Annotated in this window: 55 protein-coding genes (2 of these 55 cut by a window edge); 33 read left to right on the top strand and 22 right to left on the bottom strand. The window is 38.7% G+C overall.

All coding sequences use genetic code 11. From position 1 onward, the window contains the following. The 11 genes from ACFE6N_RS18055 to ACFE6N_RS18005 form a co-directional block, all read right to left on the bottom strand. Nucleotides 1-339 carry the beginning of an MFS transporter gene (locus ACFE6N_RS18055; RefSeq protein ID WP_378938707.1) on the bottom strand. 867 nt of this gene lie to the left of the window's left edge, so the window shows 339 of its 1,206 coding nt (coding positions 1-339); its start codon is at nt 337-339; the stop codon falls past the left edge of the window. Between the two features lie 109 nt (nt 340-448). Continuing rightward, nucleotides 449-1,102, bottom strand: coding sequence for a TenA family protein (locus ACFE6N_RS18050; RefSeq protein ID WP_378938705.1), 654 nt, complete (start codon nt 1,100-1,102; stop codon nt 449-451). Further along, entirely contained in the window at nt 1,099-1,917 is an 819-nt protein-coding gene (gene thiD / locus ACFE6N_RS18045) for a bifunctional hydroxymethylpyrimidine kinase/phosphomethylpyrimidine kinase (RefSeq protein ID WP_378938703.1), read from the bottom strand. The genes ACFE6N_RS18050 and thiD overlap by 4 nt, the downstream gene beginning before the upstream one ends. A 408-nt stretch (nt 1,918-2,325) precedes the next feature. Then, a complete protein-coding gene (locus ACFE6N_RS18040; RefSeq protein WP_378938701.1) occupies nt 2,326-3,873 on the bottom strand; it encodes a choice-of-anchor I family protein in 1,548 nt (515 codons plus the stop codon). A gap of 474 nt (nt 3,874-4,347) precedes the next feature. Then, complete coding sequence (lpdA, locus tag ACFE6N_RS18035; RefSeq protein ID WP_378938699.1) at nt 4,348-5,754, bottom strand: dihydrolipoyl dehydrogenase; 1,407 nt, start codon at nt 5,752-5,754, stop codon at nt 4,348-4,350. Nucleotides 5,755-6,152: 398 nt separating this feature from the next. Then, nucleotides 6,153-6,509 (bottom strand): bleomycin resistance protein, encoded by a 357-nt coding sequence (locus ACFE6N_RS18030; protein ID WP_378938697.1) that lies wholly within the window; start codon nt 6,507-6,509, stop codon nt 6,153-6,155. Nucleotides 6,510-6,572: 63 nt separating this feature from the next. After that, the gene (locus ACFE6N_RS18025; protein WP_378938695.1) at nt 6,573-7,124 is read right to left on the bottom strand and encodes a Crp/Fnr family transcriptional regulator; all 552 of its coding nucleotides are present in this window, start codon (nt 7,122-7,124) and stop codon (nt 6,573-6,575) included. 41 nt (nt 7,125-7,165) lie between these two features. Continuing rightward, nucleotides 7,166-7,774 carry a DUF2306 domain-containing protein gene (locus ACFE6N_RS18020; protein WP_378938693.1) on the bottom strand — a complete coding sequence of 203 codons (609 nt, stop codon included), beginning with the start codon at nt 7,772-7,774 and terminating at the stop codon, nt 7,166-7,168. 44 nt (nt 7,775-7,818) lie between these two features. Continuing rightward, nucleotides 7,819-8,484, bottom strand: coding sequence for an HAD family hydrolase (locus ACFE6N_RS18015; protein ID WP_378938691.1), 666 nt, complete (start codon nt 8,482-8,484; stop codon nt 7,819-7,821). Nucleotides 8,485-8,507: 23 nt separating this feature from the next. Beyond that, a complete protein-coding gene (locus ACFE6N_RS18010) occupies nt 8,508-9,668 on the bottom strand; it encodes an esterase-like activity of phytase family protein (protein ID WP_378938689.1) in 1,161 nt (386 codons plus the stop codon). 276 nt (nt 9,669-9,944) lie between these two features. Then, complete coding sequence (locus tag ACFE6N_RS18005) at nt 9,945-10,772, bottom strand: DUF6515 family protein (protein ID WP_378938687.1); 828 nt, start codon at nt 10,770-10,772, stop codon at nt 9,945-9,947. Nucleotides 10,773-11,122: 350 nt separating this feature from the next. On the opposite strand from ACFE6N_RS18005, the gene ACFE6N_RS18000 reads away from it, so the two are divergent. From ACFE6N_RS18000 to ACFE6N_RS17975, 6 genes are all read left to right on the top strand, one after another. Further along, nucleotides 11,123-12,994, top strand: coding sequence for a CocE/NonD family hydrolase (locus tag ACFE6N_RS18000; RefSeq protein WP_378938685.1), 1,872 nt, complete (start codon nt 11,123-11,125; stop codon nt 12,992-12,994). Between the two features lie 76 nt (nt 12,995-13,070). Then, entirely contained in the window at nt 13,071-14,936 is a 1,866-nt protein-coding gene (locus tag ACFE6N_RS17995) for a CocE/NonD family hydrolase (RefSeq protein WP_378938683.1), read from the top strand. A 126-nt stretch (nt 14,937-15,062) separates the two neighbouring features. Beyond that, nucleotides 15,063-16,718 carry a M1 family metallopeptidase gene (locus ACFE6N_RS17990; RefSeq protein ID WP_378938681.1) on the top strand — a complete coding sequence of 552 codons (1,656 nt, stop codon included), beginning with the start codon at nt 15,063-15,065 and terminating at the stop codon, nt 16,716-16,718. A gap of 160 nt (nt 16,719-16,878) precedes the next feature. Further along, complete coding sequence (locus ACFE6N_RS17985; RefSeq protein ID WP_378938679.1) at nt 16,879-17,610, top strand: head GIN domain-containing protein; 732 nt, start codon at nt 16,879-16,881, stop codon at nt 17,608-17,610. A gap of 446 nt (nt 17,611-18,056) precedes the next feature. After that, complete coding sequence (locus ACFE6N_RS17980) at nt 18,057-18,830, top strand: hypothetical protein (RefSeq protein WP_378938677.1); 774 nt, start codon at nt 18,057-18,059, stop codon at nt 18,828-18,830. Further along, the gene (locus ACFE6N_RS17975) at nt 18,831-19,277 is read left to right on the top strand and encodes a DinB family protein (RefSeq protein WP_378938675.1); all 447 of its coding nucleotides are present in this window, start codon (nt 18,831-18,833) and stop codon (nt 19,275-19,277) included. Nucleotides 19,278-19,489: 212 nt separating this feature from the next. Here the strand turns inward: ACFE6N_RS17975 and ACFE6N_RS17970 are convergent, their stop codons facing one another. Both ACFE6N_RS17970 and ACFE6N_RS17965 read right to left on the bottom strand, forming a co-directional pair. Further along, entirely contained in the window at nt 19,490-20,380 is an 891-nt protein-coding gene (locus ACFE6N_RS17970; RefSeq protein WP_378938673.1) for a hypothetical protein, read from the bottom strand. 86 nt (nt 20,381-20,466) lie between these two features. Next, nucleotides 20,467-21,174, bottom strand: a complete 708-nt coding sequence (locus ACFE6N_RS17965) for a DUF2490 domain-containing protein (RefSeq protein ID WP_378938670.1) — start codon at nt 21,172-21,174, stop codon at nt 20,467-20,469. Nucleotides 21,175-22,093: 919 nt separating this feature from the next. On the opposite strand from ACFE6N_RS17965, the gene fabV reads away from it, so the two are divergent. The 5 genes from fabV to ACFE6N_RS17940 all read left to right on the top strand — a co-directional run bounded on the left by fabV (nt 22,094) and on the right by ACFE6N_RS17940 (nt 26,257). Continuing rightward, nucleotides 22,094-23,287, top strand: coding sequence for an enoyl-ACP reductase FabV (gene fabV, locus ACFE6N_RS17960; RefSeq protein WP_378938668.1), 1,194 nt, complete (start codon nt 22,094-22,096; stop codon nt 23,285-23,287). A 152-nt stretch (nt 23,288-23,439) separates the two neighbouring features. Next, nucleotides 23,440-23,976: a GNAT family N-acetyltransferase gene (locus ACFE6N_RS17955; protein WP_378938666.1), complete on the top strand. Its 537-nt coding sequence runs from the start codon at nt 23,440-23,442 to the stop codon at nt 23,974-23,976. A gap of 212 nt (nt 23,977-24,188) precedes the next feature. Beyond that, the gene (locus tag ACFE6N_RS17950; RefSeq protein ID WP_090983040.1) at nt 24,189-24,641 is read left to right on the top strand and encodes a cold-shock protein; all 453 of its coding nucleotides are present in this window, start codon (nt 24,189-24,191) and stop codon (nt 24,639-24,641) included. Between the two features lie 519 nt (nt 24,642-25,160). Continuing rightward, complete coding sequence (locus tag ACFE6N_RS17945) at nt 25,161-25,847, top strand: SIMPL domain-containing protein (protein WP_378938663.1); 687 nt, start codon at nt 25,161-25,163, stop codon at nt 25,845-25,847. Nucleotides 25,848-25,942: 95 nt separating this feature from the next. Next, nucleotides 25,943-26,257 carry a hypothetical protein gene (locus ACFE6N_RS17940; RefSeq protein WP_090983032.1) on the top strand — a complete coding sequence of 105 codons (315 nt, stop codon included), beginning with the start codon at nt 25,943-25,945 and terminating at the stop codon, nt 26,255-26,257. Between the two features lie 100 nt (nt 26,258-26,357). Here ACFE6N_RS17940 and serS read toward each other — a convergent pair whose 3' ends face one another. After that, nucleotides 26,358-27,629 carry a serine--tRNA ligase gene (gene serS, locus ACFE6N_RS17935; RefSeq protein ID WP_378938661.1) on the bottom strand — a complete coding sequence of 424 codons (1,272 nt, stop codon included), beginning with the start codon at nt 27,627-27,629 and terminating at the stop codon, nt 26,358-26,360. Nucleotides 27,630-27,746: 117 nt separating this feature from the next. Here serS and rsmI point away from each other — a divergent pair, with 117 nt between their 5' ends. From rsmI to ACFE6N_RS17905, 6 genes are all read left to right on the top strand, one after another. Then, nucleotides 27,747-28,460 (top strand): 16S rRNA (cytidine(1402)-2'-O)-methyltransferase, encoded by a 714-nt coding sequence (gene rsmI / locus ACFE6N_RS17930; protein ID WP_378938659.1) that lies wholly within the window; start codon nt 27,747-27,749, stop codon nt 28,458-28,460. Nucleotides 28,461-28,499: 39 nt separating this feature from the next. Beyond that, nucleotides 28,500-29,153 carry a PH domain-containing protein gene (locus ACFE6N_RS17925; RefSeq protein ID WP_090983025.1) on the top strand — a complete coding sequence of 218 codons (654 nt, stop codon included), beginning with the start codon at nt 28,500-28,502 and terminating at the stop codon, nt 29,151-29,153. A gap of 131 nt (nt 29,154-29,284) precedes the next feature. Beyond that, nucleotides 29,285-30,913: an apolipoprotein N-acyltransferase gene (gene lnt, locus ACFE6N_RS17920; RefSeq protein ID WP_378938657.1), complete on the top strand. Its 1,629-nt coding sequence runs from the start codon at nt 29,285-29,287 to the stop codon at nt 30,911-30,913. After that, nucleotides 30,906-31,367 carry a DinB family protein gene (locus ACFE6N_RS17915; protein ID WP_378938655.1) on the top strand — a complete coding sequence of 154 codons (462 nt, stop codon included), beginning with the start codon at nt 30,906-30,908 and terminating at the stop codon, nt 31,365-31,367. Before lnt ends, ACFE6N_RS17915 begins: the two co-directional genes overlap by 8 nt. A 4-nt stretch (nt 31,368-31,371) precedes the next feature. Then, nucleotides 31,372-31,890, top strand: a complete 519-nt coding sequence (gene lspA / locus ACFE6N_RS17910) for a signal peptidase II (RefSeq protein ID WP_378938653.1) — start codon at nt 31,372-31,374, stop codon at nt 31,888-31,890. An 89-nt stretch (nt 31,891-31,979) separates the two neighbouring features. Then, complete coding sequence (locus tag ACFE6N_RS17905) at nt 31,980-32,396, top strand: OsmC family protein (RefSeq protein ID WP_090983017.1); 417 nt, start codon at nt 31,980-31,982, stop codon at nt 32,394-32,396. A 201-nt stretch (nt 32,397-32,597) separates the two neighbouring features. On the opposite strand, the gene ACFE6N_RS17900 is transcribed toward ACFE6N_RS17905, so the two are convergent. Both ACFE6N_RS17900 and ACFE6N_RS17895 read right to left on the bottom strand, forming a co-directional pair. Then, complete coding sequence (locus tag ACFE6N_RS17900; protein WP_378938650.1) at nt 32,598-34,238, bottom strand: NAD+ synthase; 1,641 nt, start codon at nt 34,236-34,238, stop codon at nt 32,598-32,600. 105 nt (nt 34,239-34,343) lie between these two features. Then, nucleotides 34,344-35,018 (bottom strand): porin family protein, encoded by a 675-nt coding sequence (locus ACFE6N_RS17895; RefSeq protein WP_378938648.1) that lies wholly within the window; start codon nt 35,016-35,018, stop codon nt 34,344-34,346. Nucleotides 35,019-35,046: 28 nt separating this feature from the next. On the opposite strand from ACFE6N_RS17895, the gene gldB reads away from it, so the two are divergent. Then, nucleotides 35,047-36,081, top strand: a complete 1,035-nt coding sequence (gene gldB, locus ACFE6N_RS17890) for a gliding motility lipoprotein GldB (protein ID WP_378938645.1) — start codon at nt 35,047-35,049, stop codon at nt 36,079-36,081. Between the two features lie 60 nt (nt 36,082-36,141). Further along, nucleotides 36,142-36,912: a patatin-like phospholipase family protein gene (locus ACFE6N_RS17885; RefSeq protein WP_090983009.1), complete on the top strand. Its 771-nt coding sequence runs from the start codon at nt 36,142-36,144 to the stop codon at nt 36,910-36,912. A gap of 354 nt (nt 36,913-37,266) precedes the next feature. On the opposite strand, the gene ACFE6N_RS17880 is transcribed toward ACFE6N_RS17885, so the two are convergent. The 5 genes from ACFE6N_RS17880 to ACFE6N_RS17860 form a co-directional block, all read right to left on the bottom strand. Further along, nucleotides 37,267-37,986 (bottom strand): 2-phosphosulfolactate phosphatase, encoded by a 720-nt coding sequence (locus ACFE6N_RS17880; protein ID WP_378938643.1) that lies wholly within the window; start codon nt 37,984-37,986, stop codon nt 37,267-37,269. 30 nt (nt 37,987-38,016) lie between these two features. Further along, nucleotides 38,017-39,060, bottom strand: coding sequence for a YhcG family protein (locus ACFE6N_RS17875; RefSeq protein WP_378938641.1), 1,044 nt, complete (start codon nt 39,058-39,060; stop codon nt 38,017-38,019). A 34-nt stretch (nt 39,061-39,094) separates the two neighbouring features. After that, entirely contained in the window at nt 39,095-40,174 is a 1,080-nt protein-coding gene (gene gcvT / locus ACFE6N_RS17870) for a glycine cleavage system aminomethyltransferase GcvT (RefSeq protein WP_090983005.1), read from the bottom strand. A 523-nt stretch (nt 40,175-40,697) separates the two neighbouring features. After that, nucleotides 40,698-41,900, bottom strand: coding sequence for a glycosyltransferase family 4 protein (locus ACFE6N_RS17865; protein WP_378938639.1), 1,203 nt, complete (start codon nt 41,898-41,900; stop codon nt 40,698-40,700). A gap of 22 nt (nt 41,901-41,922) precedes the next feature. Next, the gene (locus ACFE6N_RS17860; RefSeq protein WP_090983001.1) at nt 41,923-42,531 is read right to left on the bottom strand and encodes a ribonuclease HII; all 609 of its coding nucleotides are present in this window, start codon (nt 42,529-42,531) and stop codon (nt 41,923-41,925) included. A 303-nt stretch (nt 42,532-42,834) separates the two neighbouring features. Between ACFE6N_RS17860 and ACFE6N_RS17855 the strand changes: the two genes are divergently transcribed. The 5 genes from ACFE6N_RS17855 (at nt 42,835) to ACFE6N_RS17835 (ending at nt 45,534) form a co-directional block, all read left to right on the top strand. Further along, nucleotides 42,835-43,308, top strand: coding sequence for a hypothetical protein (locus tag ACFE6N_RS17855; protein WP_378938637.1), 474 nt, complete (start codon nt 42,835-42,837; stop codon nt 43,306-43,308). 8 nt (nt 43,309-43,316) lie between these two features. Next, nucleotides 43,317-43,655 (top strand): TfoX/Sxy family protein, encoded by a 339-nt coding sequence (locus tag ACFE6N_RS17850; RefSeq protein ID WP_378938634.1) that lies wholly within the window; start codon nt 43,317-43,319, stop codon nt 43,653-43,655. 87 nt (nt 43,656-43,742) lie between these two features. Continuing rightward, the gene (locus ACFE6N_RS17845; RefSeq protein WP_378938632.1) at nt 43,743-44,363 is read left to right on the top strand and encodes a prealbumin-like fold domain-containing protein; all 621 of its coding nucleotides are present in this window, start codon (nt 43,743-43,745) and stop codon (nt 44,361-44,363) included. A 107-nt stretch (nt 44,364-44,470) separates the two neighbouring features. Further along, nucleotides 44,471-45,001 carry a DUF4251 domain-containing protein gene (locus ACFE6N_RS17840; protein ID WP_378938630.1) on the top strand — a complete coding sequence of 177 codons (531 nt, stop codon included), beginning with the start codon at nt 44,471-44,473 and terminating at the stop codon, nt 44,999-45,001. A 323-nt stretch (nt 45,002-45,324) separates the two neighbouring features. Then, nucleotides 45,325-45,534, top strand: coding sequence for a hypothetical protein (locus ACFE6N_RS17835; RefSeq protein WP_293743252.1), 210 nt, complete (start codon nt 45,325-45,327; stop codon nt 45,532-45,534). 84 nt (nt 45,535-45,618) lie between these two features. Here ACFE6N_RS17835 and ACFE6N_RS17830 read toward each other — a convergent pair whose 3' ends face one another. Beyond that, nucleotides 45,619-46,146, bottom strand: coding sequence for a thioredoxin family protein (locus ACFE6N_RS17830; RefSeq protein ID WP_378938628.1), 528 nt, complete (start codon nt 46,144-46,146; stop codon nt 45,619-45,621). Between the two features lie 268 nt (nt 46,147-46,414). Here ACFE6N_RS17830 and ACFE6N_RS17825 point away from each other — a divergent pair, with 268 nt between their 5' ends. The 9 genes from ACFE6N_RS17825 to ACFE6N_RS17785 all read left to right on the top strand — a co-directional run. Next, nucleotides 46,415-47,071 (top strand): TatD family hydrolase, encoded by a 657-nt coding sequence (locus tag ACFE6N_RS17825; protein ID WP_378938626.1) that lies wholly within the window; start codon nt 46,415-46,417, stop codon nt 47,069-47,071. 46 nt (nt 47,072-47,117) lie between these two features. Further along, nucleotides 47,118-47,909 carry a ThiF family adenylyltransferase gene (locus ACFE6N_RS17820; protein WP_090982986.1) on the top strand — a complete coding sequence of 264 codons (792 nt, stop codon included), beginning with the start codon at nt 47,118-47,120 and terminating at the stop codon, nt 47,907-47,909. 83 nt (nt 47,910-47,992) lie between these two features. After that, nucleotides 47,993-48,508: an endonuclease domain-containing protein gene (locus tag ACFE6N_RS17815; RefSeq protein WP_378938623.1), complete on the top strand. Its 516-nt coding sequence runs from the start codon at nt 47,993-47,995 to the stop codon at nt 48,506-48,508. A gap of 85 nt (nt 48,509-48,593) precedes the next feature. Continuing rightward, nucleotides 48,594-51,812: a UvrD-helicase domain-containing protein gene (locus tag ACFE6N_RS17810; protein ID WP_378938621.1), complete on the top strand. Its 3,219-nt coding sequence runs from the start codon at nt 48,594-48,596 to the stop codon at nt 51,810-51,812. A gap of 1 nt (nt 51,813) precedes the next feature. Then, nucleotides 51,814-52,344 carry a DUF1016 N-terminal domain-containing protein gene (locus ACFE6N_RS17805; protein WP_378938618.1) on the top strand — a complete coding sequence of 177 codons (531 nt, stop codon included), beginning with the start codon at nt 51,814-51,816 and terminating at the stop codon, nt 52,342-52,344. A 9-nt stretch (nt 52,345-52,353) separates the two neighbouring features. Beyond that, complete coding sequence (locus ACFE6N_RS17800; protein ID WP_378938615.1) at nt 52,354-55,209, top strand: PD-(D/E)XK nuclease family protein; 2,856 nt, start codon at nt 52,354-52,356, stop codon at nt 55,207-55,209. A 209-nt stretch (nt 55,210-55,418) separates the two neighbouring features. Next, nucleotides 55,419-55,976, top strand: a complete 558-nt coding sequence (locus ACFE6N_RS17795) for a GNAT family N-acetyltransferase (RefSeq protein WP_378938613.1) — start codon at nt 55,419-55,421, stop codon at nt 55,974-55,976. A gap of 343 nt (nt 55,977-56,319) precedes the next feature. Next, nucleotides 56,320-57,306, top strand: coding sequence for a pyruvate dehydrogenase complex E1 component subunit beta (locus ACFE6N_RS17790; RefSeq protein WP_090982977.1), 987 nt, complete (start codon nt 56,320-56,322; stop codon nt 57,304-57,306). A gap of 194 nt (nt 57,307-57,500) precedes the next feature. Beyond that, a protein-coding gene (locus tag ACFE6N_RS17785; protein ID WP_378938610.1) for an alpha-N-acetylglucosaminidase crosses the window boundary here: on the top strand, nt 57,501-57,671 show its 5' end (the start). 2,064 nt of this gene lie beyond the right edge of the window; 171 of the gene's 2,235 nt are visible here — the first part of the coding sequence; its start codon is at nt 57,501-57,503; its stop codon lies off the right edge, out of view.

Below are 57,671 nucleotides of genomic sequence, written 5' to 3'. Positions count from 1 at the left end.
AGTGGCCAAGGCTAAAAAAGTTAAGGCAATGGCATAAAGCGGTGCTGTTGCCCTTAACATTTTCTTACTGCCAAAATGCGTGGTCAGTTTTGCAGAAAAAAACATGGTGATAATCTGTCCGGCAGGTAATGCAAAAAGTATAGAGCCCAATTCTGCATCGTTTAAACCCATGGAGGATTTAAAAGTTGGAATTCTGCTGGCCCAACTGGCAAAACAAACCCCTTGCATAAAGTAAAAGGCAGATATGGCTAAACGTACTTGCTTTGGAGAGCTTTGCTTTAATGCAGGTTTATCATTTTGTTTAATTAAAATTTCCTGTTCTTGCGTGCGCTCTTCCAATGTAATGTCCTAAAAATTATAAAACAACAAAGTTCTTTAAATCTATTGGAAATAACGACATGTTTTTAACATTTTATCAAAAAATTTTGCTGTTTATCAGGTTAGAATATTAAATTTTCCATTTTTCCGTTTCATAAGCGCTGTCCCAGAACATCCATTCTAAACGGGTTGCCATTTCAAAAGCATCCAGCATGTTCTGCCGAGTTGCAGCATTCGCTTGTACGGCCAGTTCATCTGTAATATCAATTGCCTTTTCTACTGCAGCAGCAAATTCTACGCCCGCATACATATCGATCCACCTTTTGTAAGGATTTTCTTCTCCTTTTTGTTGGGCGAAAATGTGATCTCCTACTGCCTTATAAATCCAAAAACATGGCAAAACAGCTGCTACGGCTATTTCTACATTGGCATAGGCCGCCTGGCTAAGGATATAACTGGTATATAAAAGCGTAGATGGCGTGGGCTTAACTTCGCTGGGTAAACCAAATTCTACAAAATAACTTTCATGCAAACTGCGCTCGGCAAATATAGCGCCTGTAGAAAAACCGGCAAAAGCCATCACTAAATCTGCATTTTGCATTCGTCCGCTAATCGCGCTTAACGTCCGCCCGAATGCTAAAAGGTAATAGGCATCCTGTGCTAAATAGAAAATAAATTTTTCTTTTGGTAAGGTGCCATTGCTTAGCTCTGTATTAAAGGGCATCGCTAAAATTTTGTTATAGATGGGTTCAACCTTTTCCCATGCCTGTTCGCTCCACTTCATTGGATAATCAATTTTAAAGGTTCAAAAAAGTGGTTTAAAGGTCCGTTACCTTCTCCTGTTTTTACTTCACTACCAGCTTGTAAAGCATGCCTGATGTAAGTTTTTGCAGTTTTAATGGCATCAAGCATCATTCTGCCTTTAGCCATTTCGGCGGCTATAGCTGATGAAAGTGTACAACCGGTTCCATGCAGATTTTTAGAGGCAATAAAAGCACTTTTGAGTATAACGGGTGCATTGCTTGCACTAATAAAAACATCGTAAATTACCGGGCCTATTAAATGCCCGCCTTTAATTAAAACGGCTTTTGCACCTTTTTCGATAATTTTCCTGCCCGCGGCAACCATATCATCAAGATCATGAATGGCCTGATCGGCGAGAATAACGGCTTCATCAATATTGGGGGTAACCAGGCTTACCAATGGGAACAATTTGCCTATCAGCTGCTCAACAGTATCAGGTGCGATCAATTTATGGCCACTGGTAGCTACCATTACCGGATCTAAAATAACAGGTACATCCGCAGCGTAATTTTTAAGCTCTGTTTCAATTACATCAACTACTTCTGCCCGGTTGATCATGCCAATTTTAATAGCCACGGGTTTGATATCATCCAGTACTGCCTGTAACTGATCTTTAATTATCGTGGCGGGAATACCGTGAACGGAACGCACTCCTAATGTATTCTGCGCGGTGACGGCAGTAATTACAGAAGTGGCAAAACAACCCAGGGCCGAAAAGGTCTTCAAATCTGCCTGAATGCCTGCACCACCGCCGCTATCTGAGCCAGCTATTGTTAACACCTGAATATAGTTCATTGCTTAAGACTTCATTTTGTTGTACAACTTCAGGAGTCTTCAAATGCCGAAGGCATTTTTATGCAAATATTGCAGACAAACTAATTTCCTACGCCAGCATGATCCGGATCAGGTCCATTTATAAGGCGTAGGGTTTGAGGTGTAGGGCATGGGGTCTTAACCTTCCGCCTTTTACCTTCTACCTTCAACCTATAAAAAGGGTATATTCTCAGCCAACTTATTTGAAGGCACCCCTAAAGTTTTTTTGTGATGCAATATAGGCTTTAAATTTTTATTTCACGATTCTGAATAAAGAGTTGTCAACTTTAATACTATACTTGCTATTAAAATTGACAACGCTGAAATCAACAAAAAAATCCCGATATCAATACCGGGATTAAAATCATCACTAATAAATGGATTAAGCGACTATATCTTATCGGGTTGATAGAACCGAACGGTGCCATCACCCTCATTTGAAACGATTAATAAACTTCTGCCATTGGGGCTATCTTTTGGTTTAACAAACATCAAACCTTCGGGCGCATCGCCGGTAGAGAATAACTGAACAAATTTTGGCGCTGCCGGATTGGTCACATCATAAATAGCAATTGCATCTGCACGTTCCATACCGATAAATGCCAGGATTTGTCCGTTTACTTGTGCAACCGTTACACTTTCTACTTCTACGCCTTTATTATCTGAACGATCGTCGTCGTATTTTCCGGCATCAATTACATGCTGCTCAAGATCTTTACCAATGTTGGCAACCAAAGCTCCCGTATTTGCATTCAGGATACTCACACTTCTGCCCCCGGTTGAAAACAATTCCTGGTATACCTTATTTGTACCAACCATGGTAAAACCAGCGGTATTGGTTACGGTAAGCCGTCCGAGATTTGCATCTAACTGCAAGGTTGCAGCATTAGGAAATTTAACCAGATCTAAAATAAGATCTTTTACACGCACCTCTTCTTTTGATTCTTTTGGACTATAATCCTGACGGGTATCACCTTCATTGGCCAAGGCTAAATAAGGCGCACCGTTAGATGTAAAATAAGATATGGCATCTGGCAGGTAATAAGCTTTTATTGGCCATGTACCCAATACTTTTTTACCATCTTTATCACTAACATCAAAAGCATTTTCGGTTAGGCTGATATCTCTTGTACCCAACGGAATAATCTTCGTAATGGTTCCGGCTAAAATATCTACTTCGGCAACACCGTTATTTTCCTGAAGTGTAACATAGGCCTTTTTGGAATCGCTGCTTACTGCAATGTATTCCGGCTCAATATCCTGGGTAAAACTGGCATTGTATCCGTAAATCCTGAAACCACCTGCCAATAATGTAGCTTTTTGCGATTCAAAAGCTGAAAAATCTATTGTTTTTACAGAATAATTATCTTTGATATTGATGATTGAAATGGTTCCTTTAGGATCTACCGTGTAGGCTAGATTGGGTTCGCCTTCATTGGCAGATAAAATGTAGTTGCCATCAGGGCTAAAAGTTACCATATCTGGCATAGCACCTACCGTAATTTTTTTAACTTCTGAAAGATCTGAGGTTTTTAGCACCACAACATCGCCATTTCCCTGCTTATCGGCGCCATCTAGAGCAATTGCCAATAAACCGTTATTTACGGCAACGCTATTAATCCCGGCGTTAGCTGCATAAGTTAAGGTTTGTAATTTTGTAACTGTTGGATATTTGCTCATGTCTACCACATCAACTTTGGCACCTCCATCATTACTGGCGACAAACAGCTTTTTGGTTAAAGGATCATAGGCAGAAATTTCTGAAGCGAATTCACCGCCTAAATCAATAGCTGCAGTTTCTTTAAAGCTGTCTATTTTTTCTGGAACAACAGCTTCTACCGGAGGATCTACAATCGGATCATCTTTTGAATCTTTTTTACAGGCAGCAAATGCCAGCGAAGCAATAAAAATTGCACCAAATAGTTTTTTACAGTTCATGGTTTGTTTAATATCTGAACCGCAAAAATAGAGGTGCAAAACGTTATTTTTTAAGCTGCAAACATTATCATTTGGTTAAGGAATTGTGAAGAAAAACTAGAGCGGAAGACTAAAGACCAAAGTTGAAAGACTAAAGTAGAAACCACCTTCATCTCGATTCGATAGCTATCAGTCCGATATGAAGAGAGTGGCTAAAACAAAAAAATCCCGATATAAATACCGGAATTAATGATGTGTGCAATTTACCAACAAGATACTCCAACAAGTTACCAATTGACAGACTCCAAAAAAAGCTCGTCATCTCGACCGAAGCAGCGCGAAGTGGAGAGATCTATCGAAACAGATTTCTCGACTGCGTTGCACTCCGCTCGAAAAGACGGTAACTCTCGGGAATTTTTACGCGTAGATTAATTGCTGTCAATCACATTGATTTCTATACAATAAATTATCCCCAGTATGAAGTTTAGATAATAATTAAATATGTATCGCTCTGTTCTCAGTTGCAGCAAGTGCCGCCTCTTTTAACGCCTCTGTATAAGTTGGGTGCGCATGGCAGGTACGTGCAATATCCTCAGCAGATGCGCGGAATTCCATCGCGATAACCGCTTCAGCAATCATATCTGCAGCACGTGGGCCAATCATGTGTACGCCTAAAACCTCATCAGTTGCCGCATCGGCTAAAACTTTGATGAAACCGTCGGTATCCATGCTGGCTTTTGCGCGTCCGCTGGCTTTGAAAGGAAACGAACCTGCTTTATATTTTATACCTTTTTCCTTTAACTGCTCTTCGGTTAAACCTACAGAAGCCACTTCTGGCCAGGTATAAACTACTCCAGGAATTAAGTTGTAATTAATATGTGGTTTCTGACCGGAAATGGTTTCGGCCACATAAATCCCTTCATCCTCCGCTTTGTGTGCCAACATTGCGCCTGTAATTACATCTCCAATGGCATAAACACCAGCAACCGAAGTTTCTAAATGCTCATTAACCGGAATTTTTTTACCTCTTTCTTCAACGGTAATCCCTATTTTATCTAAACCTAAACCTTCGCTGTAAGCAGTACGGCCAACAGCCACGATGCAATAATCAGCGTCAAAATTTACGCCTTCACCTTTGGCATTTTCTGCAGTAACCGTTACTGTTTTACCATTATTTGTAGCACCGGTAACTTTATGATTCATAAAGAATTCCATGCCCAGATTTTTCTTTAATACGCGTTGAAGTTCTTTACCTAAACTTGCATCCATTGTTGCAATGATAGATGGCAAAAACTCAATTACTGAAACTTTTGTACCTAAACGGGCGTAAACAGAACCTAACTCCAAACCGATCACTCCGCCACCAATTACAACCATAGACTTTGGAACTTCTTTAATATTTAAAGCCTCTGTTGAAGTGATGATCCGTTTTTTATCGATCGGTAAAAATGGTAGAGCTGTAGGTTTAGAACCCGTAGCAATGATTACATTTTTAGCAGATAGCGTTTCCGTAGTACCATCAGCTTTTGTTACCAGGATGGTATTTTTATCTACAAAAGAGCCTACACCTTCGAAAGAATCGATTTTGTTTTTTTTGAACAGATACGTGATACCGGCCGTATTCTGCGCAACAACATCGTCTTTACGTGCGATCATTTGCGGCATATTTACTTTTAGGCTTTTCAAATCGATACCGTGAGTAGTAAATGTATGAGCAGCATTGTGATAATGCTCCGATGAGTCTAACAAAGCCTTAGATGGAATACAACCAACGTTTAAGCAAGTTCCTCCAAAAGTTTTATATTTTTCTACTACTGCAGTTTTTAAACCTAACTGAGCACAACGGATTGCGCCTACATAACCGCCCGGCCCTGAACCGATAACAACGACATCGTATTGCATAATTTCTTGAGTATTTTAATTAGCCAAATGTATGGAAAAAAGGCGGAAAGCTAAAAGTAGAATAGGGCAATTGTCTGCCAGTTACAATACTCAAAGTATAGATTAAGCAACCCATAATCATAAATCCAGGTTCATTGCTGAGACCATTAGACGATAATCCTAAAAAGTTCAAATATCCACAAGTGATAAGCATAAAAATATTTTACTTTAAGACTATAAAATATTTGATTGGCTCAGTTATGAACCAGAGATATTATACACAAATTCAAAAATCAGGAGATCAATACTAAATTATGACCTAATAACCAACGAACTATTGATGAACAAACAAATGAACCGTTCACTAGTAAACCATTTACTAATAAACTATTGACTAATAAGCCATTGACCAATAAACCTTAAGCCCCTTGTCCGAAAGTAAGCAGATTGTTATCCGGATCAAGCATAGAAAATTCCTTTTGCCCCCAAGGTTTTGTTTGCAAATGGCCATTAGGATGAATGCTTTGGTTAGTATCAAGCATCCATTTGTACAAAGCTTCGATATCATCTGTGCGCATATAAACCTGACCATAGTTTTCTTTGGGATCAAGTGCTTCAAATAAAAAAAAGTGAATCTGAACATGATCTTTTTGCACCATAAGGTAATCCTTAAAATTGTCGGCCCCAATATCTTCAAAGCCTAATTTATTCACATAAAAATCTCTGGTGATTTCTTTATCACGCATTGGAAGTTTCGGATTGATTGCTGTCAGCATATTTTTTTTATTTCAAAAATGAGGAATTTTCTGAAAAGCAGCACTTGATCGAAATCAGGAAATTCAACAGTTAGCCCTAACCCTGCTTAAGGTTTCGGGCGTTATTTTAAGATATGAGGCGATGAGTTTAACCGGAAAAACCTGTACAATAAGTGGCTTTGACTTTTTAATGTATTGGTACTTTTCTGCTGGACTTAACGCATTATCGAATAGATAAGTCCTGTGGTTAGCCTGGTCAAAAATCCGACCGAAGCTTAAAAAGGATTGTGATCTTGCAATCAGTTCATGCAGGTGGTATAAACTCAATTCAATCACTTCAGCATCCTCAAATGCTTTAATTGTTGTATCTGATGGCTTCTGACCTATTAAACTTGAGTGATTGTACATCCATTCTTTGGGTAGATGAAGATCAATGATTGTTTCGGTTTCATGATCAGATTGAAACTGAACAAAAGATCCGGACAGGATGAAATAAACAGATTGGCAAATCTCACCCTGGCGCAAGACCATATCGTTTTTCCTGAATATCTTTCGCGTGGCTTTTTCTTCAAAAAGAAGCAGATCAGCGGATGAAAATAAGCCGACACCAGATAAAATTTCCTGAACTGATATCATATAAAATTCAATTATTTGAACGGATGGAGCAACCAAACAATTTATGGATTAGTGGCTTTACTGGTGATTAGATAAGCAACGATCAAATTCGGAATCCAGCATAACCACGCAACAACCAGATAGGCTTTAAAAAAATCGCCGTACATTATGGTCAAAATTGGCAACCAGATCCTTAAGGTTACCGCTGCAAAACACGCCGCATAACTGTAAACCATCATTTTTTGATGTTTCAAGATTTCGCCGTTTTTAATATGTAAATAAGCCTTTAACGTAGTATAAAACCAAACGACGCCTAAACAGATAAATCCTGCGGAAGAAACCCACCCGCCTGTTGCAAAAAAGCCGATATAAATACCTGCCAAGGCGCTAAGCAGCACCGAAACCACGTAAGCTTTACCCAATTTCCGGTGCAAGGCTATTCGGCTGTTTCTCATTTTCGGACTAAATTGTGTCCAGCCGATCAATAAAGCTACTCCTCCTAAAATAATATGCGTATAAAAACCAATGTTCCAGAAAGTATTACTTAATAACTCGGCAGACTTTGAATTCAAAAGGCCAAACTTCCTATCAATCAAGAAGTAAATCGTTGGATAGAATCCTATCAGTAATGCGAAAGTCGCAAATAAAATCCATAACCCTTTTTTAACCATATTAAATCCCGTTGCTTATTACTAAGCTAGTTAATTTTGGAGAACTAGATTAGTTCCTTATGTAACATAAATGCTTTGGCATTCGCAAAACTGAGAAAAAGCTCATCGGCTATTTTTAGTTTTTGATGTGCACGCACATTATTTTGTATAGCATAACAGGTAATACCGGCAGCCATGGCCGATTTAACCCCATTTAAAGTATCTTCAAAAACGATGCATTCTTCTTTAGCTAAGCCCAGGCGTTCCACACAAAGGTTATAACTTTCGGGATCGGGTTTAGATTTGCTTACATCTGTTCGGGTGATAAACAGACTAAAATATCTGGCCAAACCATTGCGCTCGAAAACAGCTTCCACATCAATCTTCGGACTGGCCGTAACCACTGCAAGCGTAAGTCCTTTCTCGTAAGCAAATTGCACAAACTCTAAGGCATAAGGCATTAAGGCTATATCGGTTGTTCTAAAACCATCAAAGGTTATCTTTTCTCTTCTTTCAATAAAGCTGGCTAAATCTTCATCAATTTTATAGCGATCTATAATCGTTTTTGCATTTTTCGGCAGCGGAATCCCAGCATAATTACTTAGCCAATCTTTAAATTCGATATGCACATTATAGGGTTCTAAAAAGGTATTCCAGCAATCAAAATGAAACTTTTCGGAATCAATCAATGTACCATCTAAGTCGAAAAGCAGGGCTTTTATTTTACTCATTATAAATTTTTAACTGAATTGGTTTATGGGATAATTTCGAAAAGGAAAAACTGTTGCAACTGCGTTTTACTGAAATTATTATCTACACAAAATATCAAAGAACGGTGTCCGTTTGCAAGTTTCGGCCCAAAAGTTACCCCTTCAACATTATCAATGTGCATATTTAAGGTATCAAAATCGAAAAGTAGTTTTTTGCTGAGCGGCTTAGGTGGATTTTTTGCAAAAGATGAATTATCAATTTCATTTTCTGCACCATTCAGATCAACCAGGTAAAGTTTTAAAAAAGTATGATCGTCATGGCCTTTTGCCCAGGCCCTCTCCAATACCAGAAGCGTATGATGGTTAACGGCCAGTATTTCGGAAATCCCGTTCACATTCCAATCGTTATCTACAGTAGGCTTAACAGGTAAAGCGCCAAGGTTGTAGGCATATTGCACAACATTCTTTTTAGTCGCCATATCAAACTTTAAAATCCTTGTTAAAGCCTTATCATATTCAAAAGCGGCCTGAGGACCATCCTGGTAAAGTGGTTCTTCTAAACTGGCATATAAAGTTCTGTAATCATCCGCATAAGTCAGGCCTTCAAACAAAGCATTTTTCCGTGGGCCACTCTGCATTTTTGTAAAATGAAAACCTTCCGGCAACGGAAGGGTATCCAAAAATTTACCCGCTGTAGAAATAAAAGTTAAACCGGGCTGAACAATGGTCGTATCACCATTTTTAAACAATCTTTCGCCTTCACTGCTCCAGATCAGTTGTTTCGCAACCGGATTATAACGAACAGCTTCTCCATCTGGCTTCAAGCTTTTATCTGTGCCGTATTTAGGGTATTGGCTCCCATTTTCCTGTAAAAGAAAATTAACTCCCGTAATCCGGATGGTATCGATTTTATTTTCTTTGAGATCGATCTTTGCCGTGTAAATCCTCGCTGGACTAAATTGCGACGGATCATCACTGATCATGTAATATTTGTTCTGTTTTACATCATAATCAATCCCCGATAAACCACCAACAACCGTATTTTGAAAAATAGGGTTTAAGGGCATGACATATTCATCCAAAAACTTTATAGCTGAAATATTAGCCTCATCCTGTTTAATTTTAACATGCCTAGTTACCGAACAGGAAGAGAGAATAATAGCAAAAAGAGCATAGATGATGAAGTATGGCTGTATGAATTTCAAATCGAAATGTTTAGGTTGCAAAAATATGTTTTTTAGATGCAACAATTTATAATTTTTGCCACGGAGGCTAAGATGGGTACGGAATAATCTATTTTGTGGTGTTAGCTGTTATCAGCTGACACACGTCAATATACTGATAGAAACTTGCAATTAAGCCATCTTTTCAAAACAAAAACAATTGGATGGTAACATCCGACTGCACATTAAATACTTGCAAAACCAAAGAGTTGTCAACTTTAATAGCTGGCCAGACGGAAAGTTGACAACTCTGAACTGCTAAAACAACTTACCGATTACGCGGTAAGTAATGTTATTTCCATCAACTACCTCTTCATAATACACATCATCAGGCGAGACAAAATATTTTTCATTTTTAATGGTCACCTCTCTGCACCCTTCAGGCAATTGGTCAATAATATCGCCAATATTATGCGTATTAGCCAGGCCATCTGCGGTATTTAAAACGCCATCTTTGCCAGCCACCACATATACGGTTTTACCTTCAGCATTTTCTTTTTGGGTGTAATAAACTCCTTTGTATTCGTAATAATCAACTCCGTTAATGGTTACCCGGTTTGCATCCGACGGTAAATTTGGAACTTCGGCACCAACTGGTGGTGTGACCACTTCGTATTGATCATTATTTTGTTGATAAAACAATCCACCGGAATAATAGAATTGGGTTGGCCCATACCAGAAAGGATAATAACCATAGGGTAATACATTAATCCTCACACCTAAAAACGGTCTGTAAAAACTGTAATAATTGTAGTATGGTCTGTAATAAGGTCTCCCGAAACCAACTCTGTAACCATAATATGGCCTTCCATATCCCATCCGATAACCCGGTCGGTAATAACTATAACTTGATCTGCCAGAACGGACACTGGTAGAAAAACCATCTCTGCCTGGTCCGCGCAAATTTGGCTGATGGGAAAATCCACCAGCTCGTGATGAGCCAACTGAGCCTGATCTGCCACCGCCGAAAGAAGCACCGCCTCCGCTCCTGCTTGGCCGCTGTGCAGAAACACTTTCGATACTCCAGGTTGTTATTATCGCTGCTGCAGCGAAAACAACCAATACTTTACTGAATAACCCATTCATTTTTTTGTGTTTAAGTCAATGAATTATATGACGGTAAAAACGCATAAAAGATTATCCTTGAACCACATTTAACTAAATTTTGATAAAGTAATGACGAATAGAAGGTTAAGCTATAAAAAATACGCAATACAAAAGACACAGTGCCTCATCCATTTTAGATTATCGACCATAAAAACGCAAAACTCCTTTGCATACCATACCTCTGACCCCGGTCTTCCGGCTTTCGGACTCTTCCATTTTCCATCATATGTCATTCCCTCTCCCATGCTAACAAACCTTTTACGCGCTATATTTTTCTTATCAATCGTTAATCACCTATATTTAAATTTTATTCCTAAAAGCCAGCTCAAATGAACCTTACCAAAGTTTTCAGCCTTTTATTTTGCCTGTTTATTTCAAGTGAATTAACGGCTCAACAAACCGATTCGGCTTACGTGAGAGAAAACTATATCAAAATAGAACGCCAGATCCCGATGCGAGATGGGGTAAAGCTATTCACCTCCATATACATACCGAAAAACCAATCCAAAAAATACCCATTTCTGATCAACCGTACACCTTATACTGTTGCCCCATATGGCGAAGATAAATATAAGCTTAGCCTGGGGAATTTCCCGGCCATGATGCGCGAAGGATTTATTTTTGTTTACCAGGATGTGCGGGGCCGATGGATGAGTGAGGGTACTTTTGCCGACATCCGTCCACAACTAACAGGTAAAAAATCTAAAACCGCAATTGATGAGAGTACGGACACTTACGATACTATAGATTGGTTGATTAAAAATGTAAAAGGAAATAATGGAAAAGCTGGCATCTACGGCATTTCGTACCCTGGCTTTTATTCTACCACCTCATTGCCAAATGCTCATCCGGCATTAAAGGCCGTTTCTCCACAAGCACCGGTTACCGATTGGTTTATGGGTGATGATTTCCACCACCGCGGCACGTTGTTTTTGATGGATGCATTCAGTTTTATGAGCAGTTTTGGTGTGCCGAGGCCTAAACCCATTACACCAGATAAAGGTCCCAAAGGTTTTCAGTTTCCCATTCAGGATAACTATCGCTTTTATTTAGAAGCCGGATCTGTCAAAAATTTAAAAGAACGTTATTTTGCAGATAGTATCAGATTCTGGAACGATTTATTTAAACACCCAAATTTAGATACCTTCTGGAAAGCACGTTTAATTACACCTCACTTAACTCAGGTTAAACCTGCAGTAATGGTAGTGGGGGGCTTTTTCGATGCCGAAGATGCTTATGGCACTTTTGACACCTACAAAGCTATTGAAAAACAAAACCCGGGAGCCAACAATATCCTTGTCGCGGGGCCTTGGTTCCATGGTGGCTGGGTACGTAGTGATGGCTCTTTTTTGGGCGATATCAACTTTGGTAAAACAACCAGTATTGATTATCAACAACAGTACGAATTACCTTTTTTTAAACATTATTTAAAAGGCGAGGGAGATTTTAATGCGGCAGAAGCCAATATTTTTATAACCGGCAGTAACGAATGGAAAAAATTCAGCACCTGGCCACCACAAGAAGTAGAAAGCAGGAATCTGTATTTACAACCTAACGGAAAGCTCAGTTTCGATAAAGTAGGCAGAACCGATAGTTGGGATGAATATGTGAGCGATCCAAATCATCCTGTTCCTTACCAGGATGGTATTCAGGCCAGACGTACCCGGGAGTACATGATAGATGATCAGCGTTTTGCAGCCCGCCGTCCAGATGTTAAAACTTACCAGACTGATGCCTTAGCAGCAGATATTACCCTAACCGGCCCCGTGCTGGCCAATCTGGTGGTTTCTACTACCGGTACCGATGCGGACTATGTTGTTAAATTGATTGATGTTTATCCTGAAGATGCACCAAACCCGGTACCGAATCCCAAAAACTTAATTATGGGCGGTTACGAAATGTTGGTGCGCGGAGAAATTATGCGCGGAAAATACCGAAACAGTTTTGAAAAACCTGAAGCATTTGTTCCCGGCCAGATTACAAAAGTAAATTATCCACTGCCAGATATCGCGCATACCTTTAAAAAAGGACATAAAATTATGATCCAGATCCAAAATTCATGGTTTCCTTTGGCCGATCGGAATCCGCAGAAATTTATGGATATTTATCAGGCCGAACCACAGGACTTTCAAAAAGCAACACATAGAATTTATCACGATGCACATAACAGTTCTTTCCTTACCGTTTCTGTATTAAAATAAAGCCGTTACGTATCACCATTGCCTTGGTCCGTGCGCCATGCAACGAAACACAAAACAACTTACTTATCCTTAAAAAATGAAATACTTAAAACTAATCCTTATCCTGCTTTTGGCATCCACAGCTTTCGCACAAAGCGATACAGGATACCCAAAAACAAACTATACCAAAAAAGAGGTGTATATCCCTATGCGCGATGGTACTAAACTTTTCACAGCCATTTATACGCCAAAAGATGCATCAAAGGATAAAAAGTATCCGATGATTATGCAGCGTACCTGCTACAGTGTTGCCCCTTATGGCGAAGATAAATTCCCGGCACGTTTAGGACCATCCGATCTGATGATGAAAGAAGGTTATATTGTAGTGATGCAGGATGTACGCGGCCGCTGGAAAAGTGAAGGCACCTGGACCAATATGACGCCGGTTATCGACAATAAAAAATCGAAGAAAGATGTGGATGAAGGTTCTGATACTTATGATACCATTGATTGGTTGGTTAAAAATGTGGCTAATAATAATGGTAAAGTGGGCCAATGGGGTATTTCTTATCCTGGCTTTTATACCGCAGCGGGGATTTTAAGTAATCACCCGGCGTTAAAGGCATCATCGCCACAGGCGCCCATTTCCGATTTCTTTTTTGATGATTTTCACCATAATGGATCATTTTTACAAAGCTACTTCTTTACTTTCCCGGTATTTGGTGTACAGAAAACGGATACAACCTCAAAACCTTGGTACAATAACCAGATGATTTTACCAAAAACCAAAGATGGCTATCAATTTGCGCTGGATCTCGGCCCATTAACTAATGCCGATAAGTATTATAAAAACAATTTCTTCTGGCAGGAAACCGTTAACCATCCAAACTATGATGAATTTTGGCAAAAACGTGGTCTCCTAAAACATTATGGCACCATTAAACCGGCGGTGATGGTAGTGGGCGGCTGGTACGATGCGGAAGATTTATCAGGGCCTCTGAACATATATAAAACCATCGAAAAGAAAAATCCAAATGCTTATAATACCATCGTGATGGGGCCATTCGGACATGGCAGATGGAGCCGCGAAACTGGCCACACCATGCATAGCAACGTATATTTTGGCGATAGCATTGCTACTTTTTACCAGAAAGAAATTGAAGCCAAATTTTTTAACCACTTCTTAAAAGGCAATGGTGATAAAAACAGCGGTTTACCAGAAGCTTATATGTTCGATACCGGTAAAAAACAATGGGAAACCTTTGATCAATGGCCAACAGAAAAAGCAAGCAAACAAAGATTATACTTAGGTGCAGATGGAAAATTAAGTATGACCGCTCCCCAATCGCCCGGCTCAGTAAATTACATCAGCGATCCTTTAAAACCAGTTCCTTACACGGAAGATTTAACCACTACACTAGGTTTTACGCCGCATAATTACATGAGTGAAGACCAGCGTTTCGCAGGCAGGAGACCGGATGTACTGGTTTATCAAACCGATATATTAGATAACGACATTACTTTGGGTGGCGAAATCATGTCGCACCTTAAAATAGCCACTACTGGTACCGATGCAGATTTTATCGTAAAACTGATCGATGTATATCCGGCCGATGAGCCGAACAATCCTTATATGCCAAATAAAAATATCACCCTGAGCAATTATTGGCAAATGGTACGTTCGGAAGTGATGCCCGCCCGTTTCCGCAACAGCTTTGAAAAACCAGAAGCCTTGGTGGCCAATCAAAAAACTGACGTAAATTTTAAATTGCAGGACGTATTACACACCTTTAAAAAGGGACATAGAATTATGGTTCAGGTGCAAAGTACCGCTTTTCCGTTATTTGCCCGTAATCCGCAAAAATTTGTAGAGAATCCTTATAAAGCTACTGAAGCAGATTATATTAAAGCCACGCAAACTGTTTTTAACGACAGTTTTATCGAAGTTGACGTCATTAAATAAGCTCACGCTCATCTCTGACGAGCGTGCAATAATTAATCGTTTCTAACGATTATAAACCAATTAAAATGTACTAAAGCCTTGGTTTTTAAACATACGGACTAGGGCTTTGGTCAACCAATAAACCAAATGAAAAAACTATTTATCTTCTTCGCAATTACTTTCAGTATACTGTCTGCACAGGCACAAATGCTGGGCAAAAATCAAGTCAATTCACGGGCCGATAGTCTGCGTGGCACACTCACTCCTTTACGTACCTGCTACGATATCAATTATTACCACCTGGACGTAAAAATCGATATCGATCAGAAATCAATTGTCGGAAGCAACGAATTTGCATTTACCGCTACACAGGATTTCACTAAACTGCAGTTTGATCTTTTTGATAACCTCAAAGTAGACAAAGTAGTGTATAAGGGTGCTGATTTACCTTTTACCCGAGAATACAATGCTGTTTTTGTAACCTTTCCTAAACCGGTAAAGAAAGGAAGCAAAGATAAATTTACCGTTTTCTATTCCGGTAATCCATTAGTTGCAAAAACGCCGCCCTGGGATGGTGGTTTTATCTTTAAAAAAGATGCTGCTGGCAATCCTTTCGTTTCTGTAGCCTGCCAGGGTTTAGGCGCAAGCGTATGGTGGCCCAATAAAGACCACCAGAGTGATGAGGTAGACAGTATGCTCATCAGCATTACTGTTCCTAAAACTTTACAGGAAATATCCAACGGAAGATTAAGAAATACGGTAAATCTACCCGATGGTTACAAACAATACAATTGGTTTGTTTCCAACCCCATCAACAACTATGATGTTACGTTTTACATTGGTAAATATGCCCACTGGCAGGATAGTTATGATGGCGAAAATGGGAAACTCAGCATTGACTATTGGGCACTACAAACAGACAGCGCCAAAGCACGCCCTCATTGGGACGCCGATGTTAAACCGATGCTTAAATGTTTCGAATATTGGTTTGGTCCCTATCCATGGTATAAAGATGGCTACAAACTGGTTCAGGCACCGCATTTAGGCATGGAACATCAAAGTGCGGTTGCTTACGGCAATCAGTTTAAACAAGGTTATTTAGGTAAAGATTTAAGCGGCACCGGACACGGCCTGAAATGGGATTTTATCACCATTCATGAGAGCGGCCACGAATGGTTTGGGAATAATATTACTGCAAAAGATATCGCCGATATGTGGATCCACGAAGGTTTTACCAATTATTCGGAAGTATTGTTTACAGAATGTACCGAAAGTAAAGCTGCTGCTGATGAATATGTAATCGGGCTACAGAAAATTATTCAGAATGATATACCTTTAATCGGTCCTTATAATGTAAACAAAGAAGGTTCAGGCGATATGTATCCGAAAGGTGCAAATCTGGTAAGTATCATCCGCCAGCTTATTAATGATGATGAAAAATTCAGACAGATTCTCCGCGGGTTGAACAAAACCTTTTATCATCAGACAGTAACTACTGCGCAGGTTGAAAATTACATTGCCAAACAGAGCGGCTTAAAATTAGATAAAATTTTCGATCAGTATCTTCGCCATACCAAGCCACCTGTTCTGGAATATAAAATCAGTAATGGTGTCCTGTCCTATCGTTGGTTAACTGATGTTAAGGGCTTTGATATGCCCGTACGTGTAACCTTAAAAGCAGGTGCGTATACTTTAATTAAACCAACCAATAATTGGCAAACCATTAAAGTAGATGCCGGCATAAATGCAGATAATTTTAAACACGATCCATTGTTTTATATCAATACAAAAAAATCGGGTTAGATCTCAAAGAAGTCAAGTTTTTGAAACTTGACTTCTTCCTTAAGGCACAATAGAAATTACTGATAGAGAGAATTAAATTTCGTGTTACGCAACTTTTTGAAAAAACCAACGTCTTATAGAAAAAGCTCATTATTTATCTAAAAAAACAAAATCTATAACCATGAAAAAAGTATTCGCCATATTATTAGCCTCTTTAACATTAAGCTTTAGCCTTAATGCCATTGCAAAAGATCAGATCAGCATCAACGCTTCCAAAAATAACAGCGACGAGAGAGTCGTGAAAAATTTTAATGGTGTTGCTGTAGCGGGCCCTATCAATGTGATTGTAACTTTCGGGAACAACGAAAGCTGCCGTTTAGAAGGTGATGCGGAAGCACTGGCCACAATTGTTACCGAAGTTAAAAGCAATATTTTAGTTATCCGTCCGCAAACCAGCATCACCAGTTGGTCTAGAAAATACGAAGGCAAAAAAATAACGGCTTATGTATCAGCAAAAGAATTAGCAAGTTTAACGGTTAGCGGTGATGGAAGTTTAGTCGTAAATGGGAAAATCAGCACAGGAAGCCTAACAACAACCGTTAGTGGTTCTGGAAATATTAAGGCAACAGCAGATGTAGATAACTATAGTGGTGTAGTCAGCGGTTCAGGATCAATCAATATTACAGGTGGTGCAGACCACTCAAAAGTAGTCATCAGCAGTTCTGGCACTTTTGCTGGTAAATCTTTTTCTACAAAAACATTAACCAGTACCATTAGCGGTTCAGGTACAGTGAACATTGCAGTTGGCGAAAGCATCAGGGCTGTCATTAGCGGGTCAGGAAGCGTTAACTATACGGGTAATCCTACTGTCGATAAAACAGTTATTGGCTCAGGTAGCGTAAGAAAAATATAAGATCAGATTCATTATAGAAGGAACGCCCCGGAGAAATCTGGGGCGTTTTTTATTCTTTACAGAAAAATATTTTTTTCTTCTGGAAAGCAAATACAGAAGCCCTTGGGTTATAGCAGTCCCGCCATTTGCTTTAGCCTTGATGCTACTTTAGTGCCGATTCATCGGTAAAGAATCAGGGGCTGCCGCTGCTGTCGGGTTTAGGATAGAAAGGTCTGCCCAAGTAACTTAAACCTAAGGGACAGAAGCGGGCACGAACGCAGAGAAGTAAAGCGGATGGCAGGACTTTCGCCACCGATGTACACAGGAACCTGCTTTCCAAAAAATTGTATTTCAACAGATTCAAATGTCGGTACGGCATACCAAAAACATTTATCACGATGCAAAAACACATGATACAAAGTGGTATTCAATTCAAAAAAATTATATTCGCTTATCACTTCCTTACTATGAAAAAAATATCATTAGCACTTTTATTTGTCAGTATAACCTACCTTGCCTATTCGCAGGAAGAAACCCTCAATAAAAAATACCGTCCCGTAGTTATTTCTTTCATCAATGCTGTTAAAAGTGGGGATGTAGAGAAAATGAGCGGCAAAATTAAGTATCCCTTAAACAGAGCTTACCCTATTCCGCCGATTAAAAACAAACAGGAATTTGTAAAACGTTACAAAGAAATATTTGATGATAATCTGGCTAAAAAGATCGTTAATAGTAAACCGGAAACCGATTGGAGTGACGTGGGTTGGCGTGGTATCATGTTGCTACGCGGCGAATTATGGCTTGATACCGATGGAAAATTAATTGCTGTTAACCATCAATCGAAGCTGGAAGCAGAAGAACAAGCCAGATTAATCAATGTAGAAAAAAACAGCGTTCATCCGTCAATTGGCAATTTTGAACAACCGGTACTTGTTTTCGAAACTGCTCAGTACCGGATCAGGATTGATGATCTGGGCAACGACAACTACCGATATGCCTCATGGCCAATAAAAAACAAAATGAGCGATAAGCCTAAATTAATTTTAACCAATGGCAAATTTAAGCCTGACGGCAGTGGCGGCAACCACAATTATCAATTTAAAAGCGGCGACTATATATACACCTGCTTTATCATTATAATGGGCGAAAAAAAAGCTCCTCCCGCACAATTAGTTATTACGAAGGCGGGAAAAGAAATATTATCTCAACCAGCAAAAAAAATCAACCCTTTATTGCAATAAATGCTTACCGAAACACTAAAAAAACTTTTTAACCGGGATCTTAGCAAGCTGAAATCTGAAATTGAAGCTTACCAAAACGAGGAAAATCTTTGGCGAACAGGCCATGGAATTGCTAATTCCGCGGGGAACCTCTGCCTCCACCTCGTGGGCAACCTGAATACTTACATCGGCGCTACTTTAGGTGGCAGCGATTATGTCAGGAACCGCGAACTGGAATTTTCCCTAAAAGATTTGCCAAAGCAGGAATTAATCAGCATGATCGAAGCAACCATCACCGTGGTGAGCAAAACTTTAGATCGGGTAAGCCAGGAGCAAATGGATAACGAGTATCCGACAAAGGTATTAGAGGAAAAAACCTCTACCGAATTTTTTCTCGTTCACCTCAGCACACATTTAACTTATCACCTGGGGCAAATTAATTACCATCGGAGGCTGTTGGATAGGTAATTGAAGCAGTTGTGAGCGATGAGCAGCCTAACCTGAATCACAGCGATCCCTAAGATTCAGGAAGAAATCTTTGGCTATGAAAAATCTTCCCTTCGCTAATGAGCCTAATGCATTAGCACGATGAAACTTCCGTGCTTTTTCTGTGTTTCCATGGTTATTATAAATCAGGTATCTTAAACAAAAAAAGAGGCCTCAACCTCTTTCAATTCGTATTAAAACTGGACCCCGAACAGCCAGATATTTTCAATGTAATTAATCTTCTGACTCGCATGGTCATATTCATCCCAACCTGTGGTGTGTACGTTCGTTAAATTAGTGGCACCAAATTTTGTGGTATTCTGCAGATAAACATTTCTCCAGATATAAAATTTAAGTCCAACTTTTGCCGAAACGCCATAACCTGAAATGCTGAAATGGTTATTTCTACCCTGGCCAAAAAGCCGCACATCTGATCGTGGCACCATTAATCCACCACCCAAACCTGTCTCCAAAGTCAAGGAAGTATTGCCTCCGGGTGCAACCCAGATATCATCATAACGCTCAATTTCAATATTGGCATAGTTAAAGCCATCAGTATGCTCATAAGTGAGCATATTCTCTTTCACGTTAATACTTTGCCCGTTATAATCGCCAGCCAAGCTTCCGGTGGGTGTGTTTGTAGGCGAAATATTGGAACCAATATGACCATCAATCGTAACGGTTTGCGGAATATCCATCACATACTTCATGTGATCCCAACCTATTGAAATGCTGTAATTATCTTTTAAAAAGTATCCAACGCGTATATCATACTGTGGCACAGTAATTAAACCCGGATTTAAATAACTCCAGCTCAATTTCGATTGTCGATCGTGTGCAACAACATCTTTTAAGGTAAAATCATAATTAGGCCCCTGAAACCTGATATCGCTCTTGCCGTACCAGGAGCTATTATAACCCCAGTTGAAAAAGAAATCGCCTTTACGCGAAAAATTTCTTCTATGTATAGGGTTAAATAAGCTTTTAGAAGTTGATATACGGTCTGTCGTAACGCTTTGAATTTCTTGTGCCTGCATCCGCTTGCCAAACAAGAATGCCAAAAAAAGAATGGTTATTTTTTTCACGTGGCAAATTGAGCAAAAAGACGAATCATTTACAATAGGTTTAACACTTCGCCGGGGCTTGTCAGGTAAAAAATGACTTTAAAACATTAAAACCTGGTGTATATGGCCAACTGAATAATGTTATTGACCGTATTGTTTGAAAGGCCATGTGTAGCCTGGTTCATATAACCAGCTTCCAGATCGAGTTGCTTCGAAAAACGATAACCTGCGGCAAGGTATAACCTGTTCTGATCAAACACACTGTTATTGATTTTGCTTTTGTTCTGAAGATTTAAAAAAACTTCGTTTTGTAAAGCCACAAAAGCCCCCTTGGTAAAAGCAGGCTGCGTTTTCTGTAAGGGCTGAATCAACCTCACAAAATAACGGAACCGCTGCGAAAATACATCCTCTCCGGTTCTGCCGATAAAACGTTGCTCAACCCTAAACCTATGACTTGCAAATACCGAACTGAGTTTATGATTGTAAATGTATTGTTCAAAAATACGGTGTTCGTGAAGTGTAAGATCGGCACTTCCCGTCATTTCTGTTGTGGTGGTCTGCCACAGATACCCTAATGCAACATTACTTTTGTTATTGATAAAATACTGCAACGCAGGCCTTACCAAAGTATTCCGCACATAGCCCCAATCATCGGCTGAACGGGCCTGAAAATCAAATTGCAATCCCCATTTATCATTAAACCTGGTGTTATTTAAAAACATAAACCAACCAGAATTTTGATGTTGGGTTTGCGCATATAGCTTTCCTGAAGCCATGATGAGTACCATCACGGCAGATAATAGCATTTTTTTCATAATAGATAAACCGGTTTTACCTGTGTGCCGCTAAATTAGTAGAAATATATGAGAGTCCGAAGTCAGGGGTCCGGGGTCAGATGTCTGAACGCCTAAATTACACCTCCAGCTTTGCGTTCTTCGCGAAGACCTCTGCTCACTTTGCGGTTAAAAAAAGTCGGGAGTCGGAGGTCCGGGGTCGGAAGTCCAATCGCCTAAATTATAACTCAAGCTTGGCGTTCTTCGCGAAGACCTCTGCTCACTTTGCGGTTAAAAAAAGTCGAAAGTCGGGGGTCAGAAGTACAATCGCCTGAATTACACCTCCAGCTCTGCGCTCTCCGTGAAACCTCTGCTCACTTTGCGGTTAAAAAAGTCGGAAGTCAAGGGTCCGGGGTCGGAAGTCCAATCGCCTAAATTATAACTCAAGCTTGGCGTTCTTCGCGAAGACCTCTGCTCACTTTGCGATTAAAAAAAGTCGAAAGTCGGGGGTCAGAAGTCCAATTGCCTGAATTATACCTCCAGCTTGGCGTTCTTTGCGAAAAACTCCGCTCACTTTGCGGTTAAAAGAGTCGGAAGTCAGGGGTCCGGGGTCAGAAGTCCAATCGCCTAAATTACATCTCCAGCTTGGCGTTCTTTGCGAAGACCTCCGCTCACTTTGCGGTTAAAAAAAGTGGGGAGTCGGAGGTCCGGGGTCAGAAGTCCAATTGCCTGAATTATACCTCCAGCTTGGCGTTCTTTGCGAAAAACTCCGCTCACTTTGCGGTTAAAAGAGTCGGGAGTCAGGGGTCCGGGGTCAGAAGTCTGATCGCCTAAATTTAAAATTCATTTAATGTTAAACAATTAAAAATATATCTTCGTTAAAGATTTGGGCATTAAGGCATTTTACATCACCTTAAAACTACGCTTATTTTAACATTACAAAACGTAAAAAAGAACAAAAATGATTATTGAACCTAGAATGAGGGGCTTTATCTGTTTAACCGCACATCCTGATGGCTGCGCGCAAAACGTAAAGAATCAAATTGAATATGTAAAATCTAAAGGCGCGATCAACGGCCCGAAAAAAGTATTGGTTATTGGCGCATCAACTGGTTTCGGTTTAGCATCGCGTATTACTGCTGCTTATGGCTCTGGCGCTTCTACCATTGGCGTATTTTTTGAAAAAGCACCTTCAGAAGGTAAAACAGCATCACCAGGCTGGTATAATACTGCAGCCTTCGAAAAAGAAGCTCATGCTGCAGGTTTGTATGCCAAAAGTATCAATGGCGATGCCTTCTCTAAAGAAATTAAAGACAAAACCATCGAGCTCATCAAAGCTGACCTTGGTCAGGTGGATCTTGTTATTTATAGCCTGGCTTCGCCTGTAAGAAAACACCCTGATACCGAAGTATTACACCGCTCTACCTTAAAACCTATCGGTGGTACCTATACCAATAAGACTGTCGATTTCCATACCGGTAAGGTGAGCGAGATATCCATTGAGCCAGCTACGGAAGAAGATATTGCCAATACCGTTGCCGTAATGGGCGGCGAGGATTGGGCCATGTGGATTGATGCCTTAAAAGCTGAAAATTTGCTTGCCGAAGGTGCAACCACCGTAGCTTATTCATATATAGGTCCTGCTTTAACTGAACCGGTATACCGCAAAGGGACAATTGGAAGAGCCAAAGATGATTTAGAAGCAACTGCATTTAAAATAGCTGATAAATTAAAAGATATTGAGGGCAAAGCCTATGTATCGGTTAATAAAGCGTTGGTAACGCAGGCAAGTTCTGCAATTCCGGTTATTCCGTTATATATTTCATTGTTGTACAAAGTGATGAAAGCAGAAGGCGTTCATGAAGGTACAATTGAGCAGATCCAACGTTTATATGCTGACCGGTTATACACAGGCAACGCCGTTCCTGTTGATGAAAAAGGAAGAATCAGAATAGACGATTGGGAAATGCGTGAGGATATTCAGTCTAAAGTGGCTAAACTTTGGGAAGAAGCTACTACTGAAACCTTGCCTGCAATAGGCGATTTACCTGGTTACAGATCTGATTTCTTAAGTTTATTTGGTTTCGAAATTGATCAGGTTGATTATCAAAAAGATGCCCAGGAAGTAGTAGAAATTGAAGGTTTGGTAAATTAAATCACTAATTCATAAGAGATGTGTCATTCCCAACTTAATTGGGAATCGTAATGCTAGGGGCTTTAAAATTTCCAGGTGCATGGAAATGACGAATTTTAAAACACAATCACAAACGGCTGGCCGAAAAGCCGGCCGTTTTCATTACAAATAAAATGATTTTCGATTTACAGCCCACGCTAGAACACGATTTAATCAAGGTAGTTCCGTTAAAAGAATCTGATTTTGAAGCGTTATTTGCTGTAGCTTCGGATCCTTTAATTTGGGAGCAGCACCCCAATAAAGACCGGTACAAAAGAGCGGTATTCGAAAATTTCTTTAAAGGGGCCATAGTATCAAAAGGTGCCTTTATCATTTACGAAAACGGAACGGATAAAATTGTGGGCAGTTCCAGGTACTACGATTTAGATGAAATTGACCATTCAGTTGCCATTGGCTACACTTTTATTGCGCGTGAGTTTTGGGGCAAGGGATATAATAAGGCTTTAAAAACGTTAATGTTCAATCATGCTTTTCAATTTATAGATAAAGTAGTATTACATATCGGTGCGACTAACTTTCGTTCGCAAAAATCAATTGAAAAATTAGGAGGTGTAAAAATCGATGAAATAGAGGTAGCCTATTATGGCGAGCCAATAAAATGGAATTACGTATACCAGATCGACAAGATATACTGGGAGACGTTGCAATAATATTTTAGCCATAGCGTTTAATATATAAAAGAAACTGCAGTTAACGATACTTAACCTCACGCCAGCTCGGCAAAACATCTTGCTCTAATCATGTGTTGTTACTCTAAATAGAGTGCAACACCGAATAAAATCGTGTTTGTACTTTAGTATTGTTATCTTTGTATAATTCTCCTTTCCACTCACCCTTCAAAAACAAAACAATTAAATAAAATATGGCTAAATCTCAGGCAACATACAGTAAAAAAGAGAACGAAAAAAAACGATTAAAAAAACAAAAAGACAAACAAGAAAAAAAAGAAGAACGTCAGGCTAATGCTAAAAAAGGCTTAACGCTTGAAGATATGATGGCGTACGTTGATGAAAACGGGAACATCTCTTCTACTCCGCCAGACCCGAAGAAAAAGAAAGTTATTAATACAGAAGATATTCAGATCGGCATTTCAAGACAAGAAGACATCGTTGATGAAAACCCGGTAAAAAAAGGAACAGTCACTTTCTTTAACGACAGCAAAGGCTACGGTTTTATTAAAAACACTGAAACACAAGACAGTATTTTCGTTCATGCAAACGGTTTAATCACCCAGATTAAAGAAGGTGATAAAGTTACGTTTGAAGTAGAAATGGGCCAAAAAGGACCAACGGCAGTTAAAGTATCAAAAGTTTAACCGCTAACACGCTATTCGCTTTGCAACTCCTAATTGCAAAAACATGATTAAAATTTTGCAGAAAACTCTGCTGCGCCAGGTTTTATAACCACTTTATAATTCCGTCTATTTAAGCATAAAACCTTGCGCATAATTTTTTTCATCAACTTATTTTCTGAAATCCTTTTTAGAAGATCATCTCGATATATTTCTATCAAACCATTTTAGCTTGTGCATTAGCCTGAATATTTAAGTGGGCAACTTGTATTATGTAATTCTATTTTTATCCGGGCTATTAATACTTAATTTATCTTACTGTATGTAAACTACATAGGGTTATTATTTAGCGAATTGTAGCTTTTATAAAGCGACTATCGTTTATAAAAATAAAAAAAACATAATCTCGGTGTGGAATTTGCATATCATTTACATCATTACAGTACACACAAAGAAAAATAGATATGAAACCTGCATAAGCAGAAAAGCTAAATATAAAAAAGCTTATGCAAGCTTCATAACAGTTAAAAAACACTACAAATTATGAAAAAGTTAATAGCACTAGCCCTGGTTGCATTTTTAGGTTTATCCTCAGCAATGGCCCAACAAGTAGATTTACGTAGAAAAATAAGCGTAAGCGGTACCTCAGAAACAGAAGTTACCCCCGATATCATCTACATCGGTATTTCACTTAAAGAATATTTAAACGGAAAGAAAAAAGTTGATATTACAGAGTTGGAAAAACAATTGTATGCCGCAGTACAAAAAGCAGGTATTGCAAAAGAAAATCTAACCATTAGCAACTTAAGCAGCTGGAATTATGCTACGGAAAAGAAAAAAAATCCTGATTTCCTGGCCAGTAAACAGTACCGTTTAAAAGTCAGCGATCTAAACAAATTCAACCTTATATTAGAATCTTTAGATGCTAAAGGAATTGCCAATACGAATATTGAAAGTTACGATTATTCTAAAATCGAAACCTTAAAAAAAGAGCTTAAAGTTAAGGCCTTATTGGCCGCAAAAGAGAAAGCAACATATATGGTAGAGGCACTAGGCGATAAATTAGGTAGTGTGATCGAGATACAAGATGGCGGGGACAATGTAATGCAACCTGTTTACAGAAATTATGCAATGAAAGCTGAAATGGCCGACGCTTCCAGTGCACCTGAAATTGATTTCAAGAAAATTAAACTGAATTTTACAGTAAATGCGGTTTTCGAGATCAAATAAGAATTTCAATAATAAATTAATGCTTTTAAAACCTACCAGAACATTTTGGTAGGTTTTTTGTTACCTAGAGATTGAACACTAAAAAATTAGATATTATGAAAAAATTCATCTACACACTTGCGCTGGTATTTGCTTTAGGCATTAGCTTTAATTCAGCTCAGGCAGCTGACAAACCTGCGAAAAACCCAACAGAATTATCTGCAGAACAAGCAGTGAAACTGGAAAAAATTAAAACCCGTGTTGAAGAAATCAGAGACATGGACAAATCGAACTTAACCAGAGCAGAGCGTAAGGCTTTACGTAGCGAGTTAAAAGAATTAAAAGGTCAGGCCCGGGCCATTTCTGGTGGTGTTTACCTTTCAGTTGGCGCAATCATCATCATTATTTTGTTATTGATCCTGATTTTATAATCGCAAGAAACACATCTATCTATAAAAACAAAAAGCTTTGCAACGCTGCAAAGCTTTTTTTATTAGAAATATCGTCATTGCTGTGACGATTCATCGAAAACTAATCAATCCTATCAAAGCCGGTATACTTCACTAAAGCTTCCGGAATTTTAATTCCATTTTCAGTTTGATAATTTTCTAAAATAGACGCCACGATGCGGGGCAAGGCCAGTGCGCTTCCGTTTAATGAGTGTGCCAACTGCGCTTTTCCCTCTTTGCCTTTAAAACGTAGTTTCAAACGGTTGCTCTGGTAGGTTTCAAAGTTTGATACAGAAGAAACTTCCAGCCAGCGTTCCTGGGCAGCACTCCATACCTCCATATCGTAGGTCATGGCGGAAGTAAAGCCCATATCACCACCACATAAACGCAAAACGCGGTAGTGTAATCCCAGTTCTTTCAATAAAGATTGCACATATTGGCTCATCTCCTCTAAAGTTTCATAAGATTTATCCGGATGGGTAACCTGAACCACCTCAACCTTATCAAACTGGTGTAAACGGTTTAAACCACGTACATGAGCACCGTATGAGCCTGCTTCCCTACGGAAGCAAGGTGTATAAGCTGTATTTTTTATCGGTAAATCTTCTTCTTTAAGAATGACATCACGGTACAAATTGGTTACCGGAACTTCTGCTGTCGGGATTAAATATAAATCATCAACAGTTGAATGGTACATTTGCCCTTCTTTATCTGGTAACTGGCCAGTACCAAAGCCTGAAGCTGCATTAACCAAATGCGGTACCTGCATTTCTTTATAACCTGCAGCAGTTGCATGATCTAGAAAGAAATTGATCAGCGCCCGCTGTAACCTCGCTCCTTTTCCTTTATAAACAGGAAAACCAGCACCAGTGATTTTTACGCCTAATTCGAAATCGATGATATCATATTTCGCCGCAAGCTCCCAATGTGGTAACGCTTTGCTTGGTAACTGAGCAGGCTCGCCATGTGTTAAAACAACCTCGTTTTCTTCTGCAGTAGATCCCTTTTTTACCAGGTGATAGGGTAAATTAGGCAATTGAACAATCAAATTGTGCTGAGCAGTTTCCAACTCATTCAATTGATCACTCAGGTTTTTAATATTTTCCTTGTGAGAAGCCGTTTGTGCCTTAATGGCCTCCGCTTCTTCTTTTTTACCCGTACGCATTAAATCGCCAATCTGCTTGGCAGCTGCGTTAGCTTCAGCAGAAATGCTATCCAACGAAGTTTGAGTGGAACGACGTTCTTCATCAATTCTAATGATTTCGTCTACCAGTTCTGGTTGTTTAAAATTACGGATACTTAAACGTTCTAAAACTTTCTCTCTATTTTCGCGGATATAGTTAACTTGCAGCATTATTTAATTTTTTAAGCAAAGATAATAATTAAGTCGTCATTGCGAACGCAGTGCGGCAATCTCTACACAAAAAGATTGCTTCGTCGTTCCTTCTCGCAATGACGAACACAGAAAAATATGGATGGCAAACTCTTTCTCGTACCAACGCCCATAGGCAATCTGGAGGATATGACCTTTAGGGCAATCCGTATATTAAAAGAATGCGACCTGATCCTCGCTGAAGATACCCGTACCAGTGCCCCTATGCTCAAACATTTTGGGATCGACAAAAGAGTTTTCTCACACCACCAGCACAATGAACACAAGGCCACTTCAGAAATCATCAGGTTTTTAAACGAAGGTCAAAAAATTGCCCTCATCTCTGATGCCGGTACGCCCGCCATTTCAGATCCTGGTTTTTTTCTGGTACGCGAAGCCCTGAAAAATGATATCGCGGTAGAATGTTTACCAGGTGCAACAGCTTTTGTTCCTGCCCTGGTTAACTCGGGTTTACCTGCTGATGCATTTTGTTTCGAAGGTTTTTTGCCGGTTAAAAAAGGCAGGCAAACCAAATTTAAAAAATTGGCTGAAGAGGAACGTACCATTATACTTTACGAAAGTCCGCACCGTTTATTAAAAACTTTAGAGGAGTTTGCGCAGTATTTGGGTGCCGACAGGCAGGCATCCGTAAGTAGAGAGCTGACTAAGATGTTCGAAGAAACGGTTCGCGGAACCTTGCTGGAAATAAAATCACATTTTGAAAACAATACTTTAAAGGGAGAATTTGTAATTTGCATAGCGGGGAAACCCAATATTAAAAGCAAAAACAAATATGAAGATGCTGAAGATTAGCATCAAAAATCTAAACCACAATACAATTTTAAAAATATCATGATGAGTATAGATAGATTTCTGAGTGACGAACAAGACCCAAAAGCGGTTGAAAAAGTTATTGGAAAATTAAACGACCTGCTAACCACAGGCGAAGAACTTTTATATTTAGCCGTACAGAAAAAACCAGCGGTAAACTTGTTACCAGATAGCATTGCAATCTCCAATAAGCGGATTTTCTATTGCGAGCCTGGTAATTTGGGCTTAACGATGAATTTCAAAGATATTTCGTGGAAAAGCATTAAAGAAGTTTCGTTTAAAGAAGAATTTTTTGGTTCTAAATTTATATGTGTTCCGCAACATGGCGAAAATATCGTAACCGAATTTATCCCGAAAGTGCAGGCACGTAAATTACATCAGGCTGCCAATCAGCAACTAGAGGAGTATAAAGAAATGCTGCGCCAGCAAAAACTGGAAGAAAACCGTGCAACAGCCTCCCCCATTAATTTAACTGCCCAGCCTATTGCCGAAATACCTGCTTATGAACCCGCGCCAGAACCTGCACAACCTGTAATCCAAATTGCTGAGGTGGTAGAAGAGCCGGAAGACGAAACCACGTTAAAATTGCGGAAGCTAAAAACTTTATACGATAAACACCTGATTACCCAGGAAGAATATGAGGCTAAAAAAGCAAATATTTTAGATAGTTTGTAGATTAAAAACTGCTGTCATGATGAGGCACGAAGCATATTTAACATACCCCTAATGTACTACGTTAGCAAAAACAAAGTCAGTTTTCTATCGCATAGAGATTCTTCCTGCGTCAGAATGACAAGTATTTTCATATGAAATCTAAACAAACCTATCTCCTCGCTCTCTTAAGTGCATGCTTACTTTGGCTGGCCTGGCCACCAATGCCTTTTACCACACCGCTGTTATTAATTGGCCTGGTGCCTTTGTTCATTGCACTGAATGCCATTTCAAACGATTCCGGAAAGAAACAGGGTAAAAGAATTTTCCTAACGGCAGGTTTAACTTTTTTAGTCTGGAATACAGCATCAATTTATTGGGTTTATAATGCGATCAGTGCTTATAATGGACCGCTTGTAGCCCTACCGGTCTCATTAATTCCATTTGGATTAAGTGCATTGTTAATGACTTTTGCTTTTTGGTTATACTACAGGCTAGGTAAATATGTAAATAACAAGATGGCTTATCTGGGCTTGATTTCCTTTTACATCGCCTTAGAATATCTGCAGCAAACCTGGGATTTAGCTTTCCCCTGGATGACCTTGGGTAATGGCTTGGCAGGTATGCACCAATTGGCCCAATGGTATGATTATACCGGTGTTTATGGTGGTTCGCTGTGGATTTTATTGAGCAATATCCTGGCTTTTGAAGCTTACCAGAAATTCAGATCACAAACCGGCTATTTAAGGTTTAGAACAGCGGGTATCTGGGCTTTGGCAGTGATTATTCCCATCAGCATTTCGTTAACCAAATACTCTACTTCCACACAAAAAGGAACACCAAGTAATGTAGTAGTGGTTCAGCCAAATATCGATCCTTACCAAAAACTGGAAAATATACCACCAGCCGAACAAATCAATATATTGACACACTTGTCAGATTCCATCGGACAAACCAATACCGAGTATTTTATCTGGCCGGAAACGGCTATTCCAAATTACGCTGATGAAGATCGGATCAGGAGCAATAACGATTTCATCACGCTGCAAAACTTTTTATCAAAGTATAAAAACGGAACATTGATTACAGGCATAGAAAGCATTAAAATTTATCAGGATAAAAGAACAATAACCTCAAAATTTGATAACCAACGGGGTATTTATTTTGATAATTTTAACACCGCCATGCAGGTAGAGAACTCTGCCAATGTTCAGTTTTACCATAAGTCCAAACTGGTTCCCGGGGTAGAAAAAATGCCCTTCCCAAAAGTATTTTCGTTTTTAGACGGCGTTTTTGCTCAGTTGGGCGGAACTGTTGGCGGATGGGGCTGGCAAGATAAGCCGAGTGTGCTATATGCGCAAAGCGGCATTGGTGTTGCGCCTGTGGTTTGTTATGAAAGTTTGTGGGGCGATTGGATTGGTGAACAGGTTAAAGATGGTGCACAATTTATCGCGATTATCACCAATGATGGGTGGTGGGGAAATACTTCAGGGAAAGACCAGCACATGATGTATGCCAAACTCAGGGCAATTGAAACCCATCGTGATGTAGCACGCTCGGCCAATACCGGAATATCCTGCTTTATCAACCAACGCGGCGATGTAATCCAAAAGACCAAATGGTGGACCAGAACTGCATTAAAGGCCAATATCAACCTGAATGACGAGATTACCTTTTATGTAAAAAGCGGAGATATTATTGCAAAATTGCTGAGCATTACCGCCGTTCTTTTAGCTTTGATTATTCCATATAGAAAATGGATCAGGAAAACGGGCCATGCTTAAACAACAATACGATTTCGTTTTATCCTCCAGGAATACCCTTTTAACTTATGTAGGGCAAATTTCAGAACATGATTTTTTAACCAATAACAGTTCGTTCGGCAGAGGCTCCATCAGAAATTTGTTGGTTCATATTTGTCAGACCTATTGCGCATGGATTGGCGAAAGGGCCTTGGGCATTGAACAGGAGTTTTTACTTTTCGAAAGGTACCAGACTTTACACGACTGCCAAACTTATTTTGAACAGGCAGATGAATATATTGCTTTATTTACAGAAAAATTTAAAGGAAATGAGTTGCATAAAATGGAATTGGACAAAAACGGAGCGATTTTAACTGTAAATCCTTTACAGTTGTTCACCCATGTCATCACTCACGAGTTTCATCACAAGGGGCAAATCATGTCGCTAAGCAGGCATTTGGGCTATACACCGGTAGATGCCGATATTATCAGATAAAATTATGCAAAAAATAGAAAACCTCCGCTGGTCGATATTACTCTTATTATTAACCCTAAATTTTAGCTGCGACCAGTTTTCTAAAAGAATTGTTCGTAACGAGATCAGCGATTACGAAAACATCAGCATTATAAAAGACCATTTCACCTTAACCAGAGTAGAAAACACCGGGGCATTTTTGAGCCTGGGCGATAACATGCCCTACATTTTCAGGCTCATTATTTTAACAGGTTTACCCCTATTATTTTTGCTCTACGGTTTATATTTTCTATTTACCAAACGTAACTTGCCGATGACCATGCAAATTGCTTTGTGTTTTCTGATCGGCGGTGGTGTAGGCAATTTATATGATCGGATTTTGCATGGATCGGTTACCGATTTTATGCACATGGATTTTTACCTCTTCCAAACAGGTGTTTTTAATTTTGCCGATATTTCGATTATGATAGGTATAACTATATTGCTTTTTCAATCGTTAAGAGGTAAAATGGTTCAGGAAGAACCAATGGATAAGGCCGGATAATCACATGATTTCTTAACAAAGAATTGCCGGCTTTACACAAACATATTTTTATCTTTAGGTGTTAAACAATCTAAAAATAAAATCCGATTATGAAAAGAAATGCAACAGCCGTATGGCAAGGTTCTATCAAAGAAGGCAGTGGTAACATCACTACACAAAGCACTACTTTAAATAACACTCAATATTCTTTCAATACCCGTTTTGCAGATGGTGTGGGTACAAATCCAGAGGAATTGATTGCTGCTGCACATGCAGGCTGTTTTACCATGAAACTATCTGCTAACTTAACTGAAGCAGGGTTTACAGCCGATAAACTGGAAACAAAATGTGAAATCAACCTTGATCCGTCAAAAGGTGAAATTGTAGAATCGCATTTAACTTTAACAGCTTCTGTACCAGATTTAACACAGGAAAAATTCGATGAGCTGGTAGCAGATGCAGAGAAAAACTGCCCGATCTCTAAATTATTGAATACAACCATTACAGTTGATGCTACTTTAGCTTAAAACGTAACGGTAAACCCCTAATCGTCATTTCGAGCGGAGTAAAACGTAGTAGAGAAATCAATTCAAAAGATTTCTCCATTCCGCTACGCTTCAGTCGAGATGACGACCTTTCTGCAATTCACAGTTTCAACAACTACCTGTTAACAGTTTTCAGTTTGTAATCCACAGTTTAACAATCTCAGTAATTGATCAGTTAAACAACTAAACCATATATTTCCCTACAATTGGCATTCTTCTGCCCATGCCGAAGGCTTTGGGCGATACCCTTAAAATAGGTGGTGTTTGGTAACGTTTAAATTCGGCAACATTAACCATCTTTAGGATACGTAAAACCAATGCCTCATCAAATCCCTGAGCAATAATGGCTTTTGAGCCTTGTTTCCTTTCAATATGCTGGTATAATATTTTATCGAGGATTTCATATTCAGGTAAAGAATCAGAATCTTTCTGATCAGGCCTCAATTCTGCTGATGGTGGTTTAACAATGATGTTAACCGGTATAATTTCCCTTTCCTTATTGATGTACTTCGCGAGTTCAAAAACCTGCATTTTATATACATCACCAATCACACCAATTGCACCGCACATATCGCCATACAGCGTGCCATATCCTACTGCACATTCGCTTTTGTTTGAGGTATTTAATAAAATATAGCCAAATTTATTGCTCATCGCCATGTTGATAATGCCGCGGATCCGCGCCTGGATATTCTCTTCAGTAAGGTTAAAAGGCAAACCTTTAAACGCTGGCGCCAATATATTGTCAAAAGCTTCTGTAACCTCTTTAATAGGCACAATTTCGTGCATACAACCAATATTGTTCACCAAATCCAAAGCGTCCTGAACAGAATGGTCGGATGAATATTTAGAAGGCATTAAAACGGCCATTACATTCCCGGGGCCTAATGCGCGACAAGCCAGGGCACAAACCACCGCTGAATCAATTCCGCCAGACAAACCTAAAACGGCTTTACTAAATCCAGACTTCCCAAAATAATCTTTTATGCCTAAAACCAGTGCATCATGAATCTGTTCAATATCTGTTAATCTTTCCGATTGCGGATACTTATTGCGTACATTTTCAACCTCTTCAAGATCAAATACCTGAAGATCCTCTTCAAAATATTTCATCTCTGCTTTCATGGCTCCATCAGCATCAAAAACCAAAGAACCGCCATCAAAAATAATCTCCGTCTGCGCCCCAACCTGGTTTACATAGAAAACTGGCAGGCTGTACTTTTTTGCATTATCGGCCAGTACTTTAATGCGTTCATCATCATGGGTATAAGAGAAAGGTGACGCTGCGATATTAATCATTACATCTGGCTGCCCTTTAATCAACTCATCCATTGGATTTGATATATACAATGGATTATCGTTAATATTCCAAAGGTCTTCACAAATGGTCAAGGCAATTTTTTTACCTTTAAAATCGATACAGTTAAATTGTGTGGCCGGTTCAAAATAGCGATATTCATCAAACACATCATAAGTTGGCAACAATGCTTTTTTCACCACTGCCTTAACTTTTCCATCCTCAATGAAATAAGCTGCGTTATAAAGGTCTTTCCCCTGCAATAGGTCATTTTTAACAGGGAGCCCAACAATACACGCAATATCGATACAGGACTTTGCTATTTCATGGGCCGCGGTTTCACACAACCCAATAAATTCATCAAACTCCAGAAAATCTCTCGGCGGGTAACCACAAATAGCCAATTCGGCAAAAACAACCAGATCTGCCCCTTTGTCTTTTGCCAATTGAATATATTCAGTTATTTTTCTGGTGTTGGCCTCAAAGTTCCCGATGTGGTAATTAAGTTGTGCTAGTGCTATTTTCATGTTAAATGTGTCAGGTAGTGAGTATCAAGTAGTAAGTATCTGGTATCAAGTAGTGAGTATCTGGTATCAAGTAGTGCATATTGAGTATCAAGACAGCTATTCGGATTAAAAGAATACGCCGAAATTAAGTGCTAAATAGTGATTTCTAACATCTCTGGTTTTATCGGTTACGATATTAGTGAAACCGTTATTAAAAGTTAACCCGGCCACTATACTGGTATTGCCCGAAATATCAAATTCCCCACCGCCACCAATAATTAATCCGGCGCGATAAAATTTGATGTGATCAGACACATTTAAATTATCACCAACAACCATACCATCGGTAACCGCATTTTGTTTTGCACTGATGTTAATTGAATTAGACAATCCAAACTGACCATACCAGCGTTTTCCATCAGTTTTCACGGTCTTAAGCTTAACAGTTAAAGGCAGCTCTACGTATTGTAGCTTATATTTTAAATCGTAAGCTTTTGGTGCTGTACTGCCACTTGCTGCATAATAAGGTGAAACATTGGCCTCTGTGCTTTTACCATTAACAGAAGTAATAGTTAAGGCCGAAGAAAAACTATAATTTGGAGCAAAATTAAAGTCACCAATCAATCCATATGAAAAGCCCAGGGCTACTCCCTCAGTTTTTCCCTGCTCAGGTTTAATCCAGCCAAAAGTTGGACTCGCGGTTAATCCTAACCTAAAACCGTAACTGGTTAAGGGCGAATTTTGTGCCCAGACGCCGAAACTTAAAACAGATAAAATTAAAATGGTTGATATTTTTTTCATGCTATAGGTGTTTATATATTTGTGTTACATGATGTATAACGTAAAACACTGGCAAATTTATCTAATTTTTCTTTTTGCCATCATATTTATTTCCTGCAAACATAGCAACCGGCCTGATGTTAGTAATATAGAGGTAAACATCAAAATTGAAAGATTTGATCAGGAACTTTTTAATGGAAAAAATAAAAATGTACTTGAAGTAAATAACCAACTTGCTTCAAAGTACGGGATGTTTTATGACGATTTTATCCATCGGATTTTAGACAGTAAATTTTCCAACACCGAATCGTTGACTAACTTATACCATGATCAGGCCTATACGGATTTAAGCAAGGAAGTGGATAGTGTTTTTCCAGATTTAAAAGCACAGGAAGAGGGATTAAACCAGACTTTTAAATACATTAAATATTATTATCCAAAAGCGAAGATTCCCAAATTCATTTCTTTTGCCTCAGGCTTTGCTTACCAGATGCCTGTTGGAGATAATTATCTGGGCATCGGTTTAGACATGTTTCTGGGTAAAGACAGCAAATTTTACAGGGCCATTGTGCAAAGTGTACCCCTTTACCTTTCGAGGAGGTTCACGCCTGCATATATTGTGCCCCGTGTAGCCGAAACTTATGCCCATGAAGAACTTTTTGCGGAGCCTGATGATAACAGGACTTTATTATCTAAAATGATTTTTCAGGGAAAGATTTTATACTTTCTTGATCAGGTTTTACCCGAGAATGTAGGTGATTCTACCAAAATCGGATATACCCAACAGCAATTAGACTGGGTACAAAACTTTGAAGGGGACATTTGGGCATATTTTCTGGAGAATAATTATCTTTTCGAAACCGACTATCAAAAAATCCAGGTATTTTTATCAGAAGGACCTTTTACGCCAGGTTTAGGCGAAAATAGAGAATCGGCACCAAAATTGGGCGTATGGATAGGCTGGCAAATTGTGAGGAAATATATGAGTACGCATCCAGATGTTACTTTGCAACAGTTAATGGTTGATAACGATGTACAGAAAATCTTAAATCAATCGAAGTATAAACCAAAGCAACAGAGGTAGTTTACCGTTAGCAGAAACCTGTTATATCAAAATCAGTTCAAATATTAACCTAAGGAAAAAATGAAAGTCGGCATTGTATTATCGGGCGGAGGTATTAGAGGAATCGCGCATTTAGGTGTTTTGAAGGCCTTCAGTAATTTAGGGATTACCTTTAGCCACATTAGCGGAACAAGTGCAGGCGCCATAGCGGGATCTTTTTTTGCTGCCGGCATAGACCCAGAAGAAGGGTTAAATATTTTCCTTAAAACAAAGCTTTGGCGCTTTGTACGTCCGGCGGTAGGTTCGCTAGGATTGATTAATATTGAAAATACTGCTTTGATTCTGAAGGAATATTTTCCTGAAGATTCTATAGAAAAGCTAAAGATACCTTTAACCATTGCTGCCGTAAATTTTAGTGAAGGCCGGTTGGTTTACTTTACGAAAGGACCACTCATCAGGGCTGTCCATGCCTCAAGTTGTATACCCGGCATTTTTAAACCCATCATGATTGATGGCCAAATGTATGTAGATGGTGGCATTTTAAACAATTTTCCGGTTGAACCTTTAATGGATGACTGCGATTTTATTATAGGCTCATCCTGTAACCACCTTAAACCAGTCGATAAAATTACCGGTATTACCAATTTGATGGGCCGCGCAGGAATCATGTCAATCAATCATGATATGGAAAGAAAAGCTAAATTTTGCAATGTACTGATCGAACCTAAAGGTCTGGGAGCCATTAGTACATTCGACATGAAACGTGCAGAAGATATTTACTGGCTGGCGCATGAAGAGGCCTTAATTACCATTAAAAACAGTCCGACGATTTCCGAATTAATTACAAAATAAGAAACTAATCTTATAAATATTTTTAAGAAAAAATAATATAACTCATGTCTGACTATAATTTATTATTCAGGAAAATTCCTTATTATTAGCTGAAGATATTAATCTGGCAGTTTCATTATATAAACTTTCCGGTTTAAAAATTGGCTGTGGAATAAACAATATCAAGACTTACACCCGGGTAGACAAAGCCTATTTATTATAATACCCGATCAATCCCCTCATTGTCCTCGTTTGCAACGAGGATAGAAGAGAATGGCGATTGTATCGCCGGGGAGGAAACATTTCTGTGTGACTGATGCAATCACATTACCAATATGGTCTCCAACAATCCTCATTGAAAACGAGAGGATTATATTAATTAGTTTTTAAGGCTACTAAACGTTCGCCCACTAGTACCGGGATTGTTTTGCACAGATTCAACTGCAAACAAAAAACAACATCTTCTTCTATATTCAACTGGGCCAAGCGATGGCTATGTGATGATTTGTGGAGATATTTCCTTAAATCTCCTTTAGCTAAGGCATACAGATCTTCGGCTGCCACACTGGAATCATCAAAATGTTCAAAATTCTGACGCAGATTGCTTACTACAGCACCTGCAAAAAGCGTATCCTCTAAGTTGAACTGATCTTTCCAACCTGCGCAAAGCAAAAGCACATTTTTATCCTGACTTTTCAGATAATCACAAATTGAATCTAAGTTTAAGAAAGATCCTATTAAAACCTGGTAGGCTCTTTTCTGTGCCAAATGTAAAGCCTTGGTACCATTTGTAGTGGTTAGCACAACCGTTTTTCCATTCACTTTTTCTTGCGTATAAGAGAATGGCGAGTTGCCGAAATCATAACCTGCTACAACCTCTCCATTTCGTTCGGCTGCCAATAAAAATCCACTGTCACGATAATTTAAACAATCATCTACCTGAGCTACGGGAATAATTGCTTCAGCTCCGTTATCTATTCCATAGGTAATGGAAGAGGTAGCCCTCAAAATATCGATCACCACCACAATACTCTGCTCAATATCGTATAAATCGATCAAGGCTGGCGTTAAACAAACTTCTATTTTTTTCGACATTTTAAGAGATTTATTTATTAATTATTTCCTTTACCTTTTCTTCAAGAAGTTTTTGATCAGGTAGATAGAGTTGATATTTGGAGACGAATATTTTATTAGAAAGTCCCCTGTGGCATATTTAACCAAAAACTCATTTTTATCTGCAGCAATAATAATCCCAATTGGGTCATTATCTCCCTTAACATTTTCTTCTTCTTTAAAATAGTTAAGGTAAAAGTTCATTTGACCGATATCTTGGTGCTTTACCTTTTTTGTTTTCAGATCAATAAGTACGAAGCATCTTAATATTCGGTGATAAAAAACGATGTCAACAAACATATGTTCATTATCTACAGTTATTTTAAACTGCCTGGCTACAAATGAAAAGCCTTTACCAAGCTCCAATAAAAATTTCTGTAGATTATCAATAAGTTTTTTCTCGAGTCCTGATTCCTTAATTACACTTCCCATAGGGATATTTAAAAACTCAAATACATAAGGATCCCGTACCAAATCGTCAGTACTATGGAACATCTGACCTTTCTCGGCCAAAGTCAGTACACCGTTTTTATCTTTACTGAGCGCAAGCCTTTGAAATAAAGCTGAATCAATCTGCCGCTTCATCTCCCTAAAACTCCAATTTTCTTTTATGGCCTGGGTTTCATAGAAATTTCGGGCTAGGTCATCAGAAACGGTTAGAAGCTCAGCATAATGACTCCAGCTTAGTAAAACGACAGACGATGTTTGGCTATGTGGCAATTCGCCAGACACTGTCTGGCGAATTAAATTCTGATCTGTTAATGACTGAAATTTAGGATATTTAATATAGAATAAGCGCATCAGTTGCAAACTCGAACGGCTAAAGCCTTTCCCAAATTTCAACTTCAGATCTGCAGAGAGGGTCACTAACAACTCCTTCCCATAATCAGCCCTAGGCTTGCCTTGCTGTTCAAAATCAACAATATAGCGTCCAATTTTCCAATTAGCAGTAATCAATTCAGTATTAATTGCTTTTACCGCATTTTGCCTGGCCGTTTTTAAGGTAGATTCTATTTGATAAAGCAGCTCATAATATTTATTTTCTTCCGTTTTCATAAGTTCAAAAATATTACTGCTTTAACTTTAAACCTTATTTATAAAAAGGAAACTTAACTACTTTAGCTTTAATCGGTGTATTGCGGATCAAAATAAAAACTTCAGTTCCTTCTTTAGCGAAATCTTTTGCAACGTAACCCATACCGATTGCCTTTTGCAAAGAAGGTGCCTGGGTACCAGAAGTTACTTTACCAATGACATTTCCTTCAGCATCAGCAATTTGATAATCATGCCGCGGAATACCACGGTCGATCATTTCAAAACCAACTAATTTCTTTTGAACGCCAGCTTCTTTTTGCGCCAATAATGCTTCTGAATTGGTGAAAGATTTAGAAAATTTAGTAATCCAACCTAAACCGGCTTCAATTGGCGAAGTCGTATCATCAATATCATTTCCGTATAAACAAAAACCCATTTCTAAACGTAAAGTATCACGGGCACCTAAACCAATTGGCTTAATATTGTATGCCGCACCCGCTTCAAAAATGGCATCCCAGATCTGATCCGCGTATTGATTTTCGAAATAAATTTCGAAGCCACCTGCACCGGTATAACCTGTTGCAGAAATTACCACATTTTCAACTCCGGCAAAAGTGCCTTTTACGAAAGTATAATATTCCATTGATGCTAAATCAACTTCGGTTAAACTTTGTAACGCATCAGCTGCCTTTGGTCCTTGAATAGCTAACAGAGAAGTTTGATCAGAAATATTATGCATTTCTACGCCTTCTGTATTAAACTGTTGTATCCAGTTCCAATCTTTTTCAATGTTCGATGCATTTACCACCAACATATAGGTTTTATTATCTATCTTGTAAACCAAAAGGTCATCAACAATACCACCATCTTTATTGGGCAAGCAAGAGTACTGCACTTTTCCGTCATATAACTTAGCGGCATCGTTACTGGTTACTCTTTGAATAAGGTCTAATGCATTTTCACCTTTAAGAATAAACTCACCCATGTGGCTCACATCAAAAACACCTACTCCATTACGAACTGTTGCATGTTCGGCATTAATACCTTCATAAGTAACAGGCATATTATAACCTGCAAATGGAACCATTTTAGCGCCTAAAGCGATGTGTTTTTCTGTTAATGCGGTATTTTTCATCCGTAAATTTTATTTTTTATGAATAATGAAGCGATTACAATTTTAACCCCAATTATGGCGATTTTATGCTTATTCTTCGCGGGGCAAAACTACTAAGAAAAAGACAAAATTTTGAGGTAAATTTTATAGGCGTTTTTTAGACTGAAAACTGATTTGATGAGGAACTTCAGGCTTACAAAATTATATTACTTCACTGAAGAGCAATTGACAATAATAACAAAGAAAATGTAGTACAAGCAAACGAAGTGCAGCTATGCTTAAGGGCGGAGAAATACAAAATTTGATTTGGAGCGCAAAGTCCGTATAAAGCCATAAATTTCATCCCGTTTTCCGCTTTTACGCTTCGCTTCCTCGTGCCTCGTTGCTGCAGGGTAACGCTTCAACCGGGGCTGGAAACCCAATACAGCGTTTCATTTTTAAGTTTGCAGGATTTAGAAGCAGACACCACTTAATCCGATCAAAGCTATTCGATAGAATGATTTCGATTGCTCAGCCTAAACAACAACCTAAGGAATACAAATCTTTATGCACTAACCAATCCCTCATAAATCTTTAACATTTTACCGGAAATTAATTGAACGCCATGATCATTTTCAACTGTTTTCCGTGCATTCTCTCCTATTTCCACCCAGCGTTTAGGATTGATGACACATTGTAAGATGGAACGGTAAAACTCATCCGCAGAATCAGCAATCAAGATATCATGCCCGTGCCTGCAGTTAATTCCTTCAGCTGCGGTGGTTGTGGCAATGATGCATTTTTTCATTGCCATACCTTCAATAATCTTAACCCGCATGCCGGTACCAGAAATTAGTGGCACAATCATAATGGCTTTGGAGTTCATAAACTCTACGGCATCAAACACCTCTCCCTCTACAATCAGGTTCTCAGAATCGTATTCAAAAAAATGTTTCTGCATATTTTTCCCGGCGATGTAAAACCGGAGATCCTTATTCAACTTCTCAATATCTGGCCAGATATCGTCTAAAAACCACTCTAATCCTTCCTGATTGGGCCGCCAATCCATTGCCCCTAAATGAAACAGCGTAGGAAAACTGGTTTTGGTCTTGTCTACCTTATATTTTTCCAAATCGATGGCTACCGGAAAAACTGACATCGGAACTTCGCAACCAAACCTCAATATGCTTTGGCGATCGGGTTCGGAAATAGCAAAAATGTGGTGAAAGCGATTAATCTGATCAGTTTCATAAGCTTTAAGCCGTTGTGCCAAGAAAGCCAGGTATTTGCGCCGAATAAGAAACTTTTCTGAATGCGAAAGGCGTTCCCATAACGTAAACTCGATATTATGCGCCCGGTAAATCAGCTTAGCATTACTATTTGCCTTAACCACATCCAGATAGGGTACCACAAAGAGACCTTCGAACTGAATGATATCGAATGCATTTTCCCTTAAAAGATTTTCCAGCTGCAGGGCAGCATCTTCACTGTAGTACCGGGAAACATTATAAGATTCGTTAGTGAAAATATTAAAAAAAGCAGACCATACATTTACATCTGTATCTAAATCGCAGGTATGGTATTTAATCTCTTCAAAAACAGGGTCATAAATATCTTCAATATCAATACGCCCTTTTGTTGGGTTAAGGCTAAACAATGTAATATCTGCGCCAAGTTGCAGCAAACCTTTTATGGTATTGTATACCACAATCGGATAACCACTGTTTGGCGGAAAGGGAATCCGCTTAGTAATCAACAAAATTTTCACAATGTGGTGAAAATACGAAATTTCAGGCGTTTTTTGAAAACAGTTCCAACTGAGGGGCGCTCACATTAAAAGTTTTGCGGTGAAAAGGCGATAAGCCCATTTCGAGTACAGCTTTACGGTGTGCAATGGTTGGATAACCTTTATTTTGCTGCCAATTATAATGAGGATAACCTACATGCAGGTTGGTCATATATTCATCCCGATGTGTTTTGGCCAATATGGAGGCAGCTGCAATATTGAGGTATTTACCATCGCCTTTAACGATGCAGCTATGAGGAATCTGAGGATAGGTCTTAAAACGGTTTCCATCAATAACCAGGTATTGCGGTGGCGTTTGCAATTTTTCAATGGCCCTGTGCATGGCCAGAAATGATGCATTTAAAATATTGATGCGGTCGATTTCTTCATGATCGCAAGAAGCTACTGCCCATGCCAGCGCTTCCTGTTCGATAATTGGCCTTAACAGCGCCCTTTGTTCATGAGACAGCTGTTTGGAGTCGTTTAAACCCTCCAGCACAAAACCCTTAGGCAATATCACCGCAGCTGCAAAAACAGGGCCTGCAAGGCAACCTCTTCCCGCTTCATCACACCCGGCCTCTAATAATTCTTCCTGATAGCAGTTTAACAACATGTTGCAAATTTACTGAAATAGCGATAGTAAGAAAATTATTTTGTCCAACATCTTTTAAACATTAATTTTAAGGATAAAGGATTTACAATGCATATCATTAAATTAACTCTTATTTTTTGCCTGTTATGTTTTACGTGTTTTGCGCAAAAGAAAAAACATGCAACTCCCGCTCCACCACCGATTGAACCTCCATCAGAAGCAGATTATAATGTTTTAGAAAAACGCATGGCTTGTTTGTACCGTAATAAATATTCTTCCATCGAGCGATTAAAGTTCTTTCCTTTTAACCAAAATAAAACGGTTATGCTAATCTCTTTTGAACCGCCCGATATCAGCGCCGAGATTATTTATAAAGATACCTTTAAAGATACAATCAATACCCAGGTTAAGAACGAAGTTCATGATACATTGCTACAAAAAAAACAAAAACTAGATCTAGCAAGATTGAAAGAAAAAAAGGTGTTGTCAGCTTTGGAATTAAATAAACTTACTGATATCCTCTATAACTTTAGTTATACCTCTACCAAAAGCTATAAAGGATTACTGATAGCAGAGTCAGATGGATACCGCTGTTACGAGCCACGAAATGGAATCGTATTTTTAGATGAAAATGGATTGATTGCAGAATACATAGAAATCTGTTTTGAATGCCATCGCAGAAGAGATAGCTCTGAAAAAATGAATATTGGAAAATTTTGCACAGAGAAATATGATCTGATCAGGAAATATTTCCGAAATAATGGCATTAAATATGGCACAACTAAACTGACTGAATAAATTAAACCGTGAGATACAACGAAACCCTTGCCATCCGTGTGGCTGAAAGACTGATGCATATACCTGATATAGAAGAAAAACTAATGTTTTCAGGATTGGTGTTTATGGTAAATGGCAAAATGTGCATCGGTGTTTCCAAAGCCGGTATGATGGTCCGGATCGATCCAAATGCTTTAGAAAACTTATCACATAAAGATGGCTGGGAACAAATGGTAATGGGTGGCAGACCGATGAAGGGTTATATTTCGGTGTCAGAAAATGTTTTAGTCAGAAATGATGAACTTGATTTCTGGGTTAAACTTGCCCTCGATTTTAACCCCTTTGCAAAAGCGTCAAAAAAGAAATAATGAGTGTAAAGCCTAAAGATTGACCAAAACAACTAATTTATATTAAGCCGTATTTTTTGATTAATTTTACCCTTCTAATCAAATTTTATGAAAAAAGGAGCTGCTCTAGCGGTATTTCTGCTATTTATCTCATTAATTGCTCTGGCTCAAATTAAAAAAACTGCCACATCACCTGCAATCAAAGCAACAAATACACAACAATTAAAGGCGCAGGCACCTGAGGGGCATTATTGTGATTATTGCAAACTGAGTTATCCTGAATCGCATTTCCCATGCATCATGAAATCCATTAAAGGCAAACTGGATGTAACAAGTGGAGAAATCAGTTTTGTAGCCGGGCAACCTATTGGTGGCATAGTGGTAAAAGCAGTTAACATCCCGGCAGGTGAGGCAACTAACCTTGTAACTAAGCAAAATGGAGAAATAGAATTTAACAACGCCATCACGGGGAATTATAAATTTATTATTATGGTTCCTTCAAATAATCCCAGATCGCGGGTAGCCGGATCACCAATTGGCGGTATTATTGTTAAAGGCGGTAAAAATCCTGGAGGAAATTTAATCACCCTTATTACAGACGAAAATGGCGAAATAGAACTGAATAACCTGCCTGCGGGCACCTATAAATTCACGGCCATGGGGGCTTCCGAAGCCGAAAAAAATAATCCCTTATATAAATCAAATCATTCGGAAAAGATAAATCCTTAGTTAAAAACTAAAACCATTTGATTTAAGTTTCGTTCTATTTTTGGCACTATTATGGAATCTTTCAAATCTGTGCATCTTTAAATTGTGACACATTTAAAACACACACGATGAAACGTTTAAATTTAATATTGAGCTTTGCATTTCTTTCGATCGGATTTCAATCTTTCGCCCAAACCGATAAGGAAACCACAATTAAAATTGTAGCAGATAAAAATTACAACTTTATAGCTAACACAGCCACGCCAATGTCTAACAATGACATTAACAGAATATTGGCAGCAATGCCAGGCAGTCAGGCAGGTTCTTCAATAAACCTAACGGGGTCTCAATACGATGTTAAGGTTACCAAAGACAGTATTGTGGCTTATCTACCTTATTTTGGCAGGTCTTTTTCTGCTCCGATGGATCCGACACAAGGCGGAATCAAATTTACTTCGAAAAATTTCACCTATAAAGAATCCAAAAATAAAAAAGGCATGTACACCATTCAAATTGAAACAAAAGATGTAATAAGAGAGAATTATCGGTTTACGATCAATATTTCTACCAACGGATATGCTTCATTAACGGCCAGCAGTATAAATAAACAGCCCATCTATTTTAATGGATATCTGGAGGAGCCTAAGAAAAAGGATTAAAACTTTGTTATTCTTAAAAAGAATATATTTTATAAAAATCAAATAAGCGACAGATAAATTTTATTTTGTAGTATCCTTCGATCGATCGTCATTCCCAGCTTGATTGGGAACTACGAAGAGCTCATGAATGCCCTGAATAAAAAACCAATTATCAATAATCTTAATGCAGGCGCTTTAAGATTTCCACAGCGAAGAATCTAAAAAGGATCGCCAGGCTAATCAGGGAAAGGCAAATTTACGGAATACGTTTTTGTTGTTCTTTAAGACTTTCTCCAAAACAATTTCACTATCAAAACGATTATCTTATATAAAACCTTAAAGTTATGATAGACCCAGAAAACGATAATTATTCGAACGATCCTAACGACGCTTTACGCAGAGAGGATGATGTAGAAAACATCAATGAAATTAGCGGTGATGATACCAGCATTGAACACGATAAAGATTTGCTGGAACAAGCCGATGAAGCTTCAAGAGCCTCTTATGAGTTGAACCTAGATGATGAGGTGGATGAAGATGAACTAGAAGATTAACAAAAAGCCTTTCAGATGCGAAAATCCGAAAGGCTTTTTAAATATTCAGGCCCGACGTTATGGTTCAGCCTTTACCTGAAACCACTACTTAGCTTTATAAGTTTCAGGATCGACTGCTGCTCTTGTCCACCCTTTCAAAAATAAAGTAATTTTCTTTACATCATGTCCTACTTTCTTTTTACCGTTAGCGCCAACTTCTTCCGTTTCTAAATAAGATGAATTTTCGATGTGCAATACTTTGCCTTTTCCATCAAGAATTACGAATACCGGAAAACCAAAACGTTGAGGATAGCCTAAACCAGCCAGAACACTTTCATTTTTATTTTCAGGGCTATAGTTAACCGGCACCGTCTCGAAATTATCGTTGATGTATTTTTTTAGCGTGGCTGTGCTATCAATCAGGTTATGAAATGCGATACACCAGCTGCACCAGTTACCGCCAACCTGTAACAAAACATGTTTATTTTCTTTGGCTGCTTTTGCAACCGCAGCAGCAATATCCGCTTTAGCATTTGCCTGCGGGTTATAGATGTGAACACTTTCCTTTTTTGCCTGGCTAAAAGCCGCGGTCGAAATCAATATTGTCGTTAATAAAATAACTAATTTTTTCATGGTTTTTAGAATAATAAGCAAAGATAATAAAGTCTATAATTTTAATAGATTATTCGCAAATTCTTTACAGAGAAGCAACATTATTGGTCATTGGTCATTGGTCATTGGTCATTGGTCATTGGTCATTGGTCATTGGTCATTGGTCATTGGTCATTGGTCATTGGTCATTAACAGAACCTGGTGTTGCGGAAAGGTTTAAAACCATTCGCATTTTTCTATTAATCCTTTTACATCGTCCATTTTACATTTAACTATCTTTGCATTAGAAATGGATTTCCTAGATATACATACACATAAAGTTGCCACTCAAACCGGGATAACCAGCATTCAAAGCCTGTCACTAACCCAGGATATCTTTTTAGCCATGCCGAAAACGAAACCTATTTCAGTTGGTTTACATCCATGGTTTGCTAAAATTGAACATCTTGACCAGCAGATGAAATACCTAAGTGTCGTAGCCAATCAAATCAATGTAAAACAGATTGGTGAGTGTGGTTTGGATCGATTAAGGGGCGAAAACCTGGAGAATCAGATCATAATTCTGGAAAAACAGATCGAATTGGCAGAAAAGATCAGAAAACCTTTGATTTTGCATTGTGTTAAATGTTTCGCTGAATTAATCGAGATTAAAGACCGCTTAAGGGTAAAAGTACCTATGATTATCCATGGCTTTAATAAAAACGAGGAACTTGGCAAGCAACTGCTGGATAAAGGATTTATACTTTCTTTTGGTTTGACTATCTTAAAAGAAAACTCCGGTGCAGCGAAACTGATTCAAACCACCAGTAATTTTTTCCTGGAAACGGATGATGCTGATATTTCGATTGAGGAAATTTACCGGGCAGCAGCCATTTTAAAAAAATGTACTGTAGATGAACTCAAAGCTCGTATTTTTACAGACTGGAATAAACTAAATTTAATATAGCGCTGTCATTCTGAGCCTGTCGAAGAATACAGCTAAATACACAAATATGTCTGATGTTAGCTGGCTTTCACGCTCTGCCCTGCTTGTAGGTAATGATGGGATAGATAAACTTCAATCAAAACATGTTCTGGTAATCGGCTTAGGTGGGGTGGGTTCTTTTGCCGCCGAATTTATCTGCCGTTCCGGAATTGGAGAAATGACGATTGTTGATGGTGATGTGGTTGACCCCACCAACCGAAACAGGCAATTACCTGCTTTGGCTACCAATCATGGAGTAAGCAAGGCTGCCATTATGCAGGAACGTTTATTGTCCATAAATCCCGAATTAAAACTGCATGTGGTTAATACCTTTCTTACGCCAGAGAAATGCAGGGAAATTTTAGAAGCCGATTTCGATTACATTATGGATTGTATTGATAGTGTGATGCCTAAAATTACATTGTTAGGAACCGCTTTGGAAAAAAATATTCCCATTGTAAGTTCAATGGGCGCTGGTGGTAAAATGGATCCTACCCGTTTAAGAATTACACTGCTTCCGGATACTTATCAATGTGTTTTTGCCAGTTATGTGCGTAAGCGGCTGAATAAACTTGCCAACGCGGCAAAAATAAAAGCTGTTTTCTCTACCGAAGAAATGGATAAAAATTCTATGATCATGACTGATGGGAGCAATTTTAAACGCTCTGCTTATGGTACAGTTTCTTATCTGCCGGCAGCATTTGGTGGTGCATGTGCATCGGTAGTAATCCGCGATTTGCTTGGCCTCCCAATTGAAATGGCCGAAAGGCCTGCAAGGATCAGCCATAAAACATTAGCAAAAAAGAAGAAAAAACCGTAAATGGGCGCATTGTTGATATCATGATTTCGGAAAAATTTTAAATTGTTGTAATTTAGAATAGTGTAACAACCCGAAGCAAAAACATGAATGATATCAGCAATACTCCTTCCGATTTAGGCGCCCAGCATTCCCCTCTCCCAGAGGGGTGTCCGGAGGACGGGGTGTTGAAAAGTGTATTACAAAAGGTTATTATAATTAATGGGACAACACTAAAGGCAGCACCAATAATCAAGTTACCTTATCAACCTCGACTAAAAGAAAGGGCAAAAGCACTTAGGCAAGCTGGGAATTTACCTGAGGTATTATTTTGGATGCAGGTAACCAAAAAGCAATTTCATAAAATAGATTTTGACAGGCAGCGTATAATTGGAAATTACATCGTTGACTTTTACATCAAGCATCTTGGTTTAGTAATTGAAATTGATGGCAGCAGTCATGATTATAAACAGGTTTATGATAAACGAAGAGAAACATATTTAACTTCATTAGGATTAAAGATTTACCGGATTACGGTTGATGATGTAAGGAAACAAATGGATTTTGTAATGATGGGTTTGGAGGAATATATTATCCAGGAATATGGGATTACACATCCTTAATTAATATTTAGATACATCCAAATAACAATTTAACCACCCCGCCCATAGGGGCACCCCTCCAAAGGAGGGGAATAAATACAACAATATGCCCCAGCCCCTCAAAATTCTTCAAGCCTCTGCAGGTTCCGGTAAAACGTTCAGTTTAACCGCACATTATCTTACCCTGCTTTTTAGCAGCGAGAATAAATATCGGGAAATTTTGGCCGTAACCTTCACCAATAAGGCTACAGAAGAAATGAAAACCAGGATACTGGAAGTGCTACTTGGACTGGCAAAAGGCGACTCATCAAAAAAAACTGATGACTATCGGAAACTTATTTTACAAGCCTATCCGATATTAAATCCGCAAGAGTTACAGATCAAGGCAGATAAAATATACCGTAAAATCCTGCATGACTATAGCCGTTTCTCGGTAAGTACCATTGATGGTTTTGTTCAAAAAGTAATCAGGGGTTTTGCTTTTGAACTGGGCTTAAATGCCGATTATAATTTAGAAATGAATTATGACAAGGTAAAAGATGACCTGGTAAACAAACTGGATGAAGCTTTAGATCATAACAAACAGCTGTTACAATGGATTATCGACCTCGCCATTGAGCGCATTAGCGATAACAAGAGCTGGAACTATAAATTCGAACTTTACAATCTGATTGGTGAAATTTTCTCCGAACGTTTCCAGATTTTTGAAGATGCGGTTAACACGCTTGGCTTAGAAAACATTGATGAATTATTTAAAAAATACATCAGCATTACCAAGGCAGAGATCAAGAACTTTGAAGAAGAATTGGTTTCGCTGGCAACAGAGGCAAACGAAGCGCTGAACGTAATCGGTGTGGAAACCGAGCACCTGAAGGGGAAATCGAGAAGTCCGCTGGCTAAAATTATTCTTGTTGTCAGGGGCGATTTTTCGAAGATTGAGCCACTTTTTAACCTCATTGATGAGCCTAATGAATGGTTTCAGAAAAATGCAAACTTCCCTGAAGCCTATGATACGGTAAATCCGATACTAAAAAAGTTAAAAACGCATTATTTAACCCATTTACCAAACTACAGTCTGGCTATTGCCTTTAATAAGAATCTTTATTATTTAAGGTTAATGCAGGAAATCGCCATGCTTTTAAAAGAATATAGGGCCGAAAATGATAACCTGCTGATCAGCGATGCACAAAAACTGATTTCTGGAATTACTGAAGATGCCGGAGATAACCCATCCTTTATCTGGGAAAAAGTAGGTAACCGTTACCGTAATTTTCTGTTCGATGAATTTCAGGATACTTCTACCAGTCAGTGGGGAAGCTTTAAATCCCTGCTGACCAATGCTATGGCTACACCGAGCCAGGATCTGATCGATCACCTGATAGTTGGCGACACCAAACAATCTATTTACCGCTGGCGCAATGGCGATTGGAACATCTTGCACAAACATGCGAAATTAGATGTTGGTGCAGAAAATGTATTGGAAGAAAGTTTAGCTGAAAATTACCGGAGTGCCGAAAATATCATTACATTTAATAATTTCCTTTATAAGGCCATTCCCATAACCCTGCAGAATGAACTGAATGAAAATCTGGCCACCAAACCTGAAAGCATTGCCAACTGGTGGCAAGAACAAAATTACCAGCAGATTATAACCGACATCTACAGTGGCTCTACCCAGAACTTTGCTACGAATACCTTAAAAGGTGGAACAATTAAGATTAAAAAGTTTGGCAAAGACCATGCACCGAATGAATCGCGTTTTACAGAAACCATTTTTAGGGATATTGCGTTAAACGATATTGTTGAAGAAATAAATGATCTCAAAAACCAACAGCAATATGCATTAAAAGATGTTGCCATTTTAGTTCGGTCGAACAGCGAAGCCCTACTTACTGTTAAAAAATTAATGGAGCATAACTTACCTGTTTTGTCAGGAGATGCATTATTGATTTCCAACAATTCGGCCATACAGCTCATTATCAATACGCTAAAAGTATTAATTGGCTTAGAAGCACAAACAGCATTATACAAAGCCAATTGTATAGCACTTTACCATGCCCTACATGACAAAGAGATTGATGCCAGTTACTACCTCAACCTTACTAATAAACCTTTAAGCACGCTTACCACGGTTTTACCGGTTGCTTTATGCGAAAACTGGCAAAGCTGGTTACAGCTACCCCTGCCTGAACTGGTAGAGATTTTAATTGAAAGTTATGGCTTAAAAAATCTCACCACCAACCTACCTTACCTACTTGCGTTTAGAGATTTAACCGCCTCAGCCGCAAAACTTGGTGAAAAAGGTATTCTTTCATTTTTAACCTGGTGGGAAGAAGATGGCATTAAAAAATCATTGCCTTCTCCGGATGGGGCTGATGCCATACAGATCATTACCATCCACAAATCGAAAGGCCTGGCTTTTAGGGCAGTTTTTGTACCTTTTTGTAATTGGGAAATCAAGGGCAAAGCCAATGGCAATTTCTGGGTATCTTCAGAAGAGACGGTTTACAAGGACCTAAAAGGCATTCCACTAAAATACAATGAAGCGCTGGCTGATTCGGCTATTGCGAAAGCCTATTACGAAGAGCTGCTTTACAACAACATGGATGCGTTGAATATGCTTTATGTAGCCACTACACGATCCAAAGATTATCTTTACATTGCTACGATGGCTAAAAAGGAATTGAAATTATCCAATATGGGCGATGCCATCAATTTCACTTTTGATGAGCAGTTTGATGAAAACGGCGTGTACGAAATTGTAGAGCCTGTAGCTGTTGAAAATAAGTTTGAAGACGCTAATTTCATCAACCTAAATAGTTATCCAACTACAACGCGCCTTTCAGAACTTTACATCCCATCTGAAGACAAACACTTAAAACATTTGGTGAATATTGAAAGATCAGGAAGAAAAGGTTCGTTGCTGCACGATATCCTGGCCAGTGCCAACACACAGAAAGAAGTCGATGATTATACCGCCAACCTTGTTTTGCAGGGAATTATCAAAGAAGAGGAAAAACAGAAATTAATCTCATCCGCACTTGAAGTATTGGAACACCCTGAGCTCAAAGAGATCTTGGGTAATGCAAGCGAAAGCATTGTAGAAAAAAACATTATCGATACCAATGGGAAACTGCACCGCCCTGACCGGGTTTTGATCAACAACGACGAGGTGATTATCCTTGATTATAAATTTACCCTGGAAGAAAGCGATAAACATATTGAACAAGTCAGTAATTATAAGGTTTTACTTACTGAAATGGGTTACCAGAATATCAAAACCTATCTTTTCTATGCAGTTAAAGGCAAATTGAAATTAGTATAATATGGAAAAAGCAAACGATTTATATGGCAACATACTAAATATACTGAAAAGATATCGGTCCGATGCTTACAAAGCAGTTAATACAGCTATGGTAATTTCTTATTGGCAAATCGGCAAAGAAATAGTTGAAAACGAACAGGGAGGAAATGTAAAAGCTTCCTATGGGGACGAAATTTTACAATCATTATCTAAAAAACTTACAACAGCTTTTGGCAAAGGATTTTCATATGCTAACCTTAGAAATTTTAGACAATTTTATTTAACTTATCCCGAAGAGCAAATTTGCTACGCAGTGCGTAGCATTTCTCAAAAAACTGATAGTCAAGCAAATGAAATATCATATGCACTGCGTAGCAATTTGAGTTGGACACACCACCAACTAATCAAGAGGGTTGATGATGTTCTGGCAAGGACATATTATTTAAGGGAGGCAGATCAAATGTATTTACCTACCGATAAACAGTTAGCAGATTGGATTGAAAACGATAAAGCAATTATCGAGTTGCAATTAAAAAACCAAGGGATCGATTAAAATAGCTACATGAAACCATTTTTACAGGAAGTTGCCGAAGATTTAGTTGCCCGGTTTGGAAATCAGCTGGAGAACTGCGCAATCGTTTTCAACAATAAAAGGCCATCGGCCTATTTACAGAAGCACTTTGCAGATATTATCGGCAAACCATTTTTTAGTCCGTCTTTTTTTACCATACAGGAGTTCTTTGCCAGTTCTACGAGTTATAAAATTGCCGATTTTTACCTGCAGTTTTTTACGCTACACCGCATCTATAACCAACTACTTGCAGAAGAAAAACTGGAAACTATTTCCAGTCATAAGTTTTTTCCGTTGGCAAAAATTATCTTAAGCGATTTTAATCAGATTGATGCCGATTTGGTTGATGCAGAAAAATTATACCGCGATCTGGAAGATATATCAGTTATCAATAAAGATTTCGATTATTTAAGCCCGGAGCAATATGAGTTTCTTGCCCAATTCTGGACTTCTTATTCCGAAGGAAAACATAAAAAGCAGCAGGAACTGTTTATTAAGATGTGGCGCAGGATGCCGAAACTTTACCATAAATACCACGCAACACTTAAAGAGCAAGGTTATTTAACCAATGGTTCTGTTTACAGGTATCTGGCTGATGATATTACCCGTCATCAGGAATTCATCTCGAATTTTGATAAGGGCAAGATCATTTTTATTGGATTTAATGCTTTGAGCAGTGCCGAAGCCAAAATATTTACCCAGTTACAGGAAGCAGGTAAAGCGCTATTTTATTTCGATGCTGATGCGTATTATTTAGATGATATTTCGCAGGAAGCAGGCTTGTTTCTTCGTAAAAACATCAATCAACTTGGCTTGAAGAATGAGTTTGCCAATCAGGAAAGTTTAATGAAATCTGCTCCGCACCAGGTAAATGTTTTTAAGGTCCAGGGGCAATCTGCGCAGGCCAAAATACTAAATAATATTTTAGAAGAAGATTATACCAGCGCGGAAACGGTTGGAAAAACAGTAGTGGTTTTAGCAGATGAAGGCCTGTTGATCCCCACACTGCAAACGATCCCCACTAACCTGAATGGAAAAGCGATTGACCTCAACGTAACTATGGGTTTTGCGTTATCAACTTCAGGTATTTTTGGTTTGGTTGATTTGTGGTTGATAAGTCAGCTGGAGATTTTACAGCGGGATAAAGTAAGTTACAAAAATGTTGAAGCTTTTTTAACACATCCACTAACGGGCCTTAGCCAAAAAATGCGCGATAAAATTTTAACCGCATTATTGGAAGAAAATCAGGTAGAGATCGATCATAAACGCCTTTTACGTCAAAGTGGGCTGTTCGAAGCTTTTTATAAGAAAATCGATGATCCACAGCACGTGGTCACCAATTTGTTAGATGTACTGGATTATGTGTTAACCCGGTTATCAAATGCAAACACACTCAAAAAAATCGATGCGGAATTATTTGTAAAAACTATACAAGAATTAAACAGGCTGCATGATACTTTTAGCAACCACATCGGTAAAGAAGAAATTCCTTTTGTAATTTACCTAGTACAAAAATCACTACAGGCTATTGCAGTACCGCTTTCAGGCGATCCTTTAAATGGCATACAAGTAATGGGACTGCTTGAAACCCGGAACCTGAATTTCGATAAGGTGGTGATTTTGGGTTTTAATGAAGGAATCATCCCTAAATCATCCATTGGCAATAGCTTTATTCCAGATTCTATACGTCGTGTTTATGGCCTACCGGTTCTTGAAAATCTTGATGCCATTTCAGCCTATATGGTCTACCGTCTATTACAACGGGCAAAGAATATCAATTTTGTCTATAACAGTTTAACTGACGAATCTACTTCAGGTGAAGCCAGCAGAATTTTAAAGCAACTGGAGTACGAAAGTGATTTTGATTTTACCTATAATGAACTTAATCTGGAAGTAAAAACCGAGCCTTTTAAGGAAGTAAAAATCGAGAAAACCAATAACGCCTTTATTCAGGAAACACTTCAAAAATACCTGGATAAAAAGAAGGTGCTCTCCCCTTCTGCACTTACCCAATACATTTCTAATCCCATAGATTTCTTTTTCAATTACATTGCGGGTATTAAAGAACCCAAAGAGATCAGTGCAGTGGTAGAAGCCAACGAAATCGGTTCCATTCTGCACAAAGTGATGGAGTATTTTTACGAGGATCTAAGGTCTGCTGAAATTACTGCAGGGCATATCAAAGAGAAACGTAAACAGGTACCAGCATTGATCCAAAAAGCATTCAATGCTGTCATGTTCAAAAACCCTGACATGATCATGGAATACAAAGGCATGCAAAAGGTTATTTTATCTATTGTAGAGGCTTATGTAAATATCATTTTAAATCAGGACGAAGCACAAACCCCATTTACGATCATTAGTCTTGAACAAAAGGTAGAGGCCGAGATCAGTTTCCCCTTACGAGGAAAAGAAGCCAGTATCAAAATCTTTGGCATTATTGATCGTGTGGATGTTAAAAATGGCGTGACGAAAATTATAGACTATAAAACTGGCAGCGACAAGCTGACGTTTAAAGATATTCCCGAGTTGTTCAATTCTGATGGCAAACATATCAATAAAGCACTGATCCAGACCTTATTATACACCTATGCTTACGAACAGTTTTCGGGCAAAAGTTTTGTAGAACCAAATCTGTATGTGGTAAAAACCATGAGTGTAGACGGCGTATGGTTTAAATCGGGCAGACAAACGCTATCAGGAGCTTATTTGGAAGAGATTAAACCGGAATTTCTTGATGAATTAAGAAAAAAGCTGACCGAACTCTTCGAAGCTCCCTATTTTGTGGCCAGCAAAGTTGAGGAAAACTACAAATATTCTATTTATAAAACTTTATTTGGGAAATAGTTGCAACCGCAAAGAAATGAAGTAAACCGCAAAGAGCGCTAAATCCAAAGTAAAATAACCACCGAGCACACTGAGGAAAAAGCACAGCGTACACCGTGTTGCATTGAAACATTAGCTTAATGATCTCTGTGTTCTCTGTGGTAAAACAAACTTTGCATGCTTTGCTAAAACTTTTGCGTGCTTTGCGGTTAAATCTCTTAAATTTGAAAATGCTAACCTTAAATTTCACCAATTTTCCCATACTCGAAACCGAACGACTAATCCTCCGCGAACATGATCTTGCTGACGCCGAAGCACTTTTTGCCATGCGTACCAACGAAACGGTAATGAAATATATCGACAGGGAAAGACCAAATGATATTTTTGAAATTAAAGATTTTATTTCCCGTTTTAGAAATGGCTACGAAAATGGGGATAACCTGGCCTGGGTAATAGCCTTAAAAGATGAGCCGGGGCAAATGATTGGTTCTATCGGATATTGGCGTACCGACTTCGCCAACCATAGGGCAGAGATTGGTTATATGCTACATCCTGATTATTGGCGGCAGGGAATTATCTCTGAAGCCTTGAAACGAACCATCGATTTTGGATTTAATGAAGTTAACCTGCACACCATCAGTGCAAATATTAATGTAGAAAACGATGCTTCCAGACAGATGCTGATCAAACATGGCTTTAAAAAGGAAGCACATTTTAAACAAGATTATTATTTCAGAGGCCGGTTTATTGATAGTGAAATTTATGGATTATTGAATCCAAACCACTAATGCTAAATAATGTAGTCGTCATCATGGCTGAAATGAAAGACGCTAAATAACTTTAGCTTTGCTTCCCACTTCATGGTTCGCTACCTCATTGCAATCCGCCCCAAATAACTGCAGTGCAAGAGGTAGTTATTTCGTAAAAAGCACCAATATTAATACAAAAAAGCCCAACAAAAACGGAATTGCCCAATAATATTTCCTCATTACCGGAATTATTAAAAAAATCGGTTAAAAAAACATTAACTAATTAGACAAAACACTTATAATTATTACAAAACATAGGCATTTTAGCCTTTGGTTTCAAAGCGATTAATAATTATATTTGCCACCGTTATTAAAATTTACAATGAGAGAAATCCAATTTAGAGAAGCACTTCGCGAAGCCATGAGCGAAGAAATGCGTAAAGATGACCGCGTTTTTTTATTAGGTGAAGAAGTAGCAGAATATAACGGTGCATACAAAGTAAGTCAGGGTATGCTTGATGAATTTGGCGCAAAACGAATTATCGATACCCCGATTGCCGAATTAGGTTTCGCAGGTATTGCAACTGGTGCAGCTACAGCTGGCCTTATTCCAATTGTAGAGTTCATGACATTTAACTTCTCTTTAGTTGCGATCGATCAGATCATCAACGGAGCGGCTAAAATCTTATCAATGAGCGGTGGTCAGTTTTCATGCCCGATGGTTTTCCGTGGTCCAACCGGTAACGCAGGTCAGTTAGGTGCACAACACTCTCAAAATTTCGAGAACTGGTATGCTAACACACCAGGTTTAAAAGTGGTGGTTCCGGCTACTCCTTACGATGCAAAAGGTTTATTAAAACAATCAATCCTTGATCCGGATCCGGTTATTTTTATGGAATCGGAAGTGATGTATGGCGATAAAGGCGATGTTCCTGCAGAAGAATACTATATCGAACTTGGTAAAGCTAAAGTAACCAAAGAAGGCACAGATGTAACCATTGTAACTTTTGGTAAAATGTTAACACGTGTGGTAAATCCTGCTGTAGAAGAGTTAGCCAAAGAAGGAATTAACGTTGAAGTGATTGATTTACGTACGGTACGTCCTATTGATTATGCAACCATTATCGAATCGGTTAAAAAAACAAACCGTTTGGTAGTGGTAGAAGAGGCTTGGCCGTTAGCGTCGCTTTCCGGCGAGATTGCCTTCATGGTACAAAAACATGCATTCGATTATTTAGATGCACCAGTTCTACGTATTACCTGTGCAGATGTTCCACTTCCATATTCACCAACTTTAATTGCAGCGAGTCTACCAAATGCAGAACGTGTTGTTAAAGCGGTAAAAGAAGTAATGTACGTTAAAAAGTAGAATATCATCCGATAGTTTATTGGTTCTGAGCATAACGAAGAACCTATTTAGATATAAATCCTCCAAGCAACTTGGGGGATTTTTTTTTACAGTAACATTAAAATATCAAATCATCCCAATTTATTAACCAGTTTAAGGAATAATTCTTTCCGTTTAAAAAAAATTGATTTATTTGTGTAACCAAAAAAGCGCTAATGAAAACTATTAAAATTTGTGTTGCACTTTGCTTATTCATCCTAACTATCAATGAAAATCTATTTGCTGTTAACAAATTAGTAAATCGTTTTTCCAATACGCAAACTTCTGAAGTCTATGCCCTTATAGAACGTATTTTGCCTGGTAATTCGAACTCCTTCCTAATCGAA

Source organism: Pedobacter sp. BG31, from assembly GCF_042464845.1.
GTDB lineage: Bacteria > Bacteroidota > Bacteroidia > Sphingobacteriales > Sphingobacteriaceae > Pedobacter > Pedobacter suwonensis.
The sequence above is the reverse complement of the archived record's forward strand: the minus strand, read 5'-3'. Positions and strand labels throughout refer to the sequence as shown.

Coding starts and splice junctions, on each gene's coding strand:
- ACFE6N_RS17945 (WP_378938663.1), top strand. CDS start 25,161: ATGAAAAAGTTAATAGCACTAGCCCTGGTTGCATTTTTAGGTTTATCC.
- ACFE6N_RS18000 (WP_378938685.1), top strand. CDS start 11,123: ATGAACCTTACCAAAGTTTTCAGCCTTTTATTTTGCCTGTTTATTTCA.
- ACFE6N_RS17925 (WP_090983025.1), top strand. CDS start 28,500: ATGATGAGTATAGATAGATTTCTGAGTGACGAACAAGACCCAAAAGCG.
- ACFE6N_RS17840 (WP_378938630.1), top strand. CDS start 44,471: ATGAAACGTTTAAATTTAATATTGAGCTTTGCATTTCTTTCGATCGGA.
- serS (WP_378938661.1), bottom strand. CDS start 27,629: ATGCTGCAAGTTAACTATATCCGCGAAAATAGAGAGAAAGTTTTAGAA.
- ACFE6N_RS17825 (WP_378938626.1), top strand. CDS start 46,415: ATGGATTTCCTAGATATACATACACATAAAGTTGCCACTCAAACCGGG.
- ACFE6N_RS17955 (WP_378938666.1), top strand. CDS start 23,440: ATGATTTTCGATTTACAGCCCACGCTAGAACACGATTTAATCAAGGTA.
- thiD (WP_378938703.1), bottom strand. CDS start 1,917: ATGAACTATATTCAGGTGTTAACAATAGCTGGCTCAGATAGCGGCGGT.
- ACFE6N_RS17995 (WP_378938683.1), top strand. CDS start 13,071: ATGAAATACTTAAAACTAATCCTTATCCTGCTTTTGGCATCCACAGCT.
- ACFE6N_RS17860 (WP_090983001.1), bottom strand. CDS start 42,531: ATGTTGTTAAACTGCTATCAGGAAGAATTATTAGAGGCCGGGTGTGAT.
- ACFE6N_RS17800 (WP_378938615.1), top strand. CDS start 52,354: ATGAAACCATTTTTACAGGAAGTTGCCGAAGATTTAGTTGCCCGGTTT.
- ACFE6N_RS17790 (WP_090982977.1), top strand. CDS start 56,320: ATGAGAGAAATCCAATTTAGAGAAGCACTTCGCGAAGCCATGAGCGAA.
- ACFE6N_RS17950 (WP_090983040.1), top strand. CDS start 24,189: ATGGCTAAATCTCAGGCAACATACAGTAAAAAAGAGAACGAAAAAAAA.
- ACFE6N_RS17980 (WP_378938677.1), top strand. CDS start 18,057: ATGAAAAAAATATCATTAGCACTTTTATTTGTCAGTATAACCTACCTT.
- ACFE6N_RS18005 (WP_378938687.1), bottom strand. CDS start 10,772: ATGAATGGGTTATTCAGTAAAGTATTGGTTGTTTTCGCTGCAGCAGCG.
- ACFE6N_RS18030 (WP_378938697.1), bottom strand. CDS start 6,509: ATGCTGACAGCAATCAATCCGAAACTTCCAATGCGTGATAAAGAAATC.
- ACFE6N_RS18040 (WP_378938701.1), bottom strand. CDS start 3,873: ATGAACTGTAAAAAACTATTTGGTGCAATTTTTATTGCTTCGCTGGCA.
- ACFE6N_RS17810 (WP_378938621.1), top strand. CDS start 48,594: ATGCCCCAGCCCCTCAAAATTCTTCAAGCCTCTGCAGGTTCCGGTAAA.
- ACFE6N_RS17795 (WP_378938613.1), top strand. CDS start 55,419: ATGCTAACCTTAAATTTCACCAATTTTCCCATACTCGAAACCGAACGA.
- ACFE6N_RS17900 (WP_378938650.1), bottom strand. CDS start 34,238: ATGAAAATAGCACTAGCACAACTTAATTACCACATCGGGAACTTTGAG.
- ACFE6N_RS17875 (WP_378938641.1), bottom strand. CDS start 39,060: ATGAAAACGGAAGAAAATAAATATTATGAGCTGCTTTATCAAATAGAA.
- ACFE6N_RS18020 (WP_378938693.1), bottom strand. CDS start 7,774: ATGGTTAAAAAAGGGTTATGGATTTTATTTGCGACTTTCGCATTACTG.
- ACFE6N_RS17965 (WP_378938670.1), bottom strand. CDS start 21,174: ATGAAAAAAATGCTATTATCTGCCGTGATGGTACTCATCATGGCTTCA.
- ACFE6N_RS18015 (WP_378938691.1), bottom strand. CDS start 8,484: ATGAGTAAAATAAAAGCCCTGCTTTTCGACTTAGATGGTACATTGATT.
- ACFE6N_RS17805 (WP_378938618.1), top strand. CDS start 51,814: ATGGAAAAAGCAAACGATTTATATGGCAACATACTAAATATACTGAAA.
- ACFE6N_RS17895 (WP_378938648.1), bottom strand. CDS start 35,018: ATGAAAAAAATATCAACCATTTTAATTTTATCTGTTTTAAGTTTCGGC.
- ACFE6N_RS17885 (WP_090983009.1), top strand. CDS start 36,142: ATGAAAGTCGGCATTGTATTATCGGGCGGAGGTATTAGAGGAATCGCG.
- ACFE6N_RS17990 (WP_378938681.1), top strand. CDS start 15,063: ATGAAAAAACTATTTATCTTCTTCGCAATTACTTTCAGTATACTGTCT.
- lpdA (WP_378938699.1), bottom strand. CDS start 5,754: ATGCAATACGATGTCGTTGTTATCGGTTCAGGGCCGGGCGGTTATGTA.
- ACFE6N_RS17905 (WP_090983017.1), top strand. CDS start 31,980: ATGAAAAGAAATGCAACAGCCGTATGGCAAGGTTCTATCAAAGAAGGC.
- lnt (WP_378938657.1), top strand. CDS start 29,285: ATGAAATCTAAACAAACCTATCTCCTCGCTCTCTTAAGTGCATGCTTA.
- rsmI (WP_378938659.1), top strand. CDS start 27,747: ATGGATGGCAAACTCTTTCTCGTACCAACGCCCATAGGCAATCTGGAG.
- ACFE6N_RS17830 (WP_378938628.1), bottom strand. CDS start 46,146: ATGAAAAAATTAGTTATTTTATTAACGACAATATTGATTTCGACCGCG.
- gcvT (WP_090983005.1), bottom strand. CDS start 40,174: ATGAAAAATACCGCATTAACAGAAAAACACATCGCTTTAGGCGCTAAA.
- ACFE6N_RS17940 (WP_090983032.1), top strand. CDS start 25,943: ATGAAAAAATTCATCTACACACTTGCGCTGGTATTTGCTTTAGGCATT.
- ACFE6N_RS17845 (WP_378938632.1), top strand. CDS start 43,743: ATGAAAAAAGGAGCTGCTCTAGCGGTATTTCTGCTATTTATCTCATTA.
- ACFE6N_RS17815 (WP_378938623.1), top strand. CDS start 47,993: ATGAATGATATCAGCAATACTCCTTCCGATTTAGGCGCCCAGCATTCC.
- ACFE6N_RS17975 (WP_378938675.1), top strand. CDS start 18,831: ATGCTTACCGAAACACTAAAAAAACTTTTTAACCGGGATCTTAGCAAG.
- ACFE6N_RS18050 (WP_378938705.1), bottom strand. CDS start 1,102: ATGAAGTGGAGCGAACAGGCATGGGAAAAGGTTGAACCCATCTATAAC.
- lspA (WP_378938653.1), top strand. CDS start 31,372: ATGCAAAAAATAGAAAACCTCCGCTGGTCGATATTACTCTTATTATTA.
- ACFE6N_RS17985 (WP_378938679.1), top strand. CDS start 16,879: ATGAAAAAAGTATTCGCCATATTATTAGCCTCTTTAACATTAAGCTTT.
- ACFE6N_RS17835 (WP_293743252.1), top strand. CDS start 45,325: ATGATAGACCCAGAAAACGATAATTATTCGAACGATCCTAACGACGCT.
- ACFE6N_RS17880 (WP_378938643.1), bottom strand. CDS start 37,986: ATGTCGAAAAAAATAGAAGTTTGTTTAACGCCAGCCTTGATCGATTTA.
- ACFE6N_RS18025 (WP_378938695.1), bottom strand. CDS start 7,124: ATGATATCAGTTCAGGAAATTTTATCTGGTGTCGGCTTATTTTCATCC.
- fabV (WP_378938668.1), top strand. CDS start 22,094: ATGATTATTGAACCTAGAATGAGGGGCTTTATCTGTTTAACCGCACAT.
- gldB (WP_378938645.1), top strand. CDS start 35,047: ATGATGTATAACGTAAAACACTGGCAAATTTATCTAATTTTTCTTTTT.
- ACFE6N_RS17915 (WP_378938655.1), top strand. CDS start 30,906: ATGCTTAAACAACAATACGATTTCGTTTTATCCTCCAGGAATACCCTT.
- ACFE6N_RS17820 (WP_090982986.1), top strand. CDS start 47,118: ATGTCTGATGTTAGCTGGCTTTCACGCTCTGCCCTGCTTGTAGGTAAT.
- ACFE6N_RS17855 (WP_378938637.1), top strand. CDS start 42,835: ATGCTAATCTCTTTTGAACCGCCCGATATCAGCGCCGAGATTATTTAT.